The organism is Pseudomonas sp. NPDC089396 (assembly GCF_044749545.1).
Lineage (GTDB): Bacteria > Pseudomonadota > Gammaproteobacteria > Pseudomonadales > Pseudomonadaceae > Aquipseudomonas.
Map to the genome: position 1 here is coordinate 252,496 of NZ_JBIVIC010000006.1, position 56,640 is coordinate 309,135.

General features: G+C 62.6%; 50 protein-coding genes and 1 tRNA gene (1 of these 51 only partly in view). 26 read left to right on the forward strand and 25 right to left on the reverse strand.

Going from position 1 to position 56,640, the window contains the following annotated elements; genetic code table 11:
• A protein-coding gene (locus tag ACIPZB_RS13610) for a helicase HerA-like domain-containing protein (protein ID WP_400640674.1) crosses the window boundary here: on the forward strand, positions 1-450 show its 3' end. Its footprint begins 1,026 nt before the window's first position; 450 of the gene's 1,476 nt are visible here — the last part of the coding sequence; its start codon lies off the left edge, out of view; it ends in the stop codon at positions 448-450.
• Between the two features lie 163 nt (positions 451-613).
• Here the strand turns inward: ACIPZB_RS13610 and ACIPZB_RS13615 are convergent, their stop codons facing one another.
• On the reverse strand, positions 614-2,086 hold the full coding sequence (locus ACIPZB_RS13615; RefSeq protein ID WP_008097292.1) for an inorganic phosphate transporter: 1,473 nt from the start codon (positions 2,084-2,086) through the stop codon (positions 614-616).
• Between the two features lie 313 nt (positions 2,087-2,399).
• On the reverse strand, positions 2,400-2,600 hold the full coding sequence (locus ACIPZB_RS13620; protein ID WP_400640676.1) for a hypothetical protein: 201 nt from the start codon (positions 2,598-2,600) through the stop codon (positions 2,400-2,402).
• A 267-nt stretch (positions 2,601-2,867) separates the two neighbouring features.
• Between ACIPZB_RS13620 and ACIPZB_RS13625 the strand changes: the two genes are divergently transcribed.
• The 10 genes from ACIPZB_RS13625 to pcaC all read left to right on the forward strand — a co-directional run bounded on the left by ACIPZB_RS13625 (position 2,868) and on the right by pcaC (position 12,718).
• Positions 2,868-3,080 (forward strand): hypothetical protein, encoded by a 213-nt coding sequence (locus tag ACIPZB_RS13625; protein ID WP_400640678.1) that lies wholly within the window; start codon positions 2,868-2,870, stop codon positions 3,078-3,080.
• A complete protein-coding gene (gene pcaR, locus ACIPZB_RS13630; RefSeq protein WP_008097286.1) occupies positions 3,055-3,930 on the forward strand; it encodes a pca regulon transcriptional regulator PcaR in 876 nt (291 codons plus the stop codon). Before ACIPZB_RS13625 ends, pcaR begins: the two co-directional genes overlap by 26 nt.
• A 333-nt stretch (positions 3,931-4,263) precedes the next feature.
• Entirely contained in the window at positions 4,264-5,607 is a 1,344-nt protein-coding gene (locus ACIPZB_RS13635; protein WP_400640681.1) for an MFS transporter, read from the forward strand.
• 220 nt (positions 5,608-5,827) lie between these two features.
• Complete coding sequence (locus ACIPZB_RS13640; RefSeq protein ID WP_400640683.1) at positions 5,828-6,688, forward strand: CoA transferase subunit A; 861 nt, start codon at positions 5,828-5,830, stop codon at positions 6,686-6,688.
• Positions 6,685-7,464: a CoA-transferase subunit beta gene (locus tag ACIPZB_RS13645; protein ID WP_008097280.1), complete on the forward strand. Its 780-nt coding sequence runs from the start codon at positions 6,685-6,687 to the stop codon at positions 7,462-7,464. The genes ACIPZB_RS13640 and ACIPZB_RS13645 overlap by 4 nt, the downstream gene beginning before the upstream one ends.
• Positions 7,461-8,666, forward strand: a complete 1,206-nt coding sequence (pcaF, locus tag ACIPZB_RS13650) for a 3-oxoadipyl-CoA thiolase (RefSeq protein WP_400640942.1) — start codon at positions 7,461-7,463, stop codon at positions 8,664-8,666. Before ACIPZB_RS13645 ends, pcaF begins: the two co-directional genes overlap by 4 nt.
• 188 nt (positions 8,667-8,854) lie before the next feature.
• The gene (locus ACIPZB_RS13655; RefSeq protein ID WP_400640685.1) at positions 8,855-10,144 is read left to right on the forward strand and encodes an MFS family transporter; all 1,290 of its coding nucleotides are present in this window, start codon (positions 8,855-8,857) and stop codon (positions 10,142-10,144) included.
• Positions 10,145-10,153: 9 nt separating this feature from the next.
• The gene (locus ACIPZB_RS13660; RefSeq protein WP_008097274.1) at positions 10,154-11,506 is read left to right on the forward strand and encodes a 3-carboxy-cis,cis-muconate cycloisomerase; all 1,353 of its coding nucleotides are present in this window, start codon (positions 10,154-10,156) and stop codon (positions 11,504-11,506) included.
• A gap of 11 nt (positions 11,507-11,517) precedes the next feature.
• Positions 11,518-12,309 (forward strand): 3-oxoadipate enol-lactonase, encoded by a 792-nt coding sequence (pcaD, locus tag ACIPZB_RS13665; protein WP_400640688.1) that lies wholly within the window; start codon positions 11,518-11,520, stop codon positions 12,307-12,309.
• 10 nt (positions 12,310-12,319) lie between these two features.
• Positions 12,320-12,718, forward strand: coding sequence for a 4-carboxymuconolactone decarboxylase (pcaC, locus tag ACIPZB_RS13670; protein WP_400640689.1), 399 nt, complete (start codon positions 12,320-12,322; stop codon positions 12,716-12,718).
• A gap of 126 nt (positions 12,719-12,844) precedes the next feature.
• On the opposite strand, the gene ACIPZB_RS13675 is transcribed toward pcaC, so the two are convergent.
• The 6 genes from ACIPZB_RS13675 to ttgA form a co-directional block, all read right to left on the reverse strand.
• Complete coding sequence (locus tag ACIPZB_RS13675) at positions 12,845-13,357, reverse strand: DUF962 domain-containing protein (RefSeq protein ID WP_400640691.1); 513 nt, start codon at positions 13,355-13,357, stop codon at positions 12,845-12,847.
• Between the two features lie 70 nt (positions 13,358-13,427).
• On the reverse strand, positions 13,428-14,351 hold the full coding sequence (locus ACIPZB_RS13680) for a LysR family transcriptional regulator (protein ID WP_400640693.1): 924 nt from the start codon (positions 14,349-14,351) through the stop codon (positions 13,428-13,430).
• A gap of 149 nt (positions 14,352-14,500) precedes the next feature.
• Complete coding sequence (locus ACIPZB_RS13685) at positions 14,501-15,754, reverse strand: OprD family porin (RefSeq protein ID WP_400640695.1); 1,254 nt, start codon at positions 15,752-15,754, stop codon at positions 14,501-14,503.
• A 402-nt stretch (positions 15,755-16,156) separates the two neighbouring features.
• The gene (locus ACIPZB_RS13690; protein WP_400640697.1) at positions 16,157-17,611 is read right to left on the reverse strand and encodes an AdeC/AdeK/OprM family multidrug efflux complex outer membrane factor; all 1,455 of its coding nucleotides are present in this window, start codon (positions 17,609-17,611) and stop codon (positions 16,157-16,159) included.
• Positions 17,608-20,760: a multidrug efflux RND transporter permease subunit TtgB gene (ttgB, locus tag ACIPZB_RS13695; protein ID WP_008097163.1), complete on the reverse strand. Its 3,153-nt coding sequence runs from the start codon at positions 20,758-20,760 to the stop codon at positions 17,608-17,610. The genes ACIPZB_RS13690 and ttgB overlap by 4 nt, the downstream gene beginning before the upstream one ends.
• A gap of 3 nt (positions 20,761-20,763) precedes the next feature.
• Complete coding sequence (gene ttgA / locus ACIPZB_RS13700) at positions 20,764-21,918, reverse strand: toluene efflux RND transporter periplasmic adaptor subunit TtgA (RefSeq protein WP_400640699.1); 1,155 nt, start codon at positions 21,916-21,918, stop codon at positions 20,764-20,766.
• A 253-nt stretch (positions 21,919-22,171) separates the two neighbouring features.
• On the opposite strand from ttgA, the gene ACIPZB_RS13705 reads away from it, so the two are divergent.
• Positions 22,172-22,804, forward strand: coding sequence for a TetR family transcriptional regulator (locus ACIPZB_RS13705; RefSeq protein WP_400640701.1), 633 nt, complete (start codon positions 22,172-22,174; stop codon positions 22,802-22,804).
• 115 nt (positions 22,805-22,919) lie between these two features.
• Here ACIPZB_RS13705 and ACIPZB_RS13710 read toward each other — a convergent pair whose 3' ends face one another.
• On the reverse strand, positions 22,920-24,371 hold the full coding sequence (locus ACIPZB_RS13710) for an MDR family MFS transporter (RefSeq protein ID WP_400640703.1): 1,452 nt from the start codon (positions 24,369-24,371) through the stop codon (positions 22,920-22,922).
• Between the two features lie 352 nt (positions 24,372-24,723).
• On the opposite strand from ACIPZB_RS13710, the gene ACIPZB_RS13715 reads away from it, so the two are divergent.
• Positions 24,724-25,593, forward strand: coding sequence for an oxaloacetate decarboxylase (locus ACIPZB_RS13715; RefSeq protein ID WP_008100234.1), 870 nt, complete (start codon positions 24,724-24,726; stop codon positions 25,591-25,593).
• A 40-nt stretch (positions 25,594-25,633) separates the two neighbouring features.
• On the opposite strand, the gene ACIPZB_RS13720 is transcribed toward ACIPZB_RS13715, so the two are convergent.
• The gene (locus tag ACIPZB_RS13720; RefSeq protein ID WP_400640706.1) at positions 25,634-26,533 is read right to left on the reverse strand and encodes a LysR family transcriptional regulator; all 900 of its coding nucleotides are present in this window, start codon (positions 26,531-26,533) and stop codon (positions 25,634-25,636) included.
• 102 nt (positions 26,534-26,635) lie between these two features.
• Here ACIPZB_RS13720 and ACIPZB_RS13725 point away from each other — a divergent pair, with 102 nt between their 5' ends.
• Together ACIPZB_RS13725 and ACIPZB_RS13730 are read left to right on the forward strand one after the other, a co-directional pair.
• A complete protein-coding gene (locus ACIPZB_RS13725; protein ID WP_400640708.1) occupies positions 26,636-27,511 on the forward strand; it encodes an MBL fold metallo-hydrolase in 876 nt (291 codons plus the stop codon).
• A 27-nt stretch (positions 27,512-27,538) separates the two neighbouring features.
• The gene (locus ACIPZB_RS13730) at positions 27,539-28,153 is read left to right on the forward strand and encodes an NAD(P)-dependent oxidoreductase (RefSeq protein ID WP_400640710.1); all 615 of its coding nucleotides are present in this window, start codon (positions 27,539-27,541) and stop codon (positions 28,151-28,153) included.
• A gap of 171 nt (positions 28,154-28,324) precedes the next feature.
• Here the strand turns inward: ACIPZB_RS13730 and ACIPZB_RS13735 are convergent, their stop codons facing one another.
• Positions 28,325-29,200: a LysR substrate-binding domain-containing protein gene (locus ACIPZB_RS13735; protein WP_400640712.1), complete on the reverse strand. Its 876-nt coding sequence runs from the start codon at positions 29,198-29,200 to the stop codon at positions 28,325-28,327.
• Positions 29,201-29,314: 114 nt separating this feature from the next.
• Here ACIPZB_RS13735 and ACIPZB_RS13740 point away from each other — a divergent pair, with 114 nt between their 5' ends.
• Positions 29,315-30,952 (forward strand): 5-guanidino-2-oxopentanoate decarboxylase, encoded by a 1,638-nt coding sequence (locus tag ACIPZB_RS13740; protein ID WP_400640714.1) that lies wholly within the window; start codon positions 29,315-29,317, stop codon positions 30,950-30,952.
• Positions 30,953-31,018: 66 nt separating this feature from the next.
• Here ACIPZB_RS13740 and ACIPZB_RS13745 read toward each other — a convergent pair whose 3' ends face one another.
• Positions 31,019-31,939 carry an AraC family transcriptional regulator N-terminal domain-containing protein gene (locus tag ACIPZB_RS13745; RefSeq protein WP_400640716.1) on the reverse strand — a complete coding sequence of 307 codons (921 nt, stop codon included), beginning with the start codon at positions 31,937-31,939 and terminating at the stop codon, positions 31,019-31,021.
• A gap of 201 nt (positions 31,940-32,140) precedes the next feature.
• Here ACIPZB_RS13745 and ACIPZB_RS13750 point away from each other — a divergent pair, with 201 nt between their 5' ends.
• Complete coding sequence (locus ACIPZB_RS13750) at positions 32,141-32,434, forward strand: putative quinol monooxygenase (protein ID WP_400640718.1); 294 nt, start codon at positions 32,141-32,143, stop codon at positions 32,432-32,434.
• Positions 32,435-32,490: 56 nt separating this feature from the next.
• The gene (locus ACIPZB_RS13755) at positions 32,491-32,724 is read left to right on the forward strand and encodes a hypothetical protein (RefSeq protein WP_008094395.1); all 234 of its coding nucleotides are present in this window, start codon (positions 32,491-32,493) and stop codon (positions 32,722-32,724) included.
• Here ACIPZB_RS13755 and ACIPZB_RS13760 read toward each other — a convergent pair whose 3' ends face one another.
• Positions 32,725-33,330 carry a flavin reductase family protein gene (locus tag ACIPZB_RS13760; protein ID WP_400640720.1) on the reverse strand — a complete coding sequence of 202 codons (606 nt, stop codon included), beginning with the start codon at positions 33,328-33,330 and terminating at the stop codon, positions 32,725-32,727. It lies immediately after the preceding gene.
• A gap of 116 nt (positions 33,331-33,446) precedes the next feature.
• A complete protein-coding gene (locus ACIPZB_RS13765) occupies positions 33,447-33,851 on the reverse strand; it encodes a heme utilization protein (RefSeq protein ID WP_400640722.1) in 405 nt (134 codons plus the stop codon).
• 354 nt (positions 33,852-34,205) lie between these two features.
• Here ACIPZB_RS13765 and ACIPZB_RS13770 point away from each other — a divergent pair, with 354 nt between their 5' ends.
• Positions 34,206-34,958 (forward strand): hypothetical protein, encoded by a 753-nt coding sequence (locus ACIPZB_RS13770; protein WP_400640724.1) that lies wholly within the window; start codon positions 34,206-34,208, stop codon positions 34,956-34,958.
• Here the strand turns inward: ACIPZB_RS13770 and ACIPZB_RS13775 are convergent.
• The 5 genes from ACIPZB_RS13775 to bglX all read right to left on the reverse strand — a co-directional run bounded on the left by ACIPZB_RS13775 (position 34,937) and on the right by bglX (position 43,317).
• The gene (locus ACIPZB_RS13775) at positions 34,937-36,076 is read right to left on the reverse strand and encodes a Fic family protein (protein ID WP_400640944.1); all 1,140 of its coding nucleotides are present in this window, start codon (positions 36,074-36,076) and stop codon (positions 34,937-34,939) included. The genes ACIPZB_RS13770 and ACIPZB_RS13775 overlap by 22 nt on opposite strands.
• A 156-nt stretch (positions 36,077-36,232) precedes the next feature.
• Positions 36,233-37,552, reverse strand: a complete 1,320-nt coding sequence (locus tag ACIPZB_RS13780) for an MFS transporter (RefSeq protein WP_008094388.1) — start codon at positions 37,550-37,552, stop codon at positions 36,233-36,235.
• A gap of 253 nt (positions 37,553-37,805) precedes the next feature.
• Positions 37,806-39,140 carry a sigma-54-dependent transcriptional regulator gene (locus tag ACIPZB_RS13785; RefSeq protein WP_400640726.1) on the reverse strand — a complete coding sequence of 445 codons (1,335 nt, stop codon included), beginning with the start codon at positions 39,138-39,140 and terminating at the stop codon, positions 37,806-37,808.
• Complete coding sequence (locus ACIPZB_RS13790; RefSeq protein WP_400640728.1) at positions 39,134-40,891, reverse strand: ATP-binding protein; 1,758 nt, start codon at positions 40,889-40,891, stop codon at positions 39,134-39,136. Before ACIPZB_RS13790 ends, ACIPZB_RS13785 begins: the two co-directional genes overlap by 7 nt.
• A 134-nt stretch (positions 40,892-41,025) precedes the next feature.
• Positions 41,026-43,317, reverse strand: coding sequence for a beta-glucosidase BglX (gene bglX, locus ACIPZB_RS13795; protein ID WP_400640730.1), 2,292 nt, complete (start codon positions 43,315-43,317; stop codon positions 41,026-41,028).
• Positions 43,318-43,505: 188 nt separating this feature from the next.
• On the opposite strand from bglX, the gene ACIPZB_RS13800 reads away from it, so the two are divergent.
• Both ACIPZB_RS13800 and ACIPZB_RS13805 read left to right on the forward strand, forming a co-directional pair.
• Positions 43,506-44,123 carry a TPM domain-containing protein gene (locus tag ACIPZB_RS13800; RefSeq protein ID WP_400640732.1) on the forward strand — a complete coding sequence of 206 codons (618 nt, stop codon included), beginning with the start codon at positions 43,506-43,508 and terminating at the stop codon, positions 44,121-44,123.
• Between the two features lie 74 nt (positions 44,124-44,197).
• On the forward strand, positions 44,198-45,418 hold the full coding sequence (locus tag ACIPZB_RS13805) for a class I SAM-dependent methyltransferase (protein ID WP_400640734.1): 1,221 nt from the start codon (positions 44,198-44,200) through the stop codon (positions 45,416-45,418).
• Between the two features lie 79 nt (positions 45,419-45,497).
• On the opposite strand, the gene ACIPZB_RS13810 is transcribed toward ACIPZB_RS13805, so the two are convergent.
• Together ACIPZB_RS13810 and ACIPZB_RS13815 are read right to left on the reverse strand one after the other, a co-directional pair.
• Positions 45,498-46,508 carry a DUF4917 family protein gene (locus tag ACIPZB_RS13810; protein ID WP_400640736.1) on the reverse strand — a complete coding sequence of 337 codons (1,011 nt, stop codon included), beginning with the start codon at positions 46,506-46,508 and terminating at the stop codon, positions 45,498-45,500.
• 117 nt (positions 46,509-46,625) lie between these two features.
• The gene (locus ACIPZB_RS13815) at positions 46,626-48,326 is read right to left on the reverse strand and encodes a SulP family inorganic anion transporter (RefSeq protein WP_400640738.1); all 1,701 of its coding nucleotides are present in this window, start codon (positions 48,324-48,326) and stop codon (positions 46,626-46,628) included.
• A 565-nt stretch (positions 48,327-48,891) separates the two neighbouring features.
• On the opposite strand from ACIPZB_RS13815, the gene ACIPZB_RS13820 reads away from it, so the two are divergent.
• Entirely contained in the window at positions 48,892-49,359 is a 468-nt protein-coding gene (locus ACIPZB_RS13820; RefSeq protein WP_400640740.1) for a hypothetical protein, read from the forward strand.
• Positions 49,360-49,444: 85 nt separating this feature from the next.
• On the opposite strand, the gene ACIPZB_RS13825 is transcribed toward ACIPZB_RS13820, so the two are convergent.
• Complete coding sequence (locus ACIPZB_RS13825) at positions 49,445-50,140, reverse strand: recombinase family protein (RefSeq protein ID WP_400640742.1); 696 nt, start codon at positions 50,138-50,140, stop codon at positions 49,445-49,447.
• 151 nt (positions 50,141-50,291) lie between these two features.
• On the opposite strand from ACIPZB_RS13825, the gene ACIPZB_RS13830 reads away from it, so the two are divergent.
• The 4 genes from ACIPZB_RS13830 (at position 50,292) to ACIPZB_RS13845 (ending at position 52,899) form a co-directional block, all read left to right on the forward strand.
• Positions 50,292-50,762, forward strand: a complete 471-nt coding sequence (locus tag ACIPZB_RS13830; protein WP_400640744.1) for a hypothetical protein — start codon at positions 50,292-50,294, stop codon at positions 50,760-50,762.
• Positions 50,759-51,079, forward strand: coding sequence for a hypothetical protein (locus ACIPZB_RS13835; RefSeq protein ID WP_400640745.1), 321 nt, complete (start codon positions 50,759-50,761; stop codon positions 51,077-51,079). The genes ACIPZB_RS13830 and ACIPZB_RS13835 overlap by 4 nt, the downstream gene beginning before the upstream one ends.
• Positions 51,080-51,090: 11 nt before the next feature.
• Complete coding sequence (locus ACIPZB_RS13840) at positions 51,091-51,996, forward strand: hypothetical protein (protein WP_400640747.1); 906 nt, start codon at positions 51,091-51,093, stop codon at positions 51,994-51,996.
• A 651-nt stretch (positions 51,997-52,647) separates the two neighbouring features.
• A complete protein-coding gene (locus ACIPZB_RS13845) occupies positions 52,648-52,899 on the forward strand; it encodes a hypothetical protein (protein ID WP_400640748.1) in 252 nt (83 codons plus the stop codon).
• 222 nt (positions 52,900-53,121) lie between these two features.
• On the opposite strand, the gene ACIPZB_RS13850 is transcribed toward ACIPZB_RS13845, so the two are convergent.
• From ACIPZB_RS13850 to ACIPZB_RS13860, 3 genes are all read right to left on the reverse strand, one after another.
• Positions 53,122-55,047 (reverse strand): DUF6538 domain-containing protein, encoded by a 1,926-nt coding sequence (locus ACIPZB_RS13850; protein WP_400640749.1) that lies wholly within the window; start codon positions 55,045-55,047, stop codon positions 53,122-53,124.
• Between the two features lie 87 nt (positions 55,048-55,134).
• Positions 55,135-55,208 (reverse strand) — tRNA-Gly (locus ACIPZB_RS13855).
• A gap of 204 nt (positions 55,209-55,412) precedes the next feature.
• Positions 55,413-56,300, reverse strand: a complete 888-nt coding sequence (locus tag ACIPZB_RS13860) for an alpha/beta fold hydrolase (protein ID WP_400640751.1) — start codon at positions 56,298-56,300, stop codon at positions 55,413-55,415.
• Positions 56,301-56,640: the final 340 nt, after the last annotated feature.

Genomic DNA, 56,640 nt, shown 5'->3' on the forward strand with positions numbered 1-56,640 from the left:
GACGGCTTTCGTCCAAACCCTGCGTTCGACAGCCTGGCGGTGCTGACTGAGCTGGGTATCGGCGAAGCGTTGGTCGGTACCCTGGAAGAGAAGGGCACGCCTGCGGTGGTGCAGCGAGTGCTGATCGCCCCACCGCAATCGCGCATCGGTCCATTGAGCGGGGCCGAACGGGCTGCGTTGATTGCCGGGTCGCCATTGTTGGGGCGCTATGACAAGCCGGTTGACCGTGAGTCGGCCTATGAAATGCTGACCCAGCGCAGGGGCGAGCCGGTGGAGCCGGCGCCGGTGCAGAAGGCCGATGAAGAGAGCCTGGCCGACAAGGCCGGAGAGTTTCTGCAGAGTGCGGCGGGGCAGGCGATCAAGTCGGCGGTGCGTCAGGCGGCCAACCAGCTGGGGCGGCAGTTGGTGCGCGGGTTGATGGGGTCGCTGTTGGGGGGCAAGAAGCGGTAGTTGCCTGTACCGGCCCTATCGCCGGCAAGCCGGCTCCCACAGGTACGGCGCTGACCTCAAGTGCGGCGCCTTACCTGTGGGAGCCGGCTTGCCGGCGATAGGGCCAGTACAGACCCATGAAAAAGGCGCCTCGAAGGCGCCTTTTTCATTTCAGCTGTATCGCTCAGCTAATCGCCTTGGACGCCAGCCAGAACAGGCCAGCCGCCAGGCCGATGGTGGCTGGCAACGTCAGCACCCAAGCCAGCAGGATGGTTTTCACCGTGCCGCCTTGCAGGCCGCTCTTGTTGGCGACCATGGTGCCGGCAACGCCGGACGACAGCACGTGGGTGGTCGACACCGGCAGGGCGAACACGTTGGCCATGCCAATGGCGCACGCTGCGGTAATCTGCGCCGACATGCCCTGGGCATAGGTCATGCCCTGCTTGCCGATCTTCTCGCCAACGGTCAGTACCACACGCTTCCAGCCGACCATGGTGCCCAGGCCCAGGGCCAGGGCAACGGCCACGATGACCCAGAACGGGGCGTATTCGGTGGTGGCGGTGATGTCCTTGCGCAGTTTGTCCAGGTCAGCCTTTTCACGGGCGTTGAGGCTCGGCAGCTTGCCGACCTTCTTCGCGGTGTCATCCAGGCACAACAGGTAACGGCGAACTTCCACGCGCTTTTCAGCGCTCAGGGCGCGGTAGTCGGTCACACCTTGCAGCGAGGACTGCAGCGCGGCGATGGTCGGCTCGGTCTGCTGCGGGTTGCAGCTGAACTGCTCCGGCAAGTCGCTGGCCTGGGCCTTGCCCAGCGCCAGGAATTCGCCCAGGGTGGCGGCGTTGCGCTGGTAGAACTGGCTCAGGTGCGTGGTGGCGTCGCGGGTGCGCTCGATCTGGTAGGTGGTGCTGTTCAGGTCGAGTACGAACTTGGCCGGAACGATACCGATCAGTACCAGCATGATCAGGCCGATGCCTTTCTGGCCGTCGTTGGAGCCGTGAACGAAGCTCACACCCATGGCCGAAATGACCAGTACCAGACGGTTCCAGAACGGTGGATGCTTCTTGTCGTCGAGCTTGCGGCGCTGCTCCGGTGTCTTGTGCATCTTCGACAGCGGGCGCCACCATTTCAGGCCGAGCAGCACCAGGGCGGCGACAGCGAAGCCAGCCATGGGCGAAACCACCAGCGACATGGCGATGTCGATCGCCTTCTGCCAGTTGACGCCGTCACCCAGCGGAATGTCGTTGATCAGGGCATTGGCCAGGCCCACACCGAGGATCGAACCGATCAGGGTGTGCGAACTGGAAGCCGGAATGCCGAAGTACCAGGTTCCGAGGTTCCAGGTGATGGCGGCGGCGAGCAATGAGAAGACCATGGCCAGGCCGTGACCGGTGTTCACGTTGATCAGCAGTTCGACCGGCAGCAGGTGAACGATGGCATAGGCCACCCCGACACCGCCGAGCAGAACGCCAAGGAAGTTGAACACCCCGGAGAAGAACACGGCCAGGTGTGGCGGCATGGCTTTGGTATAGATGACGGTGGCTACCGCGTTGGCGGTGTCATGAAAGCCATTGATGAACTCGAATGCGAGCACGAAGGTCAAGGCGAGTAGCAGGCTCACCAATACCCAGGCATCCAGTCCGCTGAATAAATCGATCATGAAGGTTGTCTGGCGGTCATATGGGGGGCGGGATTATGCCAGAAAACCTTGGCAATCGATGCACCCACTGCAGACCAGTGGCAGCGTTGTGAGCGGCCTCTCACGGCCTGAGAAGACAGGCTTAAGCGTGATAAGTTCCGCTAAAAATCGCAAAATGTAGGGAATTTCGCTAATTTCCCGAAAATGACCATGGCCTTCAATGGTTCAAACGGTCGTATGAAATTTGTGTAATTCCATTTCATCCGACGCCAATCGGTAAAGATAGGCCGCGTCGAGGGCGCTTGGCCCACGACGCAATGACGCTGGCAGCGGTTCACGGTTCTTCGCTGCGCAGTTCCTTTTCCATTTTCTCCAGTTCCTGGCTGAACGCCTGATCCTGAACGGTGGCGCGTTTGCGCCAGGGTTTGCGTTCCGGGTCGGGTTGAGCTGCGTAGGTGGTGACTTCACCACCGTAAACTTCCTTGTAACGTTCAGCCTGGCGCTCGAGTTCCGCGCGCAGTTCATCTTTCGTCACAGTTATACCTGAATGCTTGAAAGTGCCGATGTTGTATGCAGGTGCTAGTTGCTCCATGCACTGAGTGTGCTGGATGGCCGATGTCGGTGCTTGCAGTGCCGGTGTATCGATCCGCGCCAGCAGAATCGATTATAGCAATCGATAAATCGACAAACAGGGTTATTTACCGACTGTGACATCGACTGTTGCAAGTTATCGGCTGTGCAAACTTTGAGCGAACAGAGGCCCGCAAAGTTCACTACTGTTTGGGGGCGTGCAGGGGAGGCAATGAAAAACGGCCTCGCACTGGGCGAGGCCGCTGCCTGGGACTTCTACGGTGGGTACCTGACCAGTCTCTCCAAAGAAGCCACAAAGTGGCTGGAGAAAGGTATAAGTAAATTTGTCAGCGGTCAATTGCGATTATCGGCCGTTCGTTCGATAATCGCACAAGCTAGCGATTTTTTTGAGGTGAGCGATGAGCGACCAAACCCCGTCCAATGAATCGGCCAACCCGGAGGCGTCCCGCCCGAGTTCGCCGGCATTGGCACCGCCGATCGTGGCCTCGCCGGCCAAGCGTATCCAGGCGTTTACCGGCGACCCGGACTTCATGACCTCCCTGGCGCGGGGGCTGGCCGTGATCCAGGCATTCCAGGAGCGCAAACGCCACCTGACGATCGCCCAGATCAGCCACCGTACCGAGATTCCCAGGGCCGCGGTGCGCCGTTGCCTGCATACGCTGATCAAGCTCGGCTACGCCACCACCGATGGCCGCACCTATTCGCTGCTGCCCAAGGTGCTGACCCTTGGCCATGCCTACTTGTCGTCGACGCCGCTGGCCGTGTCGGCCCAGCCGTACCTGGATCGCATCAGCGACCAACTGCACGAGGCCGCCAACATGGCCACCCTCGAAGGCGACGACATTCTTTATATAGCCCGTTCGGCCACGGTGGAGCGGCTGATCTCGGTCGACCTGTCGGTAGGCGGGCGGTTGCCGGCCTATTGCACGTCGATGGGGCGCATTCTGTTGGCGGCGATGGACGACACCAGCCTGCGCGAGTACCTCGACCGCGCCGACCTTAAGGCGCGCACCAGCCGCACCCTGCATGACGCCGAGTCGCTGTTCGCCTGCATTCAGCAGGTGCGGGCGCAGGGGTGGTGCGTGGTCGACCAGGAGCTGGAGCAGGGCTTGAGGTCCATCGCCGTGCCGATCTATGACGCCTCGGGGCAGGTGCTGGCGGCGCTGAATGTCAGCACCCATGTCGGGCGGGTCAGCCGCAGCGAGCTTGAGCAGCGGTTCCTGCCGATCCTGCTGGCAGCCAGCCGCGATCTTTGCCATCAGTTGTTTGGCTGACAGGCTGTATGCGCCCCAATCGCTGGCTTGCCAGCGATTGGGGCGCACAGCGCCCCCCTCTACACCGTTTCCTGTTCGATAAACGCACAGTGTCGTCCCCGGTCAATTGCACCCCCCTCATTCGCTGATTAATGTCTCTCGCAACGGTCGGCCTGGCCGACCGAACAAGAAAAACATAAAGAGGCGCACATTAATGATCACTGTCCCTTCGCTGCCGCGGCCGCACCCGCTCGCAGTGCTGTTGTTTCCAGGCTGATATCGGCTCGCACTTACTCGTACTTGACCCTGCACGCCCGCAGTGGCCCGACCGTGCCTAACTTCTGGATAACAACAATGAACAAACCCCACGCTGTCGGGCAATGCCTCGACGTACAGTCCTTCATCAATGAACAACCGCTGTCGCGCTATCAATGGCGCGTGGTGATCCTGTGTTTTCTGATCGTCTTTCTCGACGGCCTCGACACCGCCGCAATGGGCTTCATCGCCCCGGCGTTGTCGCAGGAATGGGGCATCGACCGCGCGAGCCTGGGCCCTGTGATGAGCGCCGCGCTGATCGGCATGGTGTTCGGTGCCTTGGGCTCGGGTCCGCTGGCTGATCGTTTTGGCCGCAAGGGCGTGCTGGTAGTGGCCGTGTTGGTGTTCGGTGGCTTCAGCCTGGCCTCGGCCTATGCCAGCAACGTCGACCAGCTGCTGGTATTGCGCTTCCTGACCGGCCTGGGCTTGGGGGCCGGTATGCCCAATGCCACCACGCTGCTTTCCGAGTACACCCCTGAACGCCTCAAGTCGCTGCTGGTCACCAGCATGTTCTGCGGCTTCAACCTGGGCATGGCCGGTGGTGGCTTCATTTCGGCCAAGATGATTCCGGCCTACGGCTGGCACAGCTTGTTGGTCGTCGGCGGAGTGCTGCCGCTGCTTTTGGCGGTGGTGCTGCTGGTCTGGCTGCCGGAATCGGCGCGCTTTCTGGTGGTGCGCAACCGCGGCACTGACAAGATCCGCAAGACCCTGGCGCCGATCGCCCCGGCAGTGGTGGCCCAGGCGTCCAGCTTCAGCGTGCCGGAACAGAAGGTCGTGGCGGCGCGCAACGTGTTCACGGTGATCTTCTCCGGCACTTACGGCCTGGGCACGCTGCTGCTGTGGCTGACCTACTTCATGGGCCTGGTGATCGTCTACCTGCTGACCAGCTGGCTGCCGACCCTGATGCGCGACAGTGGCGCGAGCATGGAGCAGGCCGCGTTTATCGGCGCGCTGTTCCAGTTCGGTGGCGTGCTCAGCGCGGTGGCGGTGGGTTGGGCCATGGACCGCTTCAACCCGCACAAGGTCATTGGCGTGTTCTACCTGCTGGCGGGCGTGTTCGCGTATGCGGTCGGGCAGAGCCTGGGCAACATCACCGTGCTTGCCACCCTGGTGCTGATCGCCGGCATGTGCGTGAACGGCGCGCAATCGGCCATGCCTTCGCTGGCGGCGCGTTTCTACCCCACCCAGGGGCGTGCCACAGGGGTGTCCTGGATGTTGGGCATCGGCCGCTTCGGCGCGATTCTGGGGGCCTGGAGTGGCGCGACATTGCTCGGTTTGGGCTGGAACTTCGAACAGGTGCTGACGGCTTTGCTGGTGCCTGCGGCGCTGGCGACGGTGGGTGTGATCGTGAAGGGGCTGGTGAGCCACGCCGACGCTACGTAGGCGATCGTACTGGCCTCATCGCCGGCAAGCCGGCTCCCACAAGGGCCCTCACAAGCTGCTCTTGTGGGAGCCGGCTTGCCGGCGATGAGGCCCGATCAGGCATAGGTAGGAAGGCATTAATCGGTTCGATAATCGCACGAATAGTCGATTATCGGATTGTAAGCCCCCACCGCTCTCCTTAATCTGAACGCAACGTAGCACCCTGACCAGGAGTCTCCAAATGGCTGCAATTCTCCCGCTTCACGAAGCCGTGAAGCAGTTCATCCAGGACGGCGATACCGTCGCCCTCGAAGGCTTCACCCACCTGATCCCGACCGCCGCCGGGCACGAGATCATCCGTCAGGGCAAGCGCGACCTGACCCTGGTGCGCATGACCCCGGACCTGATCTACGACCAACTGATCGGTGCCGGTTGCGCCCGCAAGCTGATCTTCTCGTGGGGCGGCAACCCCGGTGTCGGTTCGCTGCACCGCCTGCGTGATGCGGTCGAAAAGCAATGGCCACATGCGATCGAGATCGAAGAACACAGCCACGCCGACCTTGCCAACGCCTACGTCGCCGGTGCTTCCGGCCTGCCGTTCGCGGTGCTGCGTGCCTACGCCGGCTCCGACCTGCCGAAGGTCAACCCGCGGATCTTGAGCGTCACTTGCCCGTTCACCGGCGAAGTGCTCGCTGCCGTGCCGTCGGTACGCCCGGACGTCACCGTGATCCACGCACAGAAGGCCGACCGCAAAGGCAACGTGCTGCTGTGGGGCATCCTCGGCGTGCAGAAGGAAGCGGCCCTGGCGGCCAAGCGCTGCATCGTCACCGTCGAGGAAATTGTCGATGACTTGCAGGCGCCGATGAACGCCTGCGTCCTGCCGACCTGGGCCCTCAGCGCCGTGTGCCTGGTGCCCGGTGGCGCCCACCCGTCCTATGCCCACGGCTACTACGAGCGTGACAACCGCTTCTACCAGGATTGGGACCCGATCGCGCGCAACCGCGAATCGTTCACTGCCTGGATCGACACCTACATCCGTGGCACCGCCGACTTCAACGCATTCAAGGCCAAGCTGGCCAGCACCGCGGAGGCTGCACAATGAGCTACTCCACCTCTGAAATGATGACCGTTGCCGCTGCCCGCCGCCTGCGCAACGGCGCTGTCTGCTTCGTCGGCATCGGCCTGCCGTCCAAGGCCGCCAACCTGGCGCGCCTGACCTCGTCGCCTGATGTGGTGCTGATCTACGAGTCCGGCCCGATCGGTGCCAAGCCGAGCGTGCTGCCGCTGTCGATCGGTGATGGCGAGCTGGCCGAAACCGCCGACACCGTGGTGCCGACCGGCGAGATCTTCCGCTACTGGCTGCAAGGTGGCCGCATCGATGTCGGTTTCCTCGGCGCTGCCCAGGTCGACCGCTTCGGCAACATCAACACCACCGTGGTCGGTGACTACCACGCGCCGAGGACGCGCCTGCCGGGTGCCGGCGGCGCGCCGGAGATCGCCGGTTCCGCCAAGCAGGTGCTGATCATCCTCAAGCAGTCGCCACGTGCCTTCGTCGACAAGCTCGACTTCATCACCTCGGTCGGCCACGGTGAAGGCGGCGATTCGCGCAAGCGCCTCGGCCTGCCAGGCGAGGGGCCGGTCGGCATCATCACCGACCTGTGCATCATGGAGCCGGAAGCCGGCACCCACGAATTCGTCGTGACCTCGATCCACCCGGGCGTGACCCGCGAGCAGATCGTCGCCGCCACCGGTTGGGCGATCCGCTTTGCCGATGACGTGCAGACCACCAGCGCACCGACCGAAGTCGAGCTCGGCGCCCTGCGCGACCTCGAAGCCCGTACCGCCGTGGCCCATGGCCAGGTGGCAGGAGAAGCCTGATGCGCGACGTATTCATCTGTGACGCCATCCGCACCCCGATCGGCCGTTTCGGCGGCGCCCTGGCCGGGGTACGTGCCGACGACCTGGCGGCGGTCCCGCTGAAGGCGCTGATCGAACGCAACCCGACCGTGCAGTGGGAGCAGCTCGACGAAGTGTTCTTCGGCTGCGCCAACCAGGCCGGCGAAGACAACCGCAACGTGGCGCGCATGGCGCTGCTGCTGGCGGGCCTGCCGGAAAGCATCCCGGGGGTCACCCTCAACCGTCTGTGCGCTTCGGGCATGGATGCCATCGGCACCGCCTTCCGCGCCATTGCCAGTGGCGAAATGGAACTGGCCATTGCCGGTGGCGTCGAGTCCATGTCGCGCGCACCGTTCGTCATGGGCAAGGCCGAAAGTGGCTATTCGCGCAACATGAAGCTCGAGGACACGACCATTGGCTGGCGCTTCATCAACCCGCTGATGAAAAGCCAGTACGGCGTGGACGCGATGCCCGAGACCGCCGACAACGTCGCCGACGATTACCAGGTTTCCCGCGCCGACCAGGACGCTTTCGCCCTGCGCAGCCAGCAGAAGGCCGCAGCGGCCCAGGCTGCCGGTTTCTTTGCCGAAGAGATCGTGCCGGTGCGCATTGCCCACAAGAAGGGCGAGACCGTGGTCGAGCGCGATGAGCATCTGCGCCCGGAGACCACCCTCGAGGCGCTGAACAAGCTCAAGCCGGTCAACGGCCCGGACAAGACCGTCACCGCCGGCAACGCGTCGGGCGTCAACGACGGTGCCGCGGCGCTGATCCTGGCCTCGGCGGAGGCTGTGAAGAAGCACGGCCTGACCCCGCGTGCCCGGGTCCTGGGCATGGCCAGCGCGGGTGTGGCACCACGGGTCATGGGTATCGGCCCGGTACCGGCGGTGCGCAAGTTGACCGAGCGCCTGGGTGTGGCGGTCAGTGACTTTGATGTGATCGAGCTCAACGAAGCGTTCGCCAGCCAGGGTCTGGCAGTGCTGCGCGAGCTGGGTGTGGCCGATGATGCGCCGCAGGTGAACCCCAATGGCGGCGCGATTGCCCTGGGTCACCCGCTGGGCATGAGCGGTGCGCGCCTGGTGCTGACGGCGCTGCACCAGCTGGAGAAGAGCGGTGGGCGCAAAGGCCTGGCGACCATGTGTGTCGGGGTTGGCCAGGGGTTGGCGCTGGCCATCGAGCGGGTTTGATCTGTACCGGCCCTATCGCCGGCAAGCCGGCTCCCACAGGGAAAACCACGCCTATCCCTGTGGGAGCCGGCTTGCCGGCGATAGGGCCGGTAGCTACGACACAAGGCCAATTGCCAGCCTGCCAGCGGAACGAGTGTGTTACTAGGTATGTCTAGACTTACCCAGGACCCTCCAGGAGTAAAACCGTCATGACCTCAGCCTATTACACCGGCGAAGAACGCAGTAAGCGCATCTTCGCCATCGTCGGTGCCTCTTCAGGCAACCTGGTGGAATGGTTCGACTTCTACGTCTACGCCTTCTGCGCGATCTACTTCGCCCCGGCCTTCTTCCCCTCCGACGACCCCACCGTGCAGTTGCTCAACACTGCCGGGGTATTCGCCGCAGGCTTCCTGATGCGCCCCATCGGTGGCTGGATCTTCGGCCGCCTGGCCGACCGCCACGGACGCAAGAATTCCCTGATGATCTCGGTGCTGATGATGTGCGCAGGCTCCTTGATGATCGCCTGCCTGCCGACCTACGCCAGCATCGGCACCTGGGCGCCGGCGCTGCTGCTGCTGGCCCGCTTGATCCAGGGCCTGTCGGTCGGGGGCGAGTACGGCACCACCGCCACCTACATGAGTGAAGTGGCACTGCGCGGCCAGCGCGGTTTCTTCGCCTCGTTCCAGTACGTCACCCTGATCGGCGGCCAGTTGCTGGCGGTGCTGGTGGTGGTGATCCTGCAGCAGCTGCTCAGTGAAGACGAGCTACGTGCCTGGGGCTGGCGCATTCCGTTCGTGGTCGGTGCCATCGCCGCGCTGATCTCGCTGATGCTGCGCCGTTCGCTGCACGAGACCAGCAGCGCCGAAACCCGCAAGGACAAGGACGCCGGCTCGATCAAGGGCCTGTTCCGCCATCACACCGCCGCCTTCATCACCGTGCTCGGCTACACCGCCGGCGGTTCGCTGATTTTCTATACCTTCACTACCTACATGCAGAAGTACCTGGTCAATACCGCCGGCATGACCGCGAAGAACGCCAGCTACGTGATGACCGGCGCGCTGTTCCTGTTCATGGTCATGCAGCCGTTCTTCGGCATGCTGTCGGACCGCATCGGCCGGCGCAACTCGATGCTCTTGTTCGGCGCCTTGGGCACTCTGTTCACCGTGCCCTTGCTGATGGCGCTGAAGACCGTGAGCAGCCCGTTCATGGCCTTCGTGCTGGTGAGCCTGGCACTGTGCATCGTCAGTTTCTACACCTCGATCAGCGGCCTGGTGAAGGCCGAGATGTTCCCGCCGCAGGTGCGCGCGCTGGGCGTGGGTCTTGCCTATGCGGTGGCCAACGCGATGTTCGGCGGCTCGGCCGAGTACGTGGCCCTGGGCTTGAAAACCCTGGGCATGGAGAACACCTTCTACTGGTACGTGACGGCCATGATGGCGATCGCCTTCCTGTTCAGCCTGCGGCTGCCGAAACAAGCGGCGTACCTGCACCATGACGACTAAGGATGCTGCATGAGCAACCAACTGTTCGACGCCTACTTCACTGCCCCGGCCATGCGCGAGGTGTTCTCCGACCGCGGTCGCTTGCAGGGCATGCTCGACTTCGAGGCGGCCCTGGCCCGCGCCGAGGCCGGCGCCGGGCTGGTGCCACACACTGCGGTGGTGGCCATCGAGGCCGCCTGCCAGGCCGAGCGCTATGACGTCCGTGCACTGGCCGATGCCATCGCCACGGCGGGCAACTCGGCGATCCCGCTGGTCAAGGCGCTGGGCAAGGTGATCGCCAGCGGTGTGCCCGAAGCCGAGCGCTACGTGCACCTCGGCGCCACCAGCCAGGATGCCATGGACACCGGCCTGGTCCTGCAGTTGCGTGCGGCTCTGGAACTGATCGAAGCCGACCTCGCCAAGCTGAGCGATACCCTGGCGCAGCAGGCCCTGCAGCATGCCGACACGCCCCTGGTGGGCCGTACCTGGCTGCAGCACGCCACGCCGGTGACCCTGGGCATGAAGCTGGCGGGTGTGCTTGGCGCCCTCACGCGCCACCGCCAGCGGCTGCAGGAACTGCGCCCGCGTTTGCTGGTGCTGCAGTTCGGCGGTGCTTCCGGCAGCCTGGCCGCCTTGGGCAGCAAAGCCATGCCAGTTGCCGAAGCCTTGGCCGAACAGCTCAAGTTGAGCTTGCCCGAGCAGCCGTGGCACACCCAGCGTGACCGCCTGGTGGAGTTCGCCTCGGTGCTGGGCCTGATCGCCGGCAGCCTGGGCAAGTTCGGCCGCGATATCAGCCTGCTGATGCAGACCGAGGCGGGCGAGGTGTTCGAACCCTCCGCGCCGGGCAAGGGCGGTTCGTCGACCATGCCGCACAAGCGCAACCCGGTAGGGGCGGCGGTGCTGATCGGTGCCGCTACCCGCGTGCCGGGCCTGCTCTCGACCTTGTTCGCCGCCATGCCCCAGGAACATGAACGCAGCCTGGGGTTGTGGCACGCCGAGTGGGAGACGCTGCCAGACATCTGCTGCCTGGTGTCCGGTGCGCTGCGCCAGGCCCAGGTGATCGCCGAGGGCATGGAGGTGGACGCCGAACGCATGCGCCGCAACCTCGACCTGACCCAGGGCCTGGTCCTGGCCGAGGCGGTGAGCATCGTCCTGGCTCAACGTCTGGGCCGTGACCGCGCCCACCACCTGCTGGAGCAATGCTGCCAGCGCGCCGTCGCCGAGCAGCGGCACCTGCGTGCCGTGCTGGGTGACGAGCCGCAAGTCAGCGCCGAACTGTCGGCACAAGAACTCGACCGCCTGCTCGATCCTGCCCATTACCTCGGCCAGGCCCGCGTCTGGGTGGCGCGGGCGGTGGCCGAACATCAACGTTTCACTGCCTGAAGGAGACCGCTGTGGCGCAATTGCAACTGGCTGATGGCGTACTGAACTATCGAATCGACGGCCCGGATGATGCCCCGGTGCTGGTGCTGTCCAACTCGCTCGGTACTGACCTGGGGATGTGGGACAGCCAGATCCCGCTGTGGAGCGAGCACTTGCGTGTGCTGCGCTACGACACCCGTGGCCATGGCGCTTCGCTGGTGACCGATGGGCCCTACAGCATCGAGCAACTGGGGCGCGATGTGCTGGCCCTGCTCGACGCGCTGGATATCCGCCACGCGCACTTCGTCGGCCTGTCGATGGGCGGCCTGATCGGCCAGTGGCTGGGTATTCATGCCGGTGATCGCCTGCACAGCCTGACCCTGTGCAACACGGCGGCGAAGATCGCCAACGACGAGGTCTGGAATACCCGCATCGACACCGTGCTCAAGGGCGGCCAGCAGGCCATGGCCGATTTGCGCGACGCCTCCATCGCCCGCTGGTTCACCCCTGGTTTTGCCCAGGCCCAACCGGAGCAGGCGCAGCGTATCTGCCAGATGCTCGCGCAGACTTCCCCGCAGGGCTATGCCGCCAATTGCGCGGCGGTGCGCGACGCCGACTACCGTGAGCAACTGAGCCGTATCCAGGTGCCCACGTTGATCGTCGCCGGTACCGAAGACGTGGTGACCACGCCTGAGCATGGCCGCTTCATGCAAGCCAACATCGTCGGTGCCACCTATGCCGAGTTCCCGGCAGCGCACCTGTCCAACGTCGAAATCGGCGAGGCGTTCAGCCATCGCGTGCTCGACTTCCTGCTGGCCCGCTGAGGAGTCTGCCATGGACGAGAAACACCGTTACGACGCCGGCATGCAGGTACGCCGCGCGGTGCTCGGCGATGCCCATGTGGACCGCAGCCTGGAAAAGCTCAACGACTTCAATGGCGAGTTCCAGGAGATGATCACCCGCCATGCCTGGGGTGATATCTGGACCCGCCCCGGCTTGCCACGGCATACCCGCAGCCTGATCACCATCGCGATGCTGATCGGCATGAACCGCAATGATGAGCTCAAGCTGCATTTGCGCGCGGCAGCCAACAACGGCGTGACCCGCGACGAGATCAAGGAAGTGCTGATGCAGAGCGCGATCTATTGCGGGATTCCGGCGGCCAATGCCACCTTCCACCTGGCGGAATCGGTGTGGGATGAGTTGGGGGTCGAGTCGCGCCAGCAGCCCTGAGTTTCACGCAACCCTGTAGGAGCGGCCTTGTGTCGCGAAAGGGCTGCGCAGCAGCCCCAACAATCTTTGCGGCGAAGCTGAAGAACTGGGGCTGCTGCGCAGCCCTTTCGCGACACAAGGCCGCTCCTACAAAGAGCGCAGTGCCACGGGCCCGGCATTGGCCTCCACGGCACGCTTCAAATCCGGGCACAGCCCCAGCATGAACCCCGCCTCGGCCACCACGAACAACGGCCCGATGATCAACCCGCTGACATCGTCGACGAACGCCGGCTTGCGCCCTTCGTAATAGTGCCCGACGAACTGGATGATCCAGCCCACCACGAACGCCCCCAGCCCGGCACTGAGCCACAGCGCGGTACTTTGCATCGCCAGTACCTGGCCAACCCACAGGCACAGCCCCAGCAGCAGGCCCATGACCAGCCCGAAGCGCCGGTCCAGACGCAGGTAGAACCACACCGAAGCCGTTGCCGCGAGCAACGCGGGCGAGAGCCACATGCCTGCCACGTCCCAGCCGGGGCGCGACAGCAGCACGGTCACTGCCAGCACGATCAGCGGAATGCCGACGAAGTGGGTGGCGATGTTGCGCGGGTCGCGGTGGTAGGCCGCGTACTGGCTCAGGTGTTCGACGAGGGTTTTCATTGTTGTTCCTCCTTGGGCAGCCACTGACCCACTATTGCTGAGAATAGCCTGCAGCCGAACCATCATCAGTTCAGCGAATGGCAGCAGCTCGCATGGGCGCATCCAGCCCCACCAGGGTCTCGATCATCGCCCGCGCCGCCGGCGACAGGCGGTAGCCACTGCGGCTGACCACCCCGCAGCGAACACTCAGTACCTCCAGTGCTGGCGGCAGGTTGCGCCAGTGCAGGCGCACCAGACGCCCGGCGGCGAGGTCGTCGGCCACCGCCTCCTCGCTGGCGGTGCCGATAGCATCACTGGCCAGCACCACACTGCGCAGCACTGCCAGGTGTTCGGTCTGCAGGTGCGGGGTGAAGTCGCTGCGTCCGCTCAGGTTTGCCAGGCGCTTGCGCACGCCCGGGGTGAGCAGTGCGCTGGCCAGGGGGTAGGTGAACAGGTCGTTGGTCGAAAGGCTGTCCTTGTTCAGCAGGGGGTGGCCTGGGCGGCAGAAGAACAGGCCCGGACGCGGGCTGAGGGGCTCGGTGTGGAAGTTGGGGTCGGCTTCGAAAGGGCGGATATCGTCGACGAAGAATTCGATCTGCTCGCGGCGCAATGCCTGGCCGAGGCGTTCGCCATTGTCGACCAGCAGTGCGGTGCGGATTCCGGGGTGGCGGGCGATGAAAAGCTGCAGTGCCTCTGGCACCAGGCGCGCCGCCAGTGCCGGGCCGCTGCCGAAATGCAGCTCGCCGGCGTCGAGCTTGGTCATTTGCAGCACGTCGTTGCTTAGCTGCGCAGCGCCTTGCACCAGGCGGCGGGCGTGCTGCAGCACCACCAGGCCTTCGGGGGTAGGGGGCAGGGCTTTGCTGGCGCGGTCGACCAAGGGGCAGCCGAAGGTGTGTTCGAGGCCCTGAATGGCACGGCTGAAGGCTGGTTGGGTGATGCCCATGGCTTCGGCGGCGCGGACGAAACTGCGGTAGTCGTTGAGGGCGATGAAATAGCGCAGTTGGCGAAGGTCCATGTCGAAGCTCTGCGGCGGGGATCAGAGATCGATTTAAACGGTTACTTGATATGCCGTCAAAGAAGGTTATTGTATTTTGTTATGTACTTTGGTTATTTATTGATCCTGCGGCCGCTTCGCGGGACAAGCCCGCGAAGAGGCCCGTGGCTTCACAGCAGATTCAACGGATAACTCACAATCAACCGGTTCTCATCGAACGAATTGGTGCTGAAGTCCCGCCGCATGGTCGAGTTGCGCCATTTCACCGACAAGTCCTTGAATGACCCCGACTGCACCACATATGCAAGCTCGGTCTCGCGCGCCCACTCCTTGCCATCATCGACACCCCCCGCCGTCACATTGTCGCCCTTGATGTAGCGGTTCATCAGGGTCAGCCCAGGGATGCCGACACTGACGAAGTTGAAGTCATGGCGCACCTGCCAGGAGCGTTCCTTGGCATTGTCGAAGCTGGAGTTGTAACTGTCGTTGGCCAGGGTACCGCCGCTGGTTCCGTTGACCCGCAACCAGGCGTCGTCGCCGCTGACTTTCTGCAGGCCGACATAGAAGGTGTTGCCTTTGTAGCGTGCAGAGAGCATCGCCGAGGCCGTGCGGTTGTCCAGTTGCCCGGCGCGCTCGGCGCCGTCTTCCTTGCCGATGAAGTAACCCAGGTTGGCGCCCAGGGTCCATTCACCCAGTGGCTGGCTGTGCACCAGGTTGAGGTACTGCTGGCGATAGATGTCCTTGAGCTGGGCGTCCCACAGGCCGATCAGCGTGCGCTTTTCGTTGAACGTGTATTCACCGCCGCCGAAGTTGAAGCGGTCGGAGGTGAAGGCTGCGCGGCCGTTGAGCGACATGTCTTCCATGCTGGCGTCGTTGCGCGGGCTGTTGCCGCGGAACTGGCCGGCGTACAGGGTCAGGCCATCGATCTCCTTCGAGGTGAGCTGGCCGCCACGGAAGGTCTGTGGCAGCGAGCGGCCATCGTCCGAGCGCAGGATGGGCAGCACCGGCATCCACTCGCCAACCTTCAGTTCGGTCTCGGACAGTTTGGCCTTCAAGGCCACGCCAAGGCGGCCGAAGTCGTCGGCCGGGCGGCCGTCGTCATGTACCGGCAGCAGGTGGGTATTGGTGGTGCCTTTGCCACCGTCGAGCTTGACCGAGTACAGGCCCAGCACGTCGACACCAAAGCCGACGGTGCCCTGGGTGAAGCCCGAGCGCGCATCGAGGATGAAGCTCTGGGTCCATTCCTCGCCCTTGGCCTGGGGGGGGGCCGGGTCGACGAAGTTGCGGTTGATGTAGAAGTTGCGCAGGTTGAGGCTGGCCTTGGCGTCCTCCATGAAACCGCCTTCGGCGGCGAACACGGGGAGGGCGCAGGACATGGCCAACAGGCCGGGCAGCAGCTGGCGTGCGGGTTGCAGAGTGCTCATCGGTGGTGGATCTCTTGTTTTTATTGGCGAGCCGGTACGCTGCAGGGTGCGGGCCTGCAGGGGCGGGGCTGTTTGATGAACCAGTGCAACGTTGCGTGAGGGATGGTGCGGGGAGGGGCGGGGATGAGGCAATTCGTCGCAAGCGGAACGGGGCGATAATCGAACGGAATGTTCCAGTTGGTTAATTGTGGGGAGGGCAATGATATCCCTGTGGGAGCCGGCTTGCCGGCGATGAGGCCGGGGCAGGCAGACCTGGATAGTCTGTCAGGGCCCTATCGCCGGCAAGCCGGCTCCCACAGGGATCGTAGAAAATTTGCATCTTGAGCGAGCCAGAAGCTGTTTCAGACAGCTGAAAACAAAAAGCCCACCGCGAGGGTGGGCTTGATGCTGCAGCAAAAAGCATCAGCTCTTCGGTGTATCCACCGAAGCCTGCTGATTGGCCTGCCCGGTCTGCTCGTACCAACCACCGCCGAGCGCCTTGTACAGGTTGACCTCGCTGGTCAGTTGCGCCAGGCGATCGCTGATCAGCGCCTGCTGGGCACTGAACAGGTTGCGCTGGGCGTCGAGGAAGGTCAGGTTGCTGTCGATGCCGATGCGGTAGCGACGTTCAGCCAGGCGGTAGTAATCCTGGTTCGCCTGCACCAGGTCGCGTTGCGCCTGCAGCTGCTCTTCGAAGGTCTTGCGCGCCGCCAGGCCATCGGAGACTTCCTGGAAGGCAGTCTGGATGGTCTTTTCGTACTTGGCGACGTTGATGTCCTTCTGGATCTTCGAGTAGTCCAGGCTGGCCTTCAGGCTGCCGGCGTTGAAGATCGGCAGGTTGATCTGCGGCTGGAACAGCCAGGTACCTTGCCCGCCCGAGAACAGGTGACCCATGTCCGGGCTCAGGCTACCGGCGTTGGCCGTCAGGCTGATGCTCGGGAAGAACGCAGCGCGAGCCGCGCCGATGTTGGCATTGGCGGCCTTGAGCAGGTGCTCGGCTTCCTGGATGTCCGGGCGGCGCTGCAGAATGTCCGACGGCAGGCCGGCCGGTACTTCGGCCAGTTGGTCGGCATTGAGCTCCAGCGGCGTGGCCAGGTTGGCGGGGAGGCTGGTGCCGATCAGCACGGCCAGGCTGTTGACGTCCTGGGCGACCAGGCGCTGGTACTGCGAGTACTTGACCCGAGCGCCTTCCACGGCAGTGCGTGCCTGACTGACGTCGAGCGCCGAGGCCACGCCGACTTCGTTGCTGCGGCGGGTCAGGTTGTAGCTTTCCACGTAGGTCTTGAGGGTTTCCTCGGTCAGGCGGAACAGCGCCTGGTCGGCCTGCCAGGTGTAGTAGGCGTTGGCCACGCTGGACACCAGGGCGATCTGCGTGGAGCGGCGTGCCTGCTCGCTGGACAGGTAGGTTTCCAGGGCTTGCTCGGTCAGGCTGCGCACCCGGCCGAACAGGTCCAGCTCATAGGCACTGACGCCCAGCGTGGCCGAATACTGGCTGGTGATGCCGGACTCGCCGGTTTGCGACATGTTGCCCGGAACCCGTTGGCGGCTGCCGCTGACGTCGGCCGAAACGGCCGGGAACAGGTCGGCACGCTGGATGCGGTACTGGGCGCGGTAGGCGTCGAGGTTCAGCGCCGCGACACGCAGGTCGCGGTTGTTGACCAGCGAGGTCTGGATCAGCTGCTGCAGCGCCGGGTCGTGGAAGAACTGGCGCCAGCCCTGCTCGGCGGCGGCCACGTCGGCCGACTGGGTCGGCGAGTACGCAGGGCCTTGCGGCCACTGCGCAGCCACCGGCGCTTCCGGGGTCTGGTAGTCGGGTATCAGCGAGCAGCCGCCCAGAATGAAAGCGGTTACCGCCAGGGACAACAAAGACTTGGTCATTGCCCAGCCTCATAACGTGGAGTTTCAGGGGTGGCGTCCGCATCCGGCTCTTTGCTGCCGAACAGTGACGACACAGCGACGAAGAATAGCGGTACCCAGAAGATCGCCAACACGGTGGCGCTGATCATGCCGCCGATCACACCGGTGCCGATGGCGTGCTGGCTACCGGCGCCCGCGCCGCTGGCAATGGTCAACGGTACCACGCCGAGAATGAACGCCAGCGAGGTCATGATGATCGGGCGCAGACGCATGCGGCACGCCTCGATCGCCGCGTCATACAGGCTGCGGCCCTGTTCGTGCAGTTCCTTGGCGAATTCGACGATCAGGATCGCGTTCTTCGCCGCCAGGCCGATGGTGGTCAACAGGCCGACCAGGAAGTACACGTCGTTGGACAACCCGCGCAGGCTGGTGGCGGCCAGTGCACCGATGATACCCAGGGGTACCACCAGCACGACCGCGATCGGGATCGACCAGCTTTCGTACAGGGCTGCCAGGCAGAGGAACACGAACAGTACCGAGAGGGCGAACAGTGCCGGCATCTGCGAGCCGGAGAGTTTTTCCTCGTAGGACATGCCGGTCCAGGAGAAGCCGATGCCGTCAGGCAGCTCGCCTGCGATGCGTTCCACTTCGGCCATGGCCTCACCGGTACTGTAGCCCGGCGCTGGTGCTCCAAGGATTTCCATGGCCTCGACGCCGTTGTAGCGGGACAGCTTCGGCGAGCCGTAGCTCCACTCACCCTTGGCGAAGGAGGAGAACGGCACCATTTCGCCCGCACCGTTGCGCACGTACCACTTCTGCAGGTCTTCCGGGCTCATGCGAGCGTTCGGTTCGCCCTGGATGTACACCTTCTTGACCCGACCGCGGTCGATGAAGTCGTTGACGTAGCTGGCACCGAGGGCGATCGACAGGGTGTTGTTGATGTCGGCGATGGTCACGCCCAGGGCACTGGCACGTTCGTCATCGATGGTCAGCTGGTACTGCGGCTCATCGTTCAGGCCGTTCGGGCGCACGGCGCTGAGCACCTTGCTCTGCGCGGCCTTGGCCAGGAACTGGTTGCGCGCTTCCATGAGTTTTTCATGGCCGACACCGCCGCGGTCCTGGAGGAACACGTCGAAGCCGGTAGCGTTACCCAGTTCGAGTACCGCAGGCGGGGCGAAGGCGAACACCATCGCATCGCGGAAGGTGAAGAAGTGCTGCTGGGCACGCTGGGCCAGGGCGAACACGCTGTTCTCCTTGGAGCGCTCATCCCATGGCTTGAGCATGATGAACGCCATGCCCGAGCTCTGGCCGCGACCGGCGAAGTTGAAGCCGTTGACGGTGAACACCGAGGCAACGGTATCGGCTTCGTCCGTGAGCAGGTATTCGCGCATCTGGTCGACGACCACCTGGGTACGCTCGGCACTGGAACCGGCCGGGGTCTGTACCTGGGCGAACAGTACGCCCTGGTCTTCCTCGGGCAGGAACGCCGTAGGGATGCGGGCGAACAGCCAGATCATGCCGACCACGATCAGGGCATAGGCGAGCAGGAACGGCACCTTGTTGCGCAGGATGGTACCGACGCTGCGCTCGTAGCCTTCCACGCTGCGGTCGAAGTTACGGTTGAACCAGCCAAAGAAGCCGCGCTTGGCCACATGGTGCTCACCCTTCTTCACCGGCTTGAGCATGGTCGCGCACAGCGCCGGGGTGAAGATCAGGGCCACCAGCACCGACAGGCCCATGGCCGAAACGATGGTGATGGAGAACTGCCGGTAGATCACACCGGTGGAACCGCCGAAGAAGGCCATCGGCAGCAGTACCGCCGACAGTACCAGGGCGATACCCACCAGGGCGCCCTGGATCTGCTCCATGGAACGCTTGGTCGCCTCCTTGGGCGGCAAGCCTTCCTCGGACATCACCCGCTCGACGTTCTCCACCACGACGATGGCGTCGTCCACCAGCAAGCCGATGGCCAGGACCATGGCGAACATGGTCAGGGTGTTGATGCTGAAGCCGGCCGCAGCGAGGATACCGAACGTACCCAGCAACACCACCGGAACGGTCATGGTGGTGATGACGGTGGCACGGAAGTTCTGCAGGAACAGGTACATCACCAGGAACACCAGAACCACGGCTTCGATCAGGGTGTGGATTACCCCGCTGATCGATTCGGTGACCACTGGCGTGGTGTCATACGGGAACACCGCTTTCACACCCGGCGGGAAGAACGGCTCCAGGTCGTTGACGGTCTTGCGCAGTGCCCTGGCCGTGTCGAGGGCGTTGGCACCGGTGGCCAGCTTGACCGCCAGGCCCGAGGCCGGCTTGCCGTTGAACTGGGCGCTGACGGAGTAGTTCTCGCCACCCAGACCAACCTGGGCCACATCGCTCAGGCGTACTTGCGAGCCGTCCTTGTTGACCTTGAGCAGGATCTTCTCGAACTGCTCGGCGGTCTGCAGGCGGGTCTTGCCGATGATGGTGGCGTTGAGCTGGGTGCCGGGCAAGGCAGGCAGGCCGCCGAGCTGGCCGGAGGACACCTGCACGTTCTGCGCGGCAACCGCGGTCTTGACGTCGACTGGGGTCAGCTGGAACTTGTTCAGCTTGGCCGGATCCAGCCAGATACGCATGGCGTACTGCGCACCGAACACCTGGAAGTCACCGACACCGGCAGTACGCGAGATCGGGTCCTGCATGTTGGAGACGATGTAGTTGGCCAGGTCGTCCTTGGTCATGCTGCCGTCTTCGGACACCAGGCCGATCACCAGCAGGAAGTTCTTCACTGCCTTGGTGACACGGATACCTTGCTGCTGCACTTCCTGCGGCAGCAGCGGGGTGGCCAGGTTCAGCTTGTTCTGCACCTGGACCTGCGCAGTATCAGGGTTGGTGCCCTGCTCGAAGGTGGCGGTAATGGTCATGCTGCCGTCGGAGTTGCTCTCCGAAGACACATAACGCAGGTTGTCGATACCGTTGAGCTGCTGCTCGATGACCTGCACCACAGTGTCCTGCACGGTTTGCGCCGAAGCGCCCGGGTAGGTCACGGAGATGGCGATGGCCGGTGGGGCGATGCTCGGATACTGGTTGACCGGCAACTTCAGGATCGACAAGGCGCCGACCAGCATGATCACCAAGGCGATCACCCAGGCGAAGATCGGGCGATCGATAAAGAACTTCGACATGGTTTACTCCGCTTTGGCGTCTGCTTTGGCCGCGTTGGCCTGATCAGCGCCGGCCGGCTTCTTGACGTTGGTGGCATCGCTGACCTTGACCTCGACACCTGGGCGCACGTACTGCAGGCCTTCGGTGATCAGGCGGTCGCCTGGGTTGAGGCCTTCCTCGATCAGCCAGTCGCTGCCAAGGGTGCGGCTGGCCTTGAGCTGGCGCAGTTCGACCTTGTTCTCCTGGTTGACCACCATCGCGGTAGGGGCGCCTTTGAGGTCACGGGTCACGCCCTGCTGTGGGGCAAGGATGGCGTTGCTGTTGACCCCGGCCTTGAGTCGCGCATGCACGAACATGCCCGGCAGAAGCGTGTGCTCGGGGTTGGGGAAGATGGCGCGCAGGGTGACGGAACCGGTGGTCTCGTCGACCGCGACTTCCGAGAACTCCAGGCGGCCTTCCTGCCTGAACAGGCTGCCGTCTTCCAGCACCAGCTGTACCGACGCTGCGTTGTTGCCGGCCTTCTGCAGTTGGCCACTTTCCAGGTCACGGCGCAGCTTGAGCAGCTCGGCGGTGGACTGGGTGACATCGACGTAGATCGGGTCGAGCTGCTGAATGGTGGCCATGGCGTTGGTTTGGCCGTTGCTCACCAGCGCACCTTCGGTGAACGAGGAACGGCCGATACGACCGCTGATCGGCGCCAGCACCTTGGTGTAGCGCAGGTCGATTTGCGCGCTCTTGAGCGAAGCCTCGGCCTGCAATCGTTTGGCATTGGCGTCGTCGTATTCCTGCTTGGAGACAGCTTGCTCGTCGATCAGCTGCTTGTAGCGTTCGGCCAGAGAGCGGGTCGCTTGCAGGTTGGCCTGGGCGTTAGCCAGGTTGGCCTCGTACACCGCGGGATCGATCTGGTACAGCTGCTGGCCTTCCTTGACCTCGCTGCCTTCCTTGAACAGGCGCTTGAGAATGATGCCATTGACCTGTGGCCGCACTTCGGCGACGCGGTAGGCACTGGTGCGCCCCGGCAGTTCCGAGGTCAGGGTGAAGGATTGTGGTTGCAGGGTGACGACGCCGACCAGAGGAGCCTGCGCTGCGGGCGCGGCTTCTTCTTTCTTGCAGCCACTTAGCAGGGTTGCCAGGGCGACGGCGGAAACCAGAGCGGTAACGGCTGGCTTGAATTGCATGAGGATCCTCGGGTCGCTAGAGCAGGGAAACGCTCAAGAGTAATGGATGAGTCTTGTCGGAAAGAAACTATCCGGTGGATAAGTAGCTTACTAACGAATATACTTACATTCACGGTTGTTTGTAAATAGCGCTGGGTGGTAGCCAACGACTACCTCAGCCTTCGATTAGCCCATCCGGCAGGCACCCTGCAGAAGTGCCACCGGCGGATTTCCCGCAGGCGCTGCATGCGGGCCCAGATGAGGTCGTACTGCCATGGTCCGTCGAACCAAAGAAGAAGCCCAGGAGACGCGCGTCCAAATTATCGAGGCCGCCGAAAGGGCCTTCTACAACCGTGGGGTCGCGCGCACCACACTGGCCGAAATCGCCGAACTGGCGGGCGTTACCCGCGGGGCTATCTACTGGCACTTCAGCAACAAGGCCGAGCTGGTGCAGGCCTTGCTCGACAGCTTGCACGAAACCCATGACCACCTGGCGCGCGCCAGTGAAAGCGAGGACGAACTGGATCCGCTTGGCTGCATGCGCAAACTGCTGCTGCAGGTGTTCAACGAGCTGGTGCTCGACGCCCGAACCCGGCGTATCAACGAAATCCTGCATCACAAGTGCGAGTTCACCGACGACATGTGTGAAATTCGCCAGCAGCGCCAGGGGGCGGTGCTGGACTGCCACGAGAGCATTACCTTGGCGCTGGCCAATGCCGTGCGCCGTGAGCAGTTGCCTGCCGAGCTCGACGTGGAGCGCGCCGCGGTAACCTTGTTTGCCTATGTAGATGGTCTGATCGGGCGCTGGTTGCTGCTACCGGACAGCTTCGACCTGCAGGGCGATGCCGAACAATGGGTCGACACCGGGCTGGATATGCTGCGCTTGAGCCCTGCGCTGCGCAAATGACACTTTGTTAAGGATTGTGAGGAAGTGTTTCCCTTATTTATTAAGTAGGCATTAAAGCCGGCTCCTGTGGGAGCCGGCTTGCCGGCGATTGGCGCGCAACGCGCCCCCAAGAATCTTACCGCCCCCGCAACTGCCGGTCTGGCAACGCCAAGGCTGCCAACAACCCCACCAAGGCCACTGCAGCGCTGCCCATCAGCAGATGACGGAACGTTTCCAGCAGCCGAGCCTGCATCGCAGGCTCCGGCTGACCCGCCTGCAAACTCCCCAGCAACGGGTTACCCAGCACTTCAAACCCACCCTGATGCAGCAGTGCCAGCAGCAGACTGGACATACAGGCCACGCCCATGGCCCCGCCGAGCGAGCGGAACAGGTTGGTGGTGCTGGTGGCCACCCCGATGTCCTTGATGTCCACTGCGCTTTGCGTGCCCACCAATGAAGTCGGGAACTGCAAGCCACAGGCGATACCGGTCAGCAGCATGAATACGGCGCTGAGCAGTTCAGACTGCGGTGGCGTGATGGCCATGGCGAAGATGGCTACCGGCATCAACACGGCGCCAGCGACGATCTGCGGCTTGTAGCGTCCGGTGAAACTGGTCATGCGCCCGCCGGTGAAGGCGCCTATGGGCAACCCCATGGCCAGCGGCAGCAAGTGCAGCGCGGCGCTGTCGGCACCGGCGCCGGTAATGCCCTGGAAGCGCAGGGGCATCAGCATGGTCAATGAGATCGACTGGAAGCTGGCGAAGAAAATCACCCCCCAGCACAGCACGGCAACCCGGTTGCCGAACAGTTCGAGCGGCAGCAATGGCTCCTGGCAGCGACGTTCATGGCTGATGAACAACAGCAGGCCAATCCCGGCGCAGCTGAACAGCGCCAGCACCGGCGCCGCGTTCCACGCCTGGCCCTGGCCGACCAGCGTGATGCCCAGCAGCAGGCTGCCTAGGCCGATGATCAGCAACAGGGCGCCCACATAGTCGACCTTGGCGTTTCGGCGCTGCGCCGGCATCCCGGCCAGGGCCCGACGAATGGCCCACAAGGCGACCAGCCCCAGTGGCAGGTTGATCCAGAATACCCAGCGCCAGGACAGGTACTCGGTCAGCCAGCCGCCAAGCACCGGCCCGGCCACGCTGGCCACGGCGTACATGCTGCTGAAATAGCCCTGGTAGCGGCCACGTTCGCGCGGCGGCACGAACTCGCCGATGATCGCCTGGCTCACCGACACCATGCCGCCCGCGCCAATGCCTTGCAGCACCCGCGCCAGTACCAGCTGCTGCATGTCCTGGGCCAGTGCGCAGGCGATCGAAGCCAGGGTGAACAGGCCGATGCCGGTGAGGATCATGCGTCGCCGACCATACAGGTCACCCAGCTTGCCGTAGATCGGCACGGCCACGGTCATCGCCACCATGTAGCCGGAAATCACCCACGCCAGCAGGCCGACATCGTTGAACTGGGCCGAGATGGCGGGCAATGAGACGGCGACGATGGTCTGATCGAGGGCGCCAAGGAAGATCGCCAGCATCAAGGCGGTAAGGACGTTGCGCAGGACGGTGGGGGGGAGGGCGGCGGTCACGAGGCTTACCTTGGCTGGGCGGGCGCGATTGGCAAGGATTGTAACCTGACTTAGGTAGCTTCCTATGTACTATCTGCATCGCCTATGCAAGATCGGCATTGGCGCATTCATCCAGTGCTGCATGGCCGCGTGATATCGTGGCTTTACCGCAGAGGCTGAAATCCGGGGCTTGCACCAGCGTGGTGCACTACAAAGCCGCCGGTTTTTCCTGTCGCTGTCTCCCACACCTTTTATTCCTCTGCCTGCATGTCGAGCATGACCGCCCAGATGGCGACGGTTGGAACAGGTCAGGTAGACCCGATTCAGGGGTCGGTAGCAACCGTTCTATTTTTTACCTATTTGCGGAGTGATCATGCCCAGGGCTTCCCATCAAGATTTGCGTATTGCCTTCCGCGAGCTGCTCGCTTCAGGTTCCTGCTATCACACCGCGTCCGTGTTCGACCCGATGTCGGCGCGCATTGCCGCCGACCTGGGTTTCGAAGTCGGCATTCTTGGCGGTTCGGTCGCGTCCTTGCAGGTGCTGGCGGCGCCAGACTTCGCCCTGATCACCCTGAGCGAATTCGTCGAGCAAGCCACCCGCATTGGCCGTGTGGCCCAGCTGCCGGTGCTGGCCGATGCCGACCATGGCTACGGCAATGCGCTCAATGTAATGCGCACGGTCACCGAGCTTGAGCGTGCCGGTGTGGCTGCGCTGACCCTCGAAGACACCCTGCTGCCAGCCCAGTTCGGGCGCAAGTCCACCGACCTGATCCCGGTCGAAGAGGGTGTCGGCAAGATCCGCGCAGCCTTGGAGGCGCGGGTGGATTCCTCGCTGTCGATCATTGCCCGGACCAACGCCGGCGTGCTCACCACCGAAGAAATCATCGTGCGCACCCAGAGCTACCAGAAAGCCGGCGCCGACGGCATCTGCATGGTCGGGGTGAAGGATTTCGAGCAGCTGGAGCAGATCGCCGAGCACCTGACCGTGCCGCTGATGCTGGTGACCTACGGCAACCCCAGCCTGCGCGACGACGAGCGCCTGGCACGTCTGGGCGTGCGTATCGTGGTCGATGGCCACGCCGCGTATTTTGCCGCGATCAAGGCCACCTACGACTGCCTGCGCCTGCAGCGTGGCCAGCAGAACAAATCGGAAAACCTCAGTGCCACCGAGCTCTCGCACACCTACACCCAGCCGGAGGACTACATCCGCTGGGCCAAGGAATACATGAGCGTCGAAGAGTGACGGGCGGGGCGCCGTTCAGCCCATGGACGGCGCTCGAAGGCTAGCGATCCCACTCGGGCTTCTCGGTGAACCGCTGCGCTAGAAAGTCCAGCATGCTGCGCAAGGTCGCCGGCATGTGCTTGCGCGAGGTGTATACCGCATTCAGGTTCAACTCCCGCGGCCGTGCCTCGGGCAGCAGGCGCACCAGTTCGCCCGTGTGCAGGGCCGTGGCGGCCTGATAGGTCGGCAGCATGGCGATCCCCGCCCCGGCCAGGGCCGCCTTTTGCAAGGTCATCGCTTCGTTGGCGCTGATGTTGCCGTCCACCGGCACCGCGACCTGTTGGCCGTCCACCTCGAAGTGCCACAGGCTGTGGCCGAAGTAGGCGTGGGTCAGGCAGTTGTGCCGGCTCAGTTCCTCGACCCGTAGCGGCGTGCCGTGTTCGCGCAGGTAGGCCGGTGCTGCGCAGACCACCGAGCGGCACACGGTCAGGCGTCGGGCGATGAGGTTGGGGTCAAGATCGTTGCTGGTGCGAATCGCCAGGTCGATACGCTCGTCCACCAGGTTCACCGTGCGATCGAGCATCTGCAGCTCAACCTTCACCCCGGGGTAGCGGCGCACATATTCGGCTACGGCATCCACCAGCTGCGCCTGGCCGAACGAGGTGCTGACGCTGATGCGCAGCTCGCCACGGGGTGCGTCGTCCGGTTGGCGCACAGCGGCTTGCAGGTCGCCGGCCAGTTCCAGCAGTTGGCGGCAGCGGGGCAGTGTCTGCTGGCCGGCGGCGGTCAGGCTCAGCTTGCGCGTGGTGCGCTGCATCAGCCGCGCGCCGACCCAGTCCTCCAGTTCTGCCAGGTAGCGTGATACCACCGGTCGAGACAGTTGCAGATGATCCGCCGCCGCCGACTGGCTGCCCAGGTCGACGACGGTAACGAACACGCGCATGGCGTTGAGACGGTCCATGATTTGCCCGATTTTAGAAACAAACTATGTATGAGCATTGCATTTTTTGTAATGGATCGGGCAATTAAGCTGTGGGTCATTCCTCGACTGCGGGTGTTTGCGATGTCTCTTTTCACGCCTATGCGCGGCCTCTTGCTGGCCTGTATTGCACTGACCGGCCCGGTGCTGGCCGCCGAGCCGCTGCGGCTTGAGGTTTACAATCCTGGGCACGAGGCGATCTTTCCGGTCAGCTCGGTGATCGTCACGGGCGAAAAGCACGCCATCCTGGTCGATGCCCAGTTCGGCAAGGCCCAGGCCGAACAGCTTGTGCAGCGCCTGCGGGCCAGCGGCAAGGCGCTGACGACCATCTACATCAGCCATGGCGACCCGGATTACTACTTCGGCCTCGATACCCTGACCCAGGCCTTCCCGGACGCCAAGGTGCTCGCCTCGGCCGCCACCGTGGCGCATATTCGCCAGACCATGGACGCCAAGCTCTCGTACTGGGGCCCACAGATGGGCGCGGACAAACCCGCGCGGCTGGTCGTGCCGCACGTGCTCGACGGCAACCAGTTGCTGCTGGAGGGCCAGGCACTCGAAGTGGTTGGCCTGGACGGGCCGCAGCCTGAGCGCAGTTTCGTCTGGATTCCGTCGATCAAGGCCGTGGTCGGAGGCGTGGTGGTGGCGGAAAACATTCATGTGTGGATGGCCGACACCCAGTCGCCCAAGTCCCATGCCGACTGGCTCGGCACGCTCGCGCAGATCGAAAAGCTGGCGCCGCGCACCGTGGTTCCCGGTCACTTCATGGGCCAGAGCAGCCGTTCGCTGGAGGCGGTGCGCTTCACCGCGAACTACATTCGTGACTTCGATGCCGAGACGGCCAAGGCGAAAGATGCCGGGGCCTTGATCGCGGCGATGAACAAGCGTTACCCGGGCCTGGCCGATGAAAGCTCGCTTGAGCTGAGCGCCAAGGTCGCCAAGGGCGAGATGAAGTGGTAATTCCGTTCAACTGATGGAGTGTTTCCCATGAGCAAGATCGCAATCATCGGCGCTACCGGCCGTGCTGGCAGTCAACTGCTGGAAGAAGCCCTGCGCCGGGGCCACAGTGTGCTGGCCATTGCCCGCGACCCGTCGCGGCTGCAGGGGCGTGCGGGTGTCACAGTGCAGGCGCTGGATGTGAAGGACAGCGCGGCGCTGCAAAAGGCGCTTGCCGGGGTGGATGCGGTGCTGAGCGCAGCGCATTTTGCCACCATCGAGCCGCACGCGATCATCGAGCCGGTCAAGCGTGCCGGGGTCAAGCGCCTGCTGGTGGTGGGCGGTGCCGGGAGCCTGATGCTGCCTTCCGGGCATCGGGTGATCGACAGCCCGGACTTCCCGGAGGCCTACAAGGCCGAAGCGAGCGCCGGGGTACGGTTTCTTGAGCAGTTGCGTCAGGAACAGAACCTGGACTGGACCTTCCTGTCGCCATCGGCCGAGTTTGTCGAAGGGGAGCGCACGGGGCACTACACCCTGGGCAAGGATCATTTGCTGATCGGGGCTGAAGGCAAGAGCTGGATCAGCTTTGCCGACTATGCGATCGCCATGATCGATGAGCTGGAAAAGCCGGCGCACTCGCGGCAGCGGTTCACCGTCGGGTATTGAGCAGTAGCTTGCCCTTGCCCTTGCCCCTGACCCTGACCCTGTGGGAGCCGGCTTGCCGGCGATGAGGCCGGGGCAGGCTACAGGGGTTTCCTGTCAGGGCCTCATCGCCGGCAAGCCGGCTCCCACAAGGGGGGGAGTGCTTTTTTTAGATGAGGTGCACCTGAGCCGCCCTCACTGTTCTGCCCGGCTCTGCAACCAATCCATCAACTCGACCAGCCCGGGCGGCACATTCCTCGCCTGGCAGGCCAGGTAGTAGCCCTTGCCTGTCAGCACCTTGAGCCCGAACGGCATGCACAGCCTGCCGCTTTTCAGATCGTCGCCAATCAATGCCCAGTCGCCAATGGCCACCCCGGTCCCTTGCGAGGCCATCGCCATGGCCATGTCCAGGGTTTCGAAATGCTGCCGGGGCCCCAGCGCATCGTGGGTCGCCCCGGCAGCCTGCAACCACAGGCGCCAGTCGTGCTCGTCACGCGAGGGGTGCAGCAACATGTGGCGCTTGAGGTCGTCGATCGCCTTCAACGGCACCGGCCCCGCCAGCAGCGATGGCGCGCACACGGGGGTGAGTTGCTCATCGAACAGCTTGCGTACATGCAGCCCATGGTTCGGCGCATCGCCATAGACCACCGCCGCATCGAAGCCTTCGCGACGAAAATCCACGCCATGCTGCACCGTGGTGGTGAGCTCCACGGGTACGTCCGGGCGCAGTGCCTGCCATTCCATCAGCCGTGGCAGCAGCCAGCGCATCACACAGGTCGGCGCCTTGAGCTGCAAGGTGGCGCTGCGCCCACCCACTTCGCGCACGCCTTGTTCGATCAAGGCGAACACCTGCTGCACCCGCGGTAGCCAGTCCTGCCCTTCGCGGGTCAGGCTCAGGCCGCGGGCCTGACGCTGGAACAGGGCATACCCCAGGTGCTCCTCGAGCCCGGCGATCTGCCGGCTGACCGCGCCCTGGGTGATATGCAGCTGCTGCGCGGCACGGGTGAAATTGCAGTGCTGCGCAGTGACCAGAAAGGTGTGCAGGGCGGGGAGAGGGGGAAGGCGTTTCATCGTGACAAGCCATGATTACAGGACATGGCTAGTATGTGTTTTTTTGCATTGTGGCGATAGCCGTGCCTTGGGTCCAATGAGCGCAGTTTTTCAACAAGATGCAAGGTGAAACCCATGGCAACCTGCGGCGAAGTACTGGTCAAACTCCTTGAAGGCTATGGCGTGGACCATGTCTTCGGCATTCCCGGCGTGCACACTGTGGAGCTGTACCGAGGCCTGGCGGCTTCGTCCATTCGCCACATCACTCCGCGCCACGAGCAGGGTGCTGGATTCATGGCTGATGGATATGCCCGAACCCGTGGTAAACCGGGCGTATGCTTCATCATCACCGGCCCCGGCATGACCAACATCACCACCGCCATGGGCCAGGCCTACGCCGATTCGATCCCGATGCTGGTGATTTCCAGCGTGCAGTCGCGTGACCAGCTGGGCGGTGGCCGTGGCAAGTTGCACGAGCTGCCCAACCAGGGCGCGTTGGTGGCGGGTGTGGCGGCCTTCTCGCAGACGCTGATGAGCGCCGACGACTTGCCGCAGGTGCTGGCCCGCGCCTTTGCCGTGTTCGATGGCGCGCGGCCGCGCCCGGTGCATATCGAGATCCCGCTGGATGTGCTGGTCGAGGCGGCCGACCACCTGCTACCGGGCCGTCCGGTGCGCAGCAGCCGCGCAGGCGCCGCACCGCACGCCGTGGCGCGCATGGCAGAACGCCTGGCCAAGGCACGCAAGCCGCTGATCCTGGCCGGTGGCGGCGCATTGAACGCGGGTTCGCCGTTGGCGCGCCTGGCCGAGCATTTGCAGGCCCCGGTGGCATTGACGATCAATGCCAAAGGCTTGCTGCCGGCCGGTCACCCGCTGCAAATCGGCTCGACCCAATCGCTGGTCGCCACCCGAGCACTGGTGGCGGAAGCCGACGTAGTCCTGGCGATCGGCACCGAGCTTGCCGAAACCGACTATGACGTGACCTTCAAGGGTGGCTTCGAGATCCCTGGCAGCCTGCTGCGGGTGGATATCGACCCGGACCAGACCGTGCGCAACTACCTGCCGGAGCTGGCCCTGGTGGCCGATGCCGAACTGGCTGCGCAGGCCTTGTTCGACGCGTTGCAGGATCTGCCAGCGCCGGTGCGCGACGGCAATTGGGGCGCGGTGCGTGCGCAGCGTCTGCGTCAGTCGCTGGCGGCGAGCTGGGATCAGCCGACCCTGAGCCAGACCCGCCTGCTGACCAGCGTCCTGGACCGCTTGCCGAATGCCGTCCTGGTGGGGGATTCGACCCAGCCGGTCTACACCGGCAACCTGACCCTGGACATGGATCAGCCGCGCCGCTGGTTCAACGCCTCGACGGGCTATGGCACCTTGGGTTATGCACTGCCTGCCGCGATGGGCGCCTGGCTGGGCAGCGCCGAGCGCATCGCCGAGCGTGCGCCAGCGGTGTGCCTGATCGGCGATGGCGGCTTGCAATTCACCCTGCCGGAGCTGGCCAGTGCGGTGGAGGCACAGGTGCCGCTGATCGTGCTGCTGTGGAATAACCAGGGGTATGAGGAGATCAAGAAGTACATGGTCAACCGTGCCATCGAGCCGGTCGGGGTGGATATCCATACCCCGGACTTCATCGGTGTGGCCAAGGCGCTGGGGGCCGAGGCCGAGCATGTTGGCGATGTGCAGCAATTGCAGGCGGCGCTGGGGCGGGCGGTGGAACGCAAGGGGCCGACCCTGATCGAGGTCGATCAGAACCAGTGGCAGGCGGCGGTGGCTGGCTGACGATCAGGCCACGATCCCTGTGGGAGCCGGCAAGCCGGCTCCCACAGGGGGGGCGGTGCAGGCCAGTCAGCCAGCACTGGCCCGCAACCGCGCCACATCGCGGATCGGCGGCGCGCCATACAGCCGGCTGTACTCACGGCTGAACTGCGACGGGCTTTCATAGCCCACCCGATAGCCCGCCACCGCCGCTTCCAGCCCGTCATTGAGCATCAGTCGCCGCGCTTCCTGCAGGCGCAGCTGCTTCTGGTACTGCAACGGGCTCATCGACGTCACCGCCTTGAACCGATGGTGCAAGGTCGAGGTACTGAGGTTCACCTCCCGAGCCAGGTCCTCGATGCGCAGCGGTTGCTGGAAGTTCTGGTTGAGCCAGGTGATCGCCTGGCATACCCGGTGGGTCTGGCTGTTGGCCAGGGCAATCTCATACAAGCGGTAACCTTGGGGGCCGCGCAGCAGGCGGTAGAGAATTTCCCGGCGAATCAGCGGCGCCAGCATGCCGATGTCACGCGGTGTGTCGAGCAGACGAACCAGACGCAACAGGGCGTCCAGCAGCTGTGGATCGGTCCGTTCCACATACAGGCCGCGGCCGGAGGGCAGGTTGGGCACCAGCATCGGCCCGCTTTCGGCAATCAACTGGCTGATCTCGGCCGGATCAAGGTCCAGGCGCAGCCCCAGGCTGGGGTTCTGCGGGCTGGCATCGAGCTTCACCCCGCTCAACGGCAAGGTCACCGACACCACCATGTAATGCAACGGGTCGTAGGCGTATTGCTCATCGCCGAGAAAGAGGCTCTTGCTGCCCTGGGCCAGGATGCACAGGGCCGGTTGCGCCAAGGTCGGCACGGAGCGGACATTTTCCGTGTAGCGCACCAGGTACAGCGCGTCGATGGCCGAAGCCGGGCCGTAAGGCTCGCCAGCATGCCGGACGATCAGTTCGGCGAGTTCCTGGCGTTGCACTTCCAGGGTCGGATCGATGGACGGGGCTGTGGTCATGATGACGCTCCTCTGCAGACCGTCGCAGCATAGGTTTGGGCAATGGCGGGCGCTAGTCGAATGCTGCACATCGATTGCCTGATCCTGCCGCGCGGCAGAATCAGGCAATCGGCGTGCAGTAATAGCCTAACGCGCCGCGCGGGCAAGCCCCTAACCTTGGCAACCTGGTTATCCGCCCGTGTGCTTCAAGGAGATCGTGCAATGACCCTACGACAACCGGTCACCCATTTGGCTTTCATCCGCGCCAGCAGTGGCCGTTCGGCCGAGCTCGGTGCGCGCCTGCGAGACCTGCTGGAGCCCTCTTTGCGCACGCCTGGCTGCCTGAGTTTCAGCGTGCAGCGCTCGCAGGCCGATGCCGACCTGTGGCTGCTCAGTGGCAGCTGGTGCGATCAGCAGGCGATGAGCGGCTATTTCGCTTCGCCCACCCTGGACGTGTTCGGCGAACTGGTCCAGGCCCAGGTCGTCAGCAGCCTGGACCTGCACACCTTCGATTGAATGCCGAGCCGCACGGGGTAGAATGCCGCCCCTCGATCAACGACGCGGATAGCGACATGGCACGTAAAGAATTCCCGCACTTCGAAGCGGTTTCGGCGATAGTCCCGGTGGAAGGCGGTGGCTACAACGCCGCCATCGCGGTCAAGGCCCTGAACATGGGCGGTGCGCCGCGCTTTCACAAGGTGCTCGATGGCCAGGTGTTCAAGAGCGCGGTGGCGGCCGACGAGGCCGCCTGCGCCGAGCTCGAACGCCTCAACGGCGTTGGCGAGGAAGGCGAACTGGTCTGGTGATCAGACCTGGGGCCTTCTCATCTTGAACAGATTGCCCAGTTCGAAGTAGTCCGCCGGGCCGCCACCACGCAGGATCGGCTCGGCGGCGGCGGTATCGTAGATGCCGTCCTTGAGCAGGTGTTCGGCGATGTGCACCGCTACCACCTCGCCGAGGATCAGCCAGCTCGGCACCGGCTCCTGGTCGGCCCGCTTGAGCTGGACGATCTGGCTCACCTTGCACTCGAACGCCACCGGCGTTTCGCCCACCCGTGGCACCTTCACCAGGCTCGATGGGGTGGCCGTCAACCCGCTCAGCTCGAACTCGTTCACTTGCGCCGGCACGGCAGCACAGCTCTGGTTCATGGCCTCGGCCAAGGGGCGGGTGGCCAGGTTCCAGACGAACTCGCCGGTCTGCTCGATATTGTTCAGGCTGTCTTTGCGCCCGACACTGCAGAAACCGATGATCGGGGGGATGTAGTTGAAGGCGTTGAAGAAGCTGTAGGGCGCAAGGTTCAAGCGGCCTTCGCGGTCCTGCGAGGAGATCCAGCCGATCGGGCGTGGGCCGACGATGGCATTGAACGGGTCGTGGGGCAGGCCGTGGCCTTTGGTGGGTTCGTAGTAATACATCTGTCGGGCTTGCTGGCCCTACCTCCTGGTGGACAAGGCGCCTAGTGTGCCAAGCCTGAGCCCGCCTGGAAATGATCGAGCCCGGCCGAGGCCGGGCTGGTTGCACGCATCAGGGATCAGCTGATGCGGTGAGCGTTGGTGCGATCGAAACCATCTTCGGCGAAACGTTGGCCACCGGTGCGGTCGAAGCCGTCTTCGGCGAAGCGTTGGCCGCCGGTGCGGTCGAAGCCGTCTTCAGCGAAACGTTGGCCACCGGTGCGGTCGAAGCCGTCTTCGGCGAAGCGTTGGCCGCCGGTACGGTCAAAGCCGTCTTCAGCGAAACGTTGGCCACCGGTACGGTCGAAACCGTCTTCAGCGAAACGTTGTGCACCCGTCCGGTCGAAACCATCTTCCGCATAGGTGGCTGCTTGGCTCTGGGCGGCTGTGAAGGTGTGGGCATTGGTGCGGTCGAAGCCATCTTCGGCGAACGCGCCAGTGGCGAAAACCGAGAAGGCCAGGCTGAGGATCAGTTTGTTTTTCATGGTCGTTGCTCCGTTGGGTTCGAGAGGTTGTTTGTTTCTATGGGTTTAATGCTACGCCGATTAATTTGATTAAAAAGCGCAAAAAATGGCGCTAAATAATCTAGTTTATCGATGTATATGGGTGCGCTGGCCGTGATTTCACGTACGCTCTGGCCACTCTGCGTGATGCACCAACCCGCCAGCGAGCGATAGGCTTCGCCAGTGCTTGCATCATGCTGGGGTGGCATTAATCGGGGGTTAAGGCGTGTTAAGGAAGCCGAGGTGTCGGGTTGAACGCTTTTTTCATGAAGCGCGAACCGATTTTTCAGGTACCGCTCATCACCATCGCCGCACCTTTTTCCGGAGCGGCAAACGATGAACAAACTTCCGCAAATCACCCTGGCCTTCTGGGTCATGAAGATCTGCGCAACCACCTTGGGGGAGACGGCCGGCGACCTGCTGTCGATGACCCTGAACGTCGGCTATGCGGTCAGCTCGATGCTGCTGATCAGCGTGTTCCTGCTGACGTTGCTCGGCCAGCTTCACTCGCGCCGCTACCATCCGGCGCTCTACTGGCTGGTGATCCTCTCCACCAGCACCGCCGGCACCACCATGTCCGATTTCATGGACCGCACCCTGGGCCTGGGCTATGCGGCGGGGTCGGCGATCCTCATCGGCATCCTGCTGCTGACCTTCCTGGTCTGGCGACTGAGCGGCAACCCGCTCGACGTCACCCGCATCAAGACCCGTACGGGCGAGCTGTTCTACTGGGTGGCGATTCTGTTCTCCAACACCCTCGGTACTGCCCTGGGCGATTACCTGGCCGACGATTCGGGACTTGGCTTTGCCGGCGGCGCACTGCTGATCGGCAGTTTGATCGCGCTGGTGGTGGTGGCCCGCTACTGGACGCGTATTCCGGGCGTGGTGCTGTTCTGGATCGCCTTCGTGCTGACCCGCCCGTTCGGCGCAACCCTTGGCGATTTCCTCACCAAGCCGCACGAGAAAGGCGGCCTGGACTTCGGCACCATCGGCTCCTCGGCGGTGCTGGGTGGGGTGCTGCTGGTGCTGGTACTGGTCGCGATCGTGTACCAGCGCCGTGAGCCGCGTCAGGTGATGGAGATGTCCTGAGTATTGATCTGATAGCGAGTACTGCGTCCGCCACCGGGTAGCCGCACCAGGCAGGTCTTGTCCAGGAGGTCTGTCAGGTGACGTGTTGCGGTGGCCTTGGAAACCTTGGCCACTGCCTGATATTGCGCTGCATTGATGCCGTTCTCGAAACCACGAGGGCCACCATCAAGCAACCGATAGAGTACTCTGACCTGCTCTGGTAAAAGCCCATCGCCCCGGTGGGCATTCCAGAACCTGGCTTTGACCAGCACCCGGTCGATGCGCAGCAGTGCCTGTTCGAGGCTGCGCAGCAGCGTCTCGAGGAACCACGTCAGCCATCGGGTGATGTCCAGGTCGCCCTTCTGGCTACTTTCCAGAATGCGGTAGTAACCTGCACGGTCTTCGAGAATGCTTGCGGACATGGCGTACATACGAATGGCCTGGCGTTCACCTTGAGCGAGCGCCAGGTCAGTCAAGGCGCGGGTCAAGCGACCATTGCCATCGTCGAATGGATGCAGCGTGACGAACCAGAAATGGGCAATACCTGCGCGAAGCAGTGGGTCGAGTTCTGTAGCATGCCGGCTGTTGGCAAACCATTCGAGAAAGCTGTCGAGCTGACCTTCCAGGCCGACGCGGGATGGGGCCTCGAAATGTACGGTTGGCTGATCGAGGCGGCCAGAAATCACCTGCATCGGTGCTTCGTCGCGCAGTTGCCCAACCAGGATCGGTTTCGCTAGCAGATCGCTGTGGTCGGGAAACAACCACTGGTGCCAAGTGAACAGTCGCTGCAACGTCAGCGGCTGCTCATACCCTTGCGTTGCATCCAGCATAAGTTCTGCGAGACCTTCGCTTCGGGCAGTGGTGGCGCCTTGCTCATGCATGCCCATTCGTCGTGCCAGGGAAGACCGCACAGAGCTGGCATTCAGTTGTTCCCCTTCGATCGCAGACGAGGTGACGATATTCTGCAGCAGGGTGTCGAGCATGTTTTCACACGCGCTGAGCTCATCGACCGCACCCATCCTGCCCAGCAGTCGCCCTTGAGCCTCGACGCAACTGCGAAGCAATGGCGCGAGTTGGTCGTTTTGCCATTGGAAATGGGGCCACTCGGGTTGCTGCCAGATCCAGTGAGGAAGGTTCATGATTGCCTCGATGTGCTTCATGAGCCGAATACTAAACCTATTCGGCTCATTTCGTGAGCCGAATAGGGCGGGTTTTCGGCTCACCTGAAAATGAACAGCATAAAAAAGGGGCGCCCATATCCTTGGGCACCCGTCCTTCAAAGCCGCCGACCACTGTCAGTCAGTGGTAATCCGCGAATGCTGCTTGGTGTCTTTCATGGTCGCGTACACCAGCAGCGAGCAGGCAATGCACGCGGTGACGTACCAGTAGAAACCGCTCTCCATGCCCGCGCTCTTGAACCACAGGGCCACGTACTCGGCGGTGCCGCCGAAGATCGACACGGTCAGCGCATACGGCAGGCCGACGCCCAGGGCGCGGATCTCGGTGGGGAACAGCTCGGCCTTGACCACGGCGTTGATCGAGGTATAGCCGCTGACGATGATCAGCGCCGCCATGATCAGGAAGAACGCGCCCCACCAGGTCTGGATGGTGTGCAAGGTGCTGAGGATCGGCACGGTGAACAGGGTGCCGAGCACACCGAAGGCGATCAGGATCGGGCGACGGCCGATCTTGTCCGACAGGCTGCCGATGATCGGCTGCAGGCACATGAACAGGAACAGCGTGGCCGCCGAAATGGTGGTCGAGTCGCTGATGCTCATGCCGACGGTGTTTACCAGGTACTTCTGCATGTAGGTGGTGTAGGTGTAGAAGGCCAGGGTGCCGCCCATGGTCAGGCCGACCACGGTCATCAGCTCCTTGGGGTGACGCATCAGGGTGCGCATCAGGCTTTCCTTGGCCTTTTCCTTCTTGGTGAAGGAAGCGGTCTCTTCCATGCCGCGGCGCAGGTACAGGGCAACCACCGCGCACAGCGCGCCGATCACGAAGGGTACGCGCCAGCCCCAGGCATACAGCTGCTCGGTGGTCAGCGTCTGCTGCAGCACGATCAGCACCGCCAGGGCGATGAGCTGGCCAGAGATCAGGGTCACGTACTGGAAGCTGGAGAAGAAGCCACGGCGGTCCTTGCTGGCCATTTCGCTGAGGTAGGTGGCCGAGGTGCCGTATTCGCCACCCACCGACAGGCCTTGCATGAGGCGGGCGATGACCAGCAGCACCGGCGCGGCGACGCCGATGGTTTCATAACCTGGGGTCAGGGCGATCACCAGCGAGCCTGCGCACATCAGCAGTACCGAGGCCATCAGCGCGGCCTTGCGGCCCTTGCGGTCGGCGTACAGGCCCATCAGCCAGCCACCGATCGGGCGCATGAGGAAGCCCACGGCGAAGATCGCGGCGGTGTTGAGCAGTTGTGCGGTGGAGTCGCCGGCGGGGAAGAAGGCCTTGGCGAAGTACAGCGAGAATGCGGCGTAGACGTACCAGTCGTACCATTCGACCATGTTGCCGATCGAGCCACTGAAGATCGACTTGAGACGGCTGGCGGTGGTTTTTTCTGCGGCGGGCGCGGTGGCCGCCCCGGCTGGCAGGGAGGTGGCGTTATCCATCAGGGATACCTTCTCGTTGTTTTTGTGGAGCGCGCCTGGGCGCAGCTTGAGAAGGGTTTTGCACGTGCTGTGCCAAATGAGTGCAGGGCGATCCATTTGAAGGCACGCCCACCCCCAAAACCCCGCCACGACGCGGTCCCTGTAGGAGCGGGCTTGCCCGCGATGGGCTGCAAAGCAGCCCCCTGCCACCGCAAAAATCCCCTGAATAAGCGGTTTCTCGCTCATCCCATACAGCCAATAAGCGGATTTCCGCCTATTCGCGCATAACGAAATCCTCTCGCACCAACCCATGGCGCTGCATTTTTTCGTTCAACGTCCGCCGCGGCAGCTGCAGGGCTTCCATCACGGCTTTGATCTCACCCTTGTGCATGCGCAACGCCGCCCGCAGGCACTGCGCCTCGAACGCTTCCATCTGTTCGGTCAACGATTGCCCGGCCGGCGCCCCTTCCAGGCTCGGCGACCCCAGGCCCAGCGCATGCCGCTCCGCCGCATTGGCCAGCTCGCGCACGTTGCCAGGCCAGTCGTGCGACAGCAGCTGGCTCAATTGCGCCCCTGCCAGCGGCGGCGCAGTGCGTCCGAGCTTTTCAGCCGCAGCCTGGGCGAAATGCTCGAACAGCAACGGAATGTCCTCGCGCCGTTCGCGCAAAGGCGCCAGGCGCAGTTCCGCCACGTTCAGCCGATACGCCAGGTCTTCGCGAAAACGCCCGGCACGCGCTTCGTCGAGCAGGTCGGGTTTGGTCGCGGCGATGATCCGCAGGTCGACGCTGATGCTCTGGTTGGCGCCCAGCCGCTCCAGCTTCTGTTCCTGGATCACGCGCAACAGCTTGGCCTGTTGGGCCAGCGGCATGCTTTCGATCTCGTCGAGAAACACCGTGCCGCCATTGGCATATTCCAGCTTGCCGATACGCTTGCCTTGCGCGCCGGTGAAGGCGCCGCTTTCATGGCCGAACAGTTCGGCCTCGAACAGCGCTTCGGGGATCGCGGCACAGTTGAGCGCGACGAAGGGTTTGTCGGCACGCGGGCCAAAATCGTGCAGGCAACGCGCCACGCGCTCCTTGCCGCTGCCGGTTTCGCCACGAATCAGCACGTTGACCGGCAGGTTGGCCAGGTCCAGCACCTGTCGCCGTAACTGCTGCAGGCCCTGGGACATGCCCAGCAGGGTGGTTTCCAGGCGTGACTTGAGGTCGGCCTGCTCGTGCAGGCGGCGGTTCTCGAGCACCAGCTGGCGTTTCTCCAGCGCACGGCGCAGGCTGCCCAGCAGATGCTGGGGGGTGAAGGGCTTTTCGAGGAAGTCGTAGGCACCGTTGCGCATGGCTTCCACCGCCATCGGCACATCGCCGTGGCCGGTCAGCAGGATCACCGGCAGGTCGGGGTCATCGGCCTGCAGACGTTCGAGCAGCTGCATGCCGCCCATGCCCGGCATGCGCACATCGCTGATGACCACCCCGGGAAAGTGCCGCGGCAGGTGCGCCAGGCAGTCCTCGGCGCGGGCGTACAATTGCACGCTGAAACCGGACAGGCTCAGCCACTGTTCGACGGCGCTGCGGATGCTCGCTTCATCATCGACGACGATCACTGAGTTCAACATACAGGCTCCAGGTCGCGGGGCAGGGTAAGGCTCAGGCGGGCGCCGCCCGGCACGTTTTCGGCCTGCAGCTGGCCGCCGGCCTCGACGATGATGCCATAGGAGATGGCCAGGCCCAGGCCAAGCCCTTCGCCCACCGGCTTGGTGGTGAAGAACGGGTCGAAGACCTTGGTCAGGTCGGCATCGGCAATGCCGCCGCCGGAATCGAGCACGCTCAGGTGCCACTGCCCCTGCTCGGGTTCGATGCGGATCTCCAGGCGCTTGTAGCGTTTGTCGGCCATGGCGTCGAGGGCATTGCGCAGCAGGTTGATCAGCACCTGCTCCAGGCGGATCGCGTCGCCACGTACCCAGGCCGGGCGCGCCAGGTACAGGGCCACTTCGACCGCCTCGGCACGGATGCGCGTGTCGAGCAGTTGCAGGGCCTGGTCGACCACGTTCGCCAGGTCCAGGCGCTCGCGCAAACCGCCTGGGCTGTTGCGGGCGAAGGTCTTCAGGTGGCTGGTCAGTGCGGCCATGCGCGTGAGCATCTGCTCCAGCGGCTCCAGGGCCTTGCGCGCTTCCTCGTAGCGGCCGTGGTCGAGCAGCAGGCGCAGGGTCTCCAGCTGCATGCGCTGGGTGGTCAGCGGCTGGTTGATCTCGTGGGCCATGGCGGCCGACATCTGCCCGAGCGCGGCCAGCTTGGCCGATTGCACCAGGCCTTCCTGGGCGGTGCGTAGCTCGCGGGTGCGTTCCTCGACCTGGCGCTTGAGCTCGTCGCGGCTGCGCTGGCGCAGCCGGGCCAGGCGCCAGCGCTGGCTGACGAAGAGGGCGGCGAACACCAGGCTCAGCCAGACGGCGGCGGCGCCCAACGCGGCGTTGCGGCCGTCGGCAGCCACCTGCGGCTTGCGCAGCAGGTGCAGGGTCCAGTCTTCGCCTTCCAGCGGCAGGCTTTCCCACAGGTATTCGGCCGGCCCGTCAGGCCCTTGCACGCGGCTCAGCTGGCTGTTGCTGGCGAAGCGGGTCAGTACCTGATGTTGCAGCGGTACCAGCGGCTGCTTGTCGTACTGGCGGGTTTCGGCCAGTTCGGCACGGTCGGCGCCCGTCAGCGGTTGCAGCTCGCGGTAGCGCCAACCGTCCTGGTTGGCGATGAAGGTGATGCCGCGCGCGTCGCTGACCAGCAGGATATCGCTGCCCTGGCGCCATTCGCGCTCCAGTTCGGGGAACTCAAGCTTCACCACCATGGCGCCAAGGAAGCGACCATGCTCGTCGGTGATTGCGCTGGAGAGAAAGTAGCCCGGTACGCCACTGGTCACACCGACCGCGTAGAAACGGCCGCTGCCCTGGCTGCGAGTCTGTTTGAAATAGGGGCGAAAAGCGTAGTTCGAGCCCACGTAAGTGGTCGGCAGGCGCCAGTTGCTGGCTGCCACCGCAAGCCCGGTACGGTCGAGCAATTCGAGGGTGGAGGAATTGGCGGCGCCGTTGATGCGTTCGAGCTTGCGGTTGAGCGCGTCCTGCACCGTGTCGCTAACGGGGCCACGCAGGGCTTCGATCAATTCCGGGTCCAGCGCCATCACGGCGGGCAAGGCGCGGTAGCGTTCGATCAGCGTGTGCAACGTATTGGCATACAACCCCAGCTGCTGGCTGGCACGGCGGGCGTCTTCTTCCATGGCCTGGCGCTTGGCCTGGTGCATGGCCCAGCCGGCGCTGAGCGCGGTGCCGGCCAGGATCAGCAGGGTAATCAGCCCCAGACGCAGGGCGCGAAAGGTTAAGGGCATGGGGCGGGTCCGGATGATGGGGTGTCAGTCACGGCCCTATCGCCGGCAAGCCGGCTCCCACAGGTACAGCACTGCACTTGAGAACAGTGGGGTACCTGTGGGAGCCGGCTTGCCGGCGATAGGGCCGGCCCTGCTTACAGCAGTTCGAAACTCTGTTGCTGCACGGCCTCGGAATCCAGCCCAACCTGAACATTGAACTCGCCAGGTTCGGCCACGCGCTGCAGTTGGCCATTGTAGAACTTCAGGTCGTCTTCGTTGATGCGGAAGGTCAAGGTTCGCGACTCACCGGCCTTGAGCATCAGTTTCTGGAAGTTCTTGAGCTCCTTGACCGGGCGGCTCATGGACGCCGAAACATCCTGCAGGTACAGCTGCACCACGGTCTCGCCGTCAACCTTGCCGGTGTTTTTCACCGTCACCTTGGCTTCCAGGCTTTCACCGCGCTTGAGCGCCTTGTTCGACAGGTTCAGCCCCGACAGCTCGAAGCTGCTGTAGCTCAGGCCGTAACCGAACGGATACAGCGGGCCGTTGGGTTCTTCGAAATACTGCGAGGTGTAGTTGCCTGGCTTGCCCGGCGTGAAGGGGCGGCCGATGCGCGTGTGGTTGTAGTGCATCGGGATCTGCCCGACCGAGCGCGGGAAGGTAATGGCCAGCTTGCCCGACGGGTTGTAGTCGCCAAACAGCACGTCGGCAATGGCGTTGCCGCCTTCGGTGCCGGCGAACCAGGTTTCGAGGATGGCGTCGGCCTGTTCACGTTCCCAGCCGATCGACAGCGGACGGCCGTTCATCAGCACCAGCACCAGCGGTTTGCCAGTGGCTTTCAGGGCCTTGATCAGTTCGCGCTGGCTGGCGGGAATCTCCAGCGTGGTGCGGCTCGACGATTCGTGGGACATGCCTCGGGACTCACCGACCACGGCCACTACCACATCGGATTGCTTGGCGGCCTTGACCGCCTCGTCGATCAGCACAGCGGCAGGGCGCAGGTCATCGACGATTTCCGGGGCGTCGAAGTTGAGGAAGTTCAGGTAGTCGAAGATCGCTTTGTCGCCGGTGACATTGGCGCCTTTGGCGTATACCAGCTTGGCCTTGCCCTCGACGGCGCGACGCAGGCCTTCGCGCACGGTCACCGAGTGCATCGGTTTGCCGTCGGCGGCCCAGCTGCCCATCATGTCGATCGGCGCATCGGCCAGCGGGCCGACCAGGGCGATGGTGCCGGCTTTTTTCAGCGGCAGGGTCTGCTGGCGGTTTTCCAGCAGCACCAGGCTGCGGCGTGCCACGTCACGGGCGGCGTCGCGGTGCAGGCGGTCGTCGCTGTAATAGTCCTTGAGGTCGGTCTCGGCCTTGCCGATACGCACGTAGGGGTCCTTGAACAGGCCCATGTCGTACTTGGCGCCGAGGACCTCGCGCACGGCCTGGTCGAGCTCGCCCTGGGTCACTTCGCCGGACTTCAGTAGCCCTGGCAGCTCCTGGCCATACAGGGTGTCGTTCATGCTCATGTCGATGCCGGCCTTGATCGCCAGCTTGGCCGCTTCGCGGCCGTCGCGGGCGACGCCATGGCGGATCAGTTCCTGGATCGCGCCGTGGTCGCTGATGGTCACGCCCTTGAAGCCCCACTCCTTGCGCAGCAGGTCGTTCATCAGCCAGGTGTTGGAGGTGGCCGGCACGCCGTTGATCGAGTTGAGCGCCACCATCACCCCGCCGGCACCGGCGTCGAGCGCGGCGCGGTAGGGCGGCAGGTAATCGTTGTACATCTTCGGCAGGCTCATATCGACCGTGTTGTAGTCGCGCCCGCCCTCGACTGCGCCATACAGGGCGAAGTGCTTGACGATGGCCATGATGCTGTCGGGGTTGGCCGGGCTGCTGCCCTGGAAGGAGCGGACCATCACCTGGCCGATTTTCGAGGTCAGGTAGGTGTCTTCGCCGAAGCCCTCGCTGGTGCGGCCCCAGCGCGGGTCGCGGGCGATGTCGACCATCGGCGCGAAGGTCATGTCCAGGGCGTCGGCGGAGGCCTCGATGGCCGAGGTGCGGCCGACCTTGGCGATGGCGTCCATGTCCCAGCTGGAGGCCAGGCCCAGGCCGATCGGGAAGATGGTACGTTCGCCGTGGATGGTGTCGTAGGCGAAGAACATCGGGATCTTCAGGCGGCTACGCATGGCAGCGTCCTGCATCGGCCGGTTCTCGGGGGCGGTACGCGAGTTGAAGGTACCGCCGATACGCCCGGCGGCGATTTCTTCGCGGATCTTGGCGTGCGGCATCTCCGGGCCGATGCTGATCAGGCGTAGCTGGCCGATTTTCTCGGCTTCGGTCATCTGGCTGATCAGGTGTTCGATGAACGCCTGCTTGTCCTGCAGGGACGGGGCGGAGGGGGCGGCGAGGGCCGCCTGACTGGCAAGGCCCATGGCCAGGCCCAGCAAAGACAGTTTCATCATGAATTCCGTTGTCGAGGCTTATGCCGTATCCACGGGGATACGCGCGCGGCCGAAGTTTTCAGGCGGCTATTGTTGTACGATTCGCGGGTAATGCTTCCCAGCGGCGGATTATGCCTGAATATGCCGCTCGCGGAGCTACCCGAATGCCGGGACAAAAACTATAAGAAAACGCTCAAGAGGCCCAAGGCATGAACCCTCTCAACGAGTACGAGCAGCGCCAGGTCGCCGAGGCCATAGCCCGCGTGGAGCGGCGCACCGATGCCCAGTTGGTGACCGTGCTGGCGCGGCGAGCCGATGATTACGCTTACCTGCCATTGTTCTGGGCGGCCGTGCTGGCGCTGGCGGTGCCGGGCCTGTTGCAGTGGTTGCTCGGTTGGCCCGGTATGCGCGGGCTGCTGGTGGCCAACGTGGTGCTGTTCATCGGCTTGTGCCTGTTGTTGCGCAACCCGCGCCTGGCCGCCGTGCTGATCCCCGTCGCGTTGCGCCGCTGGCGCGCTTCGAGCCTGGCGCGGCAGCAGTTTCGCGAACAGAATCTGCGCAATACGGCCGGCGGTACCGGGGTGTTGATCTTCGTCGCCGAGGCAGAGCGGCATGTGGAGATCCTTGTCGACCCGGGGATCGACCGCCACTTCGATGCCCAGGCCCGGGCCATGATCGTTGCGCGTCTTGCCGAGCAGGTGCGTCAAGGACGGACCTTGCAGGGCTTCGTCGAGTGCATCGAGGCGTGCGGCGAGCTGCTGTGCGAGCAGGTACCGCGCACCCATGGGCGTAATGAACTGCCCAACCGCCTGGTGATTCTCGACTGAACCTGCAGCTGGCAGGGGTGTAGAATGCGCGGCATTGCGCAACGCGCCCCTGTTATCCGAGGCACCTGTTTTCCATGTCCGCCAGTACTTCCGCTTCTTCTGCGCCGGATGCGCGCACCCAGTTCCTCGACCTGCTCAGTGCCACCCTGCACGGCAATACGTTGGTCAAGCTGGTGCTGGCACGCCATGTCGGCGCCGACCAGACCTTGCAGCGCATCATTGGCAAGCCCGTGCAGGTGAAAGGGCAGGCCAACCTGTCGCTGGTCTACCGCCACCAGACCCGCGACATCACCCGCAATCTGCCGTTGGACCAGGCCCTGGCGCTGGTTGCCGAACTGCTGCCGGAAAGCTTTCGCAACGCTCACTTGTTCGACGCCGATGGCGAAGTGCAGCTGACCTTCAGCAAGAAGGGCAAGCCGATGCTTCAGCGCCACGGTGCGCAGCCGCCCCGTGAGGCTGCCGCCACTACCGGCCATGACCGTGAGAAGAAACGCTATCTGGAGTTGTCGCGCCCGTTCCTGCGCGACCTTGGCGTGACCGATGCGCAAGGCGCGCTGATTCCGTCGATGTCGCGCAAGTGGAAGCAGATCAACAAGTTCATCGAAGTCTTCGACCACGCACTGGCCAATGCCCCGGTGCCGGCGCAGCAGCTGTTGCGGGTAGCCGACTTCGGCTCGGGCAAGGGCTACCTGACCTTCGCCATGCACGACTACCTGCGCAACACGCTGGGTCGTGAAGCTCAGGTGACCGGTGTAGAGCTGCGTCAGGACATGGTCGACCTGTGCAACGCTGCAGCCGCGCGCCTGGAGCATACGGGCCTGGAATTCCAGTGCGGTGACGTGCGCAGCGTGGTCCCCGAGGCCATCGAGGTGATGATCGCCCTGCACGCCTGCGACATCGCCACCGACTACGCCATCCACACCGGCATCCGTTGCAACGCCGCGATCATCATGTGCTCGCCGTGCTGCCACAAGCAGATCCGCCCGCAATTGCACAGCCCGGGGTTGCTGCAGCCGATGCTGCAATATGGCCTGCACCTGGGGCAGCAGGCGGAGATGCTGACGGACAGCTTGCGCGCCCTGTATCTGGAAGCCTGTGGCTACGAGACCAAGGTGTTCGAGTTCATCTCGCTTGAGCACACCAACAAGAACAAGATGATTCTTGCGGTGAAGCGCAAGCAACCCGTGGCGGCGGGGGCGTTGCTGGAGAAGATTGCGCAGCTCAAGGCGTTTTATGGCGTGCAGGAGCATTGCCTGGAGACGTTGTTGCGGGGGGATGGGTTGATTTCTGCTTGAGTCCAGCTGTGGGGCGCAAACCGAGCGCCGCCCGCGCGGCGCTCGATCTCAAGAGCGCAAAAAGGCTCAAGGCGATCCTTCAACCGCGCCCGCGCGTCACATCAATGGTCATCGCCAACATACCCAGCGGATGGGTACTCGCATCGAAGAAATGCAGCTCAGTCGCCGGCAGACCAGCAAACCGTTCAACGAAATGCCGTTTCTGATTGATCACCGACGCTTCCCCCAGCGGCCGGATGGCAATCGACAGATGCGCCGGCCGTGCCTGGCGAACGGCCTCGAACAGGTGCTGATCACTCGCATCCAGATGCTGCCCGAACAGGCATAACCCCTCGCGCTCCTGCGCCAACTGCCCCAGGCACCAGCCCAGGTAATCCGAGTTGCGAATTGCCCGCAGTTTCTCTTCGCTGCGGTCCTCGTTGACGAACAGCGGCACCTCACCGGGAATGTTCACCGCAAAGCCGTCGAGCAGCTCGGCGCTGTCGGCGCTGCGTAGGCGGGTGGTGCCGTCGGGCAGCTTGAGCAGGTGCAGGCCGCCATGCAGGTGCAGGACGCGGGTGCCTTCGCTGCGGGTGCGACGCACGTCGAAGAAACCCTGTTCGTCGAACAGGTCGGCGAAGCCTTGCGGGTCATGCTGCACGGCCCACGGCAGGATCAGGTCGTAGTTGCTGGTGTATACGCTGCGGTAGCCGCGCAGGGCCTGGTTGATCGACGCCAGGGTAGCCGCCGGCATCAGCGACCAGGGCAGGTGCACGGTGCGTATGGCGTGAATCAGGCCTTCCTTGATCGAGTAGTAGCGGTTCAGCGGCGCGGTGGAGTTGATCGCCAGGGCTGCATTGGCGCGCACGGTATGGTTGAGGGTGCTCAGTACAGGCTCGAACAGCTCCGTGCCCAGGGACTTGAACAAGGCCTGGTCGCTGATCGCCAGGCCTTTCTTGCGACCGGCGCGCTGTGCTTCTTCGAACAACGAGAAGTAGCCGAAAGGCCTCCACAGCGCACGGCTGGCGCCGTTGCCCAGCAGCAGGGCGTCGCAGGGATGGCGCTGGGCGATTGCCGGCCAGGTGGCGAGGTGGGCGTCGAGTGCAGGCATGCTGGGTCCATTCGGTGGGGCGGAAAACGGGGGCGACTTTAGCATGTCGTGCAAGATGCGCGGGCTGCAGTTCGGCCAACTGCCAACTTCGACGAGCCCGCGCACTGGTCCTCTTCTTTATTCCGCCACCGGCCCTTTGCGATTCCTGTTACGCCACACCCGATACGCCCGAATCCCCGCCCGTACCGAACCGAACAGCAATTTCTCCTCCATTTCCCGCGCCATTCCGGAGCGCACCAGCATGCGCAGGAAGTTGCCGCGGGCTCGGGCGATGGCGAAGTAGATCCCTTGCGCCGCCAGGGTGTCGCGTACCTCGCGCAAGGCCGCAATGCCGCTGACGTCGATGCTGCTCACCGCCTCGGCATCGAACAGCACGGCCTGGGGGGTTGCCTGGCTCTGCACGGCTTCGAGCAGGCGCATCTTGAAGTAGTCGGCGTTGAAGAACAGGATCGCGTCGTCGAAGCGGTACACCACAAGGCCCGGGACGGTACGGGCTTCCTTGTGCTTGCGGATGTCCACCTGACCCTCGACGCCCGGCAACCAGCCCAGCACCGCGTCGGTGGGCTGATAGATGCTGTACAGCAAACGCAGGATCGCCAGGGTCACGGCCACCATGATGCCCGGTAGCACGCCCAGCCCGAGCACGCCAACCGTGGTCAGCAGGCACAGCCAGAACTCGAAGCGGCTCAGGCGCCGGATGCGCCCCAGCGATTTGATATCGATCAGCCCCCAGCCGGCCATCAGCAGCACCGCGCCTAGCGCCGCCTGCGGGATCCACGCCATGGGCGCGGTGAAGAACAACAAGATCATCGCGATCACCAGCGCGGCGATGATGCCCACCAGTTGGCTCTTGCCACCGACCATGTCATTGACCGCGGTACGCGAGTCGGCCCCGCTGATGGCAAACCCCTGGGAAATGCCGGCCGCCAGGTTGCTCACGCCCAAGGCGACGAACTCATGGTTGGCATTGATCGCGTAACCGTGACGCGCGGCGAAACTGCGCGCCGTGAGCATGGCGCTGCAGAAGCTGACGGTGGCGATACCCAGGGCATCGCGCAGCAGGCTCTTGGTTTCCGCGAGGTTGCTCTGTGGCCAGGCCAGATGCGGGATGCCAGCCGGTACGGGGCCGAGGATGGCAACGCCAAGCCGGTCCAGGCCGAGCAGGCCTACCAGTGCGGTGAACACGGCGACGGTGACCAAGGCGGCGGGCAGGCGTGGGAAGCGCCGTGGTAGCCAGATCAGCAGGGCTAGCCCGGCCCCGCCGATGGCCAGGGTGAGCCAGTGGATTTCGCCCAGCCGCTGCACGAAGTTGAGCAGGCTGAGAATGAATCCGTCACCTTCGATCTTGAACCCCACCACCTTGGACAACTGCCCGGCGATCAGGCTCAGGCCGATACCGTTGAGGTAGCCGATCAGGATCGGCCGCGAGAAGAAGCTGGCAATGAACCCGGCACGCGCCAGCCCGGCGCCAATCAGCATCACGCCCACCAGCACGGTGACGATCACTGCCAATTCGGCGGTGCGCTGCGGGTCGCCCATGGCCAGCGGTGCCACGGCACCGGCGATCATCGCGCAGGTGGCGGCGTCAGGGCCGACCATCAGTTGCCGCGAGCTACCGACCAGGGCATAGATGATCATGGGCAGCACACAGGCATACAGCCCGTACTGGGGCGCAAGGCCGACGATCTGTGCGTAGGCGATGGCGATGGGGATCTGGATGGCGGCTACCGACAAGCCAGCCTGCAGGTCGGCGTGGAACCACTCGCGGCGGTAATGAAGCAGGTTGGCAAGGCCAGGGAGCCAGCGTGACAGAAACATGCTCAGTCCTTTCGATATGTCTCGCGAAATGCATTGAGCATATGCGCTACAAGTCGAGCTGCTGGCAAGTGAGCTAAGTCATGAAAACGAAAAAAGGAGCCAAGGCTCCTTTTGACAGCGATGACGTTGCTGGAACGCCATGCGGGGAATGCGGTGTGGAGCGGGTAGAGGGATTCGGCCCCATGACTACAAGTCGCGCAAGTCCCAGCATTTATTGGTGAAAGGCGCAGGTTGCGAGCAGGATTGTATGACATTTTTGTAGGACTGGGCGGATATGGAATGCACAGTCTTGTCGGAATGGCCAGTTCTATGCCTTCAGGCAGCTCCTCAGCCTGCGCAGTGCTGATCCACAACGGCAAAGCGAATTTTCTATAGCGGCATTTGGCTAGTATGGAATAATAAAAAGCACCCTTTGGGTGGGTGCCAAAGCAAACCAGAACGGAAATCCGGTTATGACTTCCCCGAGCAAATCAATGAGCTGCCTCACGGGCGTATCGAGTTCGTGTTCCTCCCGGCCTCCTCTTGCAGTAAATAACGCGTTGAATCTCATTCCGGGGGCATCTCAATGCTGACTGAGCAAGAAAAAAAACTGTCTCCGGCTGTAAATCTTGTGGTGCATGTCGTGGTGGTTGGGCTGATGTTGTGGGGGGGGCTCAGCCTGCAAAATGTTGTGGTGGAGTGGTATGACGGGTGGAGTAAGGAGAGCAGCCAGAAAGACGCTAGGAGGGAGGCCGTGTGCAGGTCTAGCGCCGTGTGCTGGGGGGAGCGCTACTTTGGCAATGCAGAGGTAGACTGTGCACCGGCTATCGAGCGGATGGCGAAATACAGTGCGCGCTGGACTAACGAAGGGCTGCACATGAAGCTAAGTCAGTATCGGTGGCTGGACTCTGAGCGCGCCTATGTCTCCTATATCGGGGACAAAGTCGAATTTCAGAATGGGCTAGGCGCTTACCAAGCGATGACTTATACGTGCAACTACGACACGGTTAATAAAAGGGTGATCGACATTAAAGTGGTGCCGGGCCGGCTTTGACCATGCCTCCACGCTAACCTGACGGCGAAGGTTTGCATCTTCGCCGTTGAAGGTGAGCATACTTTGCTCATCAGATTTGATGACCTCAAAAGCATTTGTCAATGGCACACGAAGCGTTCTGTAGTTGAGCTATTGCACGTTGGACTTGGGTTAGCCCCCACTTGCCGCCTTTGGGCGCGGGGCTACCGATCTTATTTAGCTCCTCAGCCATCGCTCGCTGAGACAGACCTTTCGCAGACATTTGGTCAAATAAAGCCCGTAGCCGCTCTACAAACGCTTGAGCAGCTTGGTGGCGCATTTCCAGATTCGGCTTCAGATTCGAGGCGCCTGCGGTCCCGAGTGCGACGCCACGAGCCTTTGCCACTGCAAGCGCTTCCTTTGTGCGCTGACTGATGCGCTTTGCTTCGTGCTCTGCGAACGCGGCCATGATGTGGATAGTGAGTTCGTTAGCCTCGGGCATGTCGCAAGCGACAAACCTGACGCGGGACTCCATCAGCCCCGAGACGAAATGCACGTTCCTTGCGAGCCGGTCCAGTTTGGCAATGACCAGGGTTGCGCCATGCTTGCGGCAGAATTCAAGAGCGGCCTTCAAGGTGGGACGCTTTGAGAGCGCATCCGAACCCTTTCCGGTTTCCACTTCCTGATACTCAGCGATCAGCGTGCCTCGTGTGCCTGCAACAAAGCTCTCGACGGCTGCACGCTGAGCATCAAGCCCCAAGCCTGAGCTTCCTTGCTTCTGCGTCGATACACGCAGGTAGCTGACAAAATCGTTCTTTAGCATCTCGCACCACCCCTGACTACATTGCAAAACGTTCGTTTAATGTGTGGTCATGATGGTTGAAGCGGGCTTGTCAGTCAAATTAAAATCATCATTGACTGATGTGTGATTGGTTGGTAATTTTGGCTCACCTGAACTGTTGGATGAGGCGACCATGAGTGAAGAACTAGTGAGCAACACCGTCGCAGCACAAACGCTCCATGAGCTGGAGCCATCGAAGACGATTGAGCAATGGGCAAACTGGTTGCAGAACAATCGGAACCAGTCCCGCACCGTTTCTTATCGTATTCCGTTCGAGCGCTTGGCCGGTGGTGTGTTTTATCGTCATGATGATTTGACCGCGTTCATCGAATGGGAAAAGTCTCGTCAGCTCGGAACTCTGAAGCTCACGGGCCGGGCAGCGGAAGCGATGCGGGCTTTTGGGATCGGTGAAAAGGGCGGGAGCACCACTGGTCGTAAGTTGAAGATCGACGGAATCAACCTTCAAGTCCAGGACGGCGTGCCATACATCCAACTCGTCATGACAGACCCGCTGATGGTCTACCGCCTTGAGGTCGATGAAGCAGAGGCGATCATTCAGGAAATGGCAGAGGTCGTCAGCGCCTGTAAGAGGATTGGTCAATGAAAGTGAAAACGGTTCCAGCCAGCGAAGCGGCCTACATCTTGCGCAGCAAGCTCGGCGCGGTTCGTGCGTGGGACGATATGCTTGCCGATATGAGGCGCGGCAAAAGCACATACTTCGGGTTAGTGCTTATTCCGTATCTTTGCAGCCATGACGGCAAAGGGTCACGTCCCTACTACAGTCTCGTAGATATCGCCGACTTCATCGGCGCGGTCCTCGCTGTAGCGCCACCATCCCCGGCGACGATTTCGCTCCAGGTGCGTGAGTTTGAGGTCGACCCGACTGACAAGCGTTCTTGGAAAGTTCGTGTGCTGCCGTGAGCGGGTCAGACGTGGTCAGCCGTAAACCCTTCAAGGTCACGGCCTGCATTGACTGGCTGGACGTCACAATTAAGACGTCCAGACCAACGCAGCACCACCACCTTCAAGAAACACTGAGAACCAGCGGCACCGGCACAGCTGGCACCAAGCTCTGGGTCGAGACGCTTGATAAACAGGCAGGCAGTGTCGGCACGGGGTTCAGAATTCGATTTCATGATGTGGACGACTATGCAAATTTAGCCAATGCGCTGGACGAGCTGTCTGCCCGATATCCTTTCGTCGAGCAGCCCAAGATCACTGCGATTGAGGTGGCCTGCGACTTCCGGCACAAGGCGGGTTCGATACCCGAGACGCTGGCGATGACCCACAGGCTGCAATCAAGCCTGTATGCTGATGGAACGAAGCACCGCCAGTTTGACCCCGCCATCGAGCAGAATCGTTACCTCGACCATCACGGGGATCGACTCGACCCGAACCTGAATTTTCGCATTGGCAACAGGGGCGACCCACTTTCTTGGCAGTGTTATTTCAAGCGAACCGACAACCAGAAAGCACTCCCAGAACACCAATGGCGCGCCCGGGTTGAAGTAACGCTACAGGGGCCGGCACCACAGTCATATGGGCTTTACCTGCTGTCTGATGTGCAGCATTTCCGGTTCGACAAGCTCGCCGGACTGTTTCGGTTTCGACGTCCCAGAGCACCGGCGGAAATGGCTGGCGCTGACCTTTTCAGGCTAACGGCGATCAAGATAAATCGCCAGTTACATGACGCTACCTCCGAACGGGGGATACACAGCTTTGATGCAATTGGAAGGCGCGACAAGTCTCGAAAGATACGGGCAGAGAGCTCCCACCTCGAAGCCGACGACGAGCTGCGGAATGCAGTCAGAGGTGCTCTCCGCCGACTGAGCCTGTAGAAGGCGTGCGGAGAAAAAGGTGACAAATCTCACCTATCAAGCCGTGTGGAAGCCGCGCTGGAAAAGGGTTTCCTCCGTCCGACCTAATAACTGTAAAAACAGTAAAGAGTGTGAACCCGGTAGATTGCTCTTGCTCCCATGCAGGGGCACTGACCAACCCCCCCCTTCAAAAACCAATATCTTAGATTTTGTGTAAGGTCACGAAGGGCTAGCATGCTTCGAAATCGGCCAGCGCACAGCAAACCTTATACCTACGGGAAATGCCCTCAATTGCTGGGTATCACCCAGTTCGAGGTCCAGGTTTGAAAAATCTACTGCCTACGCACTGCAACCAGATTCGCCGAATTGTCCGGCACGGCCTCTGTAGTCGCTCAGGACAAGCGATTTCCGTCTGACTGCGCCCATGCCATGGTGATGCGCTGAAAACGCCTCAAATCGCACCATGCGAGCTTAGAGCGTTTGGGCTTTACAGTATGCGCAATCTCACTCACGCCCCGCCTGTTGGAAATCGAGGTCCGGTCGCCACGGCGCACGAGCGGATGGGCATATACCCACTGGCACGAAGCGCCATTGATTCGTCTCGATGAACCATATTGATGGTTTCCAACCTTCAGGCTAATACTCAAGTATCTGCCTGGGGAGGCACGAATCATGCAAACAAGATTTGTTATCGTTCCAGCTGTGCCAATCGAAAAAGAATCCTTCCAATCGGGATCTCGTTTCTATGCCGCTACCGTGTCAGGTGGCTTCGACATCTACGACAACCAAGAAAAATTGCGGCTGAAGCCAAGCTACGCTACCAAGGCGCTCGCAGAAGCAGCACGAGCGAAGCTGAACAGCGAGTGCCGTAATCCGGACGAACTTTTTCCCTTCTTGAGGGTGGACTGCTCCGTCACCGAATAATGGTTTGGCAAATGCGGGGAAAGCTGCCGCTTGGGTAGCTTAACCCCCTCCAAACTGGGCACAACTGCAAATCCAGCCGGCGTCACGTCAGCCATTAGGGAAGCACTCTCAGCGTTGACTAAACCTTGAAAACTGCCGAGCTAGCATATGCCCGTCAGCGGCTCAGAGTGCCCCCTGAGAGCTACCGAAAGCTTGAGCAAACCTCTTGGACCGGCATGCATTTTATTGTGTTGGCTTTGCTTTTCGCCTCAAAGCGTCTCTCACAGCGTCCAGTCCATCGGCAATAGAGAAAGGAGCAATCGCCGGTAGCTTGAAGTCCAGTTGCTTGACGTAGCCCAGCAGCCGATCAGCTTCGGCATCTTTCCGATACCGGGTCAGAGTGATCGTGCCGCCGCGACTGTGCCCGGCCAACTGCGACTGGATGTCAGCAGGGACATTCAGCTCGCTGAGGGCTGTGATGAACGTGTGTCGGAAGGAGTGGAAAGTGCGCGTTCCATCTCTCTGGATCTTCAACTGGTTGCCCAGAAAACGCTCATTAAACCAGCTGCCAGCCGGCTTGCCGTAGCCTTTCACCGCGTCATGCTTAAGCTCAGGGAACAGCCGCAAATGTCCAGCCGCAGACAGGGCTCTGACGTAGTCGTGCAGGCCCAGCTCGATGAGGTTTGGATGAACTGCAACGATCCGCTTCGCGTTGACGGTCTTGAGCGATTTATCAGATCCGTCCGCGTCGACCTTATCTGCGCCATCGAGGTTGAAGTCTAGGTAGAGCACCCCCGCCTCAGTCACCTTGACGTCGTTGGTGTAGAGCTGGGATAGCTCGTTGAGCCGTGCGCCAGTGTAGAGTCCCAATAGAGGAAGCCAGTAGAAATGGGGGCGGAACCTGTGGAATCGGCCGTGTTTGTTTCTCTCACCCGCGCCGGTCGCAAACCACTGGGCGGTGAAAATCTTGTCTAGGTCGGTGCTCTCGAATTTCGAACGGTCATCCTGATCCCTGGTCGTCTTTTTCGGCTTTTCGATAGCTCGTTCAGCAGGATTTCCAGTGAGGATCTGGTTGCGCTTCGCCCATGCAAACATGCTTGAAAGGTTGTCTAGATAGCGCTCGACACTCGTTGATGACAAGCGGTCCTCTCCAAGCTCTTCGGCCAAGGCTATAAGGCGGTGCGCTTCATTCGTTTTATGTCGGCGAGCAGCGTTGTATCTATCCGCAGGCATCTTGCGAAGTTTTGCTTCGTAACTCCAGATCATCTGACGGTTGAGCGCTCCTAATGGAGGGTCGTTCATCAGTTCGACGAACGTGCCACACTGCGTTGCCATTTTTTTCTGCTGGTCCGGCTTCCAACTGGATTGCCTGCGTTCGAAAAAGGTCGCCATAAGCGAGGAGACACGTTCGTCGGCGCGTTCAGGGCGGCAGTTCTCACAGGTCAATCCGTTCGCTGCAAGACCTTTATGTGCATCAGAGTTAAGCGCAGGGCTCTCTGAGAGGCTGGCGCTTGAAGGCCCCGTCCTGCTGAACCGGTCCGCGTGGATTTTCAGGAGCAATACCGACCGTGGGGTCAGTCGAATGCCGGGTAGGTCAAAGAATGCGGCACCGCGAGGGCGCGTATTCGTCCTGAACACAACCTCTTCCGCGTAGCCGCACTCAATAATGTTGAGGATCGTATGCCGTTCGTCGAAGGGCCTTAGAAAGCGGCTGAAAACGTGGGGTGATCCGACTTCGAATGCGCTATTGAGCACGAAACCGCCCGTGTCGGCTTCCCGGTCGACCTCTAGAAAGTCATCCACCAGATAACCGGGCTGCGAATTAACCTCGGCCATGATCGGTATTCGGTGGTTCAGCAGCTCCCGCAGAATGAAACTGACTTGAAGTCCGGTCGCTTCGCTGATTTCGTTGACGCTTATAACCCCCTTGGGCGCCGGTTCGCTCCCAGTGTTTTTTTGTCCACGGTCAACCATTTCAAGCTCGCTTAGGCATTGGTCCCAGAGACCCAGCAGTCGGCATGCAACAGTTCTCGCTTGAGCCGGGTTGCTGGTGGCGGTCGACGCGTGAATCTCTCTCTGCCCTAGCAGAAGGCGAAAGCGGGCCGGGACGGTCAGGCGAAGGACATAGATTCCGCTCGAACGGCGGTAGAGGTTGTTGCGCTGTGCCACGTGTATGAGTCCTTTGTAGTAGGACTCACGCGACGGCTTGCTCCGAACTCATAAAACTCCACAGGAATCAACGAGTTAGAGCAGAGGTGGAGCGGGTAGAGGGAATCGAACCCTCACCGATTGCTTGGGAAGCAATAGTTGTACCATTCAACTATACCCGCTTTTTTGCCTACACGGTGCACTGAAGCGGCGTGTCCAATAAGAACCCTCGTCGGAAGCTTGGGAAGCTACTGTTCTACCATTAAACTATACCCGCGTCTGCGCTCGACTTTTTACCAGAACCCTCATCGAATTAGAAGCCCCAGTTATAAAAAGGCTGTCGGCGTCCTTAGCCTGCGGGTGGTGGCTACAGGACGCCGATTCACTCAGATAGCCCATGCATGTTGCCCTTGGGCCGTGTACGGGTTGCGCGGCCGCGGCTCGCGCACGGTGGGTTTGAGGAAGTCGAGCAGTGCGCTGCGGGTGTCCTCGCAGGCCGACTTGTTCTCCATGTCGAGGAAGTGGCCAGCATCGCGTATCACCGTGAAATGACTCTTGTCGACATGATGACCGAACTGCCGGGCGTCTTCAGCGGTGGTGTACTCGTCACGGTCGCCGTTGATGAACAGCACCGGGATGTCGATGTTGCGCGCGCCTTTGAGCGCCCGTTCCAGGTCATGTTGCAGCACTTCGTTGATGTGGAAGTGCATCTGCGCATACTCATGGCTGTCCAGGCCGCTCACGTGGCGGTAGTTGAAGCGTTTGAACAGCGATGGCAGGTGCTTGCCGATGGTGTCGTTGACCAGGTTGCCGACCTGGTAGCGATCGCAGGCCGCCAGGTACCGGCTGCCACGGTCGAGGTAGTCGCGCATCGGTTCGTTGATCACCGGCGAGAACGAACTGACCACCGCCTTCTTCACCCGCCGCGGCTGGTGCGCCAGCGCCAGCAGCGTGCCCGCACCGCCCCAGGAGAACGACATCACGTGGTCGGCCTGGAAGTGCTCGATCAGCTCAAGGAGGATATGCGCCTCGGTCTCCTTGCTGATGAAGCGTTCCTGGCGGTTGTGCGGCTTGGACTTGCCAGCGTAGGGCTGGTCGTACAGCACGACGTTGAATTGCGGGTGCAGGTTACGCACCGTCTGGGCGAACGAGGCCGTGGTGGCCAGCGAACCATTGATCAGGATGATCGTTTTCTCGGCCGCATCCGCGCGATAGAACTCCGTGTAAACCCGATACTGACCTTGGATATCAAGTACAGCGATTTCTGGCCTCATGTCATCGACTCCTGGCGCAAAAAGGGTATTCGCGTCACCTAGGGTGCACGTTCAATATGACAGGTAGGCATTTGCCTGAAGAAAAACCGGGGGCCCTGTGTCGATCCTTCGTACACGTGTCGACGGTATTGTTTTAGGCGGGCAATTCGCCGTGCCCCAAGGCATCTAGGCATTGGGTAGCCGGCGAAAAGGTGTCTTCGACTGCAAATGTGACTCATGAGTCACGCACAGACTGACGAGTTAGGATTCAAGCAGTGGGTTGGGGTTCTCGCAAGTGCCGTTGGCGCAAATATGTGACTTTTGCCGCTGGGTGGTCGTATGACGACGCTGCGCTGTCTGT

Bases quoted from the DNA above. Each gene is read 5' to 3' on its own strand.
- ACIPZB_RS13615 (WP_008097292.1), bottom strand. From the start codon at position 2,086: ATGATCGATTTATTCAGCGGACTGGATGCCTGGGTATTGGTGAGCCTG.
- ACIPZB_RS13625 (WP_400640678.1), top strand. From the start codon at position 2,868: ATGAAAAACGGCCTCGCACTGGGCGAGGCCGCTGCCTGGGACTTCTAC.
- pcaR (WP_008097286.1), top strand. From the start codon at position 3,055: ATGAGCGACCAAACCCCGTCCAATGAATCGGCCAACCCGGAGGCGTCC.
- ACIPZB_RS13635 (WP_400640681.1), top strand. From the start codon at position 4,264: ATGAACAAACCCCACGCTGTCGGGCAATGCCTCGACGTACAGTCCTTC.
- ACIPZB_RS13640 (WP_400640683.1), top strand. From the start codon at position 5,828: ATGGCTGCAATTCTCCCGCTTCACGAAGCCGTGAAGCAGTTCATCCAG.
- ACIPZB_RS13645 (WP_008097280.1), top strand. From the start codon at position 6,685: ATGAGCTACTCCACCTCTGAAATGATGACCGTTGCCGCTGCCCGCCGC.
- ACIPZB_RS13655 (WP_400640685.1), top strand. From the start codon at position 8,855: ATGACCTCAGCCTATTACACCGGCGAAGAACGCAGTAAGCGCATCTTC.
- ACIPZB_RS13660 (WP_008097274.1), top strand. From the start codon at position 10,154: ATGAGCAACCAACTGTTCGACGCCTACTTCACTGCCCCGGCCATGCGC.
- pcaC (WP_400640689.1), top strand. From the start codon at position 12,320: ATGGACGAGAAACACCGTTACGACGCCGGCATGCAGGTACGCCGCGCG.
- ACIPZB_RS13675 (WP_400640691.1), bottom strand. From the start codon at position 13,357: ATGAAAACCCTCGTCGAACACCTGAGCCAGTACGCGGCCTACCACCGC.
- ACIPZB_RS13680 (WP_400640693.1), bottom strand. From the start codon at position 14,351: ATGGACCTTCGCCAACTGCGCTATTTCATCGCCCTCAACGACTACCGC.
- ACIPZB_RS13685 (WP_400640695.1), bottom strand. From the start codon at position 15,754: ATGAGCACTCTGCAACCCGCACGCCAGCTGCTGCCCGGCCTGTTGGCC.
- ACIPZB_RS13690 (WP_400640697.1), bottom strand. From the start codon at position 17,611: ATGACCAAGTCTTTGTTGTCCCTGGCGGTAACCGCTTTCATTCTGGGC.
- ttgB (WP_008097163.1), bottom strand. From the start codon at position 20,760: ATGTCGAAGTTCTTTATCGATCGCCCGATCTTCGCCTGGGTGATCGCC.
- ttgA (WP_400640699.1), bottom strand. From the start codon at position 21,918: ATGCAATTCAAGCCAGCCGTTACCGCTCTGGTTTCCGCCGTCGCCCTG.
- ACIPZB_RS13705 (WP_400640701.1), top strand. From the start codon at position 22,172: ATGGTCCGTCGAACCAAAGAAGAAGCCCAGGAGACGCGCGTCCAAATT.
- ACIPZB_RS13715 (WP_008100234.1), top strand. From the start codon at position 24,724: ATGCCCAGGGCTTCCCATCAAGATTTGCGTATTGCCTTCCGCGAGCTG.
- ACIPZB_RS13720 (WP_400640706.1), bottom strand. From the start codon at position 26,533: ATGGACCGTCTCAACGCCATGCGCGTGTTCGTTACCGTCGTCGACCTG.
- ACIPZB_RS13725 (WP_400640708.1), top strand. From the start codon at position 26,636: ATGTCTCTTTTCACGCCTATGCGCGGCCTCTTGCTGGCCTGTATTGCA.
- ACIPZB_RS13730 (WP_400640710.1), top strand. From the start codon at position 27,539: ATGAGCAAGATCGCAATCATCGGCGCTACCGGCCGTGCTGGCAGTCAA.
- ACIPZB_RS13735 (WP_400640712.1), bottom strand. From the start codon at position 29,200: ATGAAACGCCTTCCCCCTCTCCCCGCCCTGCACACCTTTCTGGTCACT.
- ACIPZB_RS13740 (WP_400640714.1), top strand. From the start codon at position 29,315: ATGGCAACCTGCGGCGAAGTACTGGTCAAACTCCTTGAAGGCTATGGC.
- ACIPZB_RS13745 (WP_400640716.1), bottom strand. From the start codon at position 31,939: ATGACCACAGCCCCGTCCATCGATCCGACCCTGGAAGTGCAACGCCAG.
- ACIPZB_RS13750 (WP_400640718.1), top strand. From the start codon at position 32,141: ATGACCCTACGACAACCGGTCACCCATTTGGCTTTCATCCGCGCCAGC.
- ACIPZB_RS13755 (WP_008094395.1), top strand. From the start codon at position 32,491: ATGGCACGTAAAGAATTCCCGCACTTCGAAGCGGTTTCGGCGATAGTC.
- ACIPZB_RS13760 (WP_400640720.1), bottom strand. From the start codon at position 33,330: ATGTATTACTACGAACCCACCAAAGGCCACGGCCTGCCCCACGACCCG.
- ACIPZB_RS13765 (WP_400640722.1), bottom strand. From the start codon at position 33,851: ATGAAAAACAAACTGATCCTCAGCCTGGCCTTCTCGGTTTTCGCCACT.
- ACIPZB_RS13770 (WP_400640724.1), top strand. From the start codon at position 34,206: ATGAACAAACTTCCGCAAATCACCCTGGCCTTCTGGGTCATGAAGATC.
- ACIPZB_RS13775 (WP_400640944.1), bottom strand. From the start codon at position 36,076: ATGAACCTTCCTCACTGGATCTGGCAGCAACCCGAGTGGCCCCATTTC.
- ACIPZB_RS13780 (WP_008094388.1), bottom strand. From the start codon at position 37,552: ATGGATAACGCCACCTCCCTGCCAGCCGGGGCGGCCACCGCGCCCGCC.
- ACIPZB_RS13785 (WP_400640726.1), bottom strand. From the start codon at position 39,140: ATGTTGAACTCAGTGATCGTCGTCGATGATGAAGCGAGCATCCGCAGC.
- ACIPZB_RS13790 (WP_400640728.1), bottom strand. From the start codon at position 40,891: ATGCCCTTAACCTTTCGCGCCCTGCGTCTGGGGCTGATTACCCTGCTG.
- bglX (WP_400640730.1), bottom strand. From the start codon at position 43,317: ATGATGAAACTGTCTTTGCTGGGCCTGGCCATGGGCCTTGCCAGTCAG.
- ACIPZB_RS13800 (WP_400640732.1), top strand. From the start codon at position 43,506: ATGAACCCTCTCAACGAGTACGAGCAGCGCCAGGTCGCCGAGGCCATA.
- ACIPZB_RS13805 (WP_400640734.1), top strand. From the start codon at position 44,198: ATGTCCGCCAGTACTTCCGCTTCTTCTGCGCCGGATGCGCGCACCCAG.
- ACIPZB_RS13810 (WP_400640736.1), bottom strand. From the start codon at position 46,508: ATGCCTGCACTCGACGCCCACCTCGCCACCTGGCCGGCAATCGCCCAG.
- ACIPZB_RS13815 (WP_400640738.1), bottom strand. From the start codon at position 48,326: ATGTTTCTGTCACGCTGGCTCCCTGGCCTTGCCAACCTGCTTCATTAC.
- ACIPZB_RS13820 (WP_400640740.1), top strand. From the start codon at position 48,892: ATGCTGACTGAGCAAGAAAAAAAACTGTCTCCGGCTGTAAATCTTGTG.
- ACIPZB_RS13825 (WP_400640742.1), bottom strand. From the start codon at position 50,140: ATGCTAAAGAACGATTTTGTCAGCTACCTGCGTGTATCGACGCAGAAG.
- ACIPZB_RS13830 (WP_400640744.1), top strand. From the start codon at position 50,292: ATGAGTGAAGAACTAGTGAGCAACACCGTCGCAGCACAAACGCTCCAT.
- ACIPZB_RS13835 (WP_400640745.1), top strand. From the start codon at position 50,759: ATGAAAGTGAAAACGGTTCCAGCCAGCGAAGCGGCCTACATCTTGCGC.
- ACIPZB_RS13845 (WP_400640748.1), top strand. From the start codon at position 52,648: ATGCAAACAAGATTTGTTATCGTTCCAGCTGTGCCAATCGAAAAAGAA.
- ACIPZB_RS13860 (WP_400640751.1), bottom strand. From the start codon at position 56,300: ATGAGGCCAGAAATCGCTGTACTTGATATCCAAGGTCAGTATCGGGTT.